The 57,671-nt window shown below is 40.2% G+C and carries 51 protein-coding genes, 1 tRNA gene and 1 pseudogene (1 of these 53 running past the window's edge); 31 read left to right on the forward strand and 22 right to left on the reverse strand.

Translation table 11 applies throughout. From position 1 onward, the window contains the following. The 4 genes and pseudogenes from FXW07_RS16140 to FXW07_RS16155 form a co-directional block, all read left to right on the forward strand. Positions 1 to 920 (forward strand): transposase (locus FXW07_RS16140; protein ID WP_229396359.1); only part of this gene is annotated, 920 nt, incomplete at its 5' end. A gap of 416 nt (positions 921 to 1,336) precedes the next feature. Next, positions 1,337 to 1,909: pseudogene (locus FXW07_RS16145) on the forward strand (tetrahydromethanopterin S-methyltransferase subunit A); the annotation flags it as partial. 270 nt (positions 1,910 to 2,179) lie between these two features. After that, complete coding sequence (locus tag FXW07_RS16150) at positions 2,180 to 2,362, forward strand: hypothetical protein (protein ID WP_229396363.1); 183 nt, start codon at positions 2,180 to 2,182, stop codon at positions 2,360 to 2,362. After that, positions 2,307 to 2,858 carry a GNAT family N-acetyltransferase gene (locus FXW07_RS16155; RefSeq protein WP_229396365.1) on the forward strand — a complete coding sequence of 184 codons (552 nt, stop codon included), beginning with the start codon at positions 2,307 to 2,309 and terminating at the stop codon, positions 2,856 to 2,858. Before FXW07_RS16150 ends, FXW07_RS16155 begins: the two co-directional genes overlap by 56 nt. A gap of 393 nt (positions 2,859 to 3,251) precedes the next feature. Here FXW07_RS16155 and FXW07_RS16160 read toward each other — a convergent pair whose 3' ends face one another. Both FXW07_RS16160 and FXW07_RS16165 read right to left on the reverse strand, forming a co-directional pair. Further along, positions 3,252 to 4,880: an IS1634 family transposase gene (locus FXW07_RS16160; RefSeq protein ID WP_229396367.1), complete on the reverse strand. Its 1,629-nt coding sequence runs from the start codon at positions 4,878 to 4,880 to the stop codon at positions 3,252 to 3,254. 398 nt (positions 4,881 to 5,278) lie between these two features. After that, positions 5,279 to 6,046 (reverse strand): hypothetical protein, encoded by a 768-nt coding sequence (locus FXW07_RS16165; protein ID WP_229396369.1) that lies wholly within the window; start codon positions 6,044 to 6,046, stop codon positions 5,279 to 5,281. Between the two features lie 236 nt (positions 6,047 to 6,282). On the opposite strand from FXW07_RS16165, the gene FXW07_RS16170 reads away from it, so the two are divergent. After that, positions 6,283 to 6,852 carry a hypothetical protein gene (locus FXW07_RS16170; protein WP_229396370.1) on the forward strand — a complete coding sequence of 190 codons (570 nt, stop codon included), beginning with the start codon at positions 6,283 to 6,285 and terminating at the stop codon, positions 6,850 to 6,852. 521 nt (positions 6,853 to 7,373) lie between these two features. On the opposite strand, the gene FXW07_RS16175 is transcribed toward FXW07_RS16170, so the two are convergent. The 11 genes from FXW07_RS16175 to priS all read right to left on the reverse strand — a co-directional run bounded on the left by FXW07_RS16175 (position 7,374) and on the right by priS (position 15,770). Continuing rightward, entirely contained in the window at positions 7,374 to 8,438 is a 1,065-nt protein-coding gene (locus FXW07_RS16175) for a NosD domain-containing protein (RefSeq protein ID WP_229396372.1), read from the reverse strand. Positions 8,439 to 8,510: 72 nt separating this feature from the next. Next, the gene (locus tag FXW07_RS16180) at positions 8,511 to 9,194 is read right to left on the reverse strand and encodes a C39 family peptidase (RefSeq protein ID WP_229396374.1); all 684 of its coding nucleotides are present in this window, start codon (positions 9,192 to 9,194) and stop codon (positions 8,511 to 8,513) included. A 169-nt stretch (positions 9,195 to 9,363) separates the two neighbouring features. Then, positions 9,364 to 9,447, reverse strand: a tRNA-Ser gene (locus FXW07_RS16185). A 123-nt stretch (positions 9,448 to 9,570) separates the two neighbouring features. Continuing rightward, positions 9,571 to 10,944 (reverse strand): TIGR00375 family protein, encoded by a 1,374-nt coding sequence (locus FXW07_RS16190; protein ID WP_229396376.1) that lies wholly within the window; start codon positions 10,942 to 10,944, stop codon positions 9,571 to 9,573. 102 nt (positions 10,945 to 11,046) lie between these two features. Further along, the gene (locus tag FXW07_RS16195) at positions 11,047 to 11,817 is read right to left on the reverse strand and encodes a proteasome assembly chaperone family protein (protein WP_229396377.1); all 771 of its coding nucleotides are present in this window, start codon (positions 11,815 to 11,817) and stop codon (positions 11,047 to 11,049) included. Positions 11,818 to 11,826: 9 nt separating this feature from the next. Continuing rightward, positions 11,827 to 11,982 carry an RNA-protein complex protein Nop10 gene (locus FXW07_RS16200; RefSeq protein ID WP_229396379.1) on the reverse strand — a complete coding sequence of 52 codons (156 nt, stop codon included), beginning with the start codon at positions 11,980 to 11,982 and terminating at the stop codon, positions 11,827 to 11,829. A 6-nt stretch (positions 11,983 to 11,988) separates the two neighbouring features. Continuing rightward, on the reverse strand, positions 11,989 to 12,795 hold the full coding sequence (locus tag FXW07_RS16205) for a translation initiation factor IF-2 subunit alpha (RefSeq protein ID WP_229396381.1): 807 nt from the start codon (positions 12,793 to 12,795) through the stop codon (positions 11,989 to 11,991). A 73-nt stretch (positions 12,796 to 12,868) separates the two neighbouring features. Continuing rightward, on the reverse strand, positions 12,869 to 13,057 hold the full coding sequence (locus tag FXW07_RS16210; protein WP_011306561.1) for a 30S ribosomal protein S27e: 189 nt from the start codon (positions 13,055 to 13,057) through the stop codon (positions 12,869 to 12,871). A 6-nt stretch (positions 13,058 to 13,063) separates the two neighbouring features. After that, complete coding sequence (locus tag FXW07_RS16215) at positions 13,064 to 13,342, reverse strand: 50S ribosomal protein L44e (RefSeq protein WP_229396383.1); 279 nt, start codon at positions 13,340 to 13,342, stop codon at positions 13,064 to 13,066. A gap of 495 nt (positions 13,343 to 13,837) precedes the next feature. Continuing rightward, entirely contained in the window at positions 13,838 to 14,560 is a 723-nt protein-coding gene (locus tag FXW07_RS16220) for a DNA replication complex GINS family protein (protein ID WP_229396385.1), read from the reverse strand. After that, positions 14,526 to 15,770 carry a DNA primase catalytic subunit PriS gene (priS, locus tag FXW07_RS16225; RefSeq protein WP_229396387.1) on the reverse strand — a complete coding sequence of 415 codons (1,245 nt, stop codon included), beginning with the start codon at positions 15,768 to 15,770 and terminating at the stop codon, positions 14,526 to 14,528. Before priS ends, FXW07_RS16220 begins: the two co-directional genes overlap by 35 nt. Before the next feature lie 856 nt (positions 15,771 to 16,626). Here priS and FXW07_RS16230 point away from each other — a divergent pair. The 6 genes from FXW07_RS16230 to FXW07_RS16255 all read left to right on the forward strand — a co-directional run bounded on the left by FXW07_RS16230 (position 16,627) and on the right by FXW07_RS16255 (position 26,789). Continuing rightward, on the forward strand, positions 16,627 to 17,451 hold the full coding sequence (locus tag FXW07_RS16230) for a formylglycine-generating enzyme family protein (protein WP_229396389.1): 825 nt from the start codon (positions 16,627 to 16,629) through the stop codon (positions 17,449 to 17,451). A 482-nt stretch (positions 17,452 to 17,933) separates the two neighbouring features. Next, entirely contained in the window at positions 17,934 to 18,248 is a 315-nt protein-coding gene (locus FXW07_RS16235) for a hypothetical protein (RefSeq protein WP_229396391.1), read from the forward strand. A 16-nt stretch (positions 18,249 to 18,264) separates the two neighbouring features. Beyond that, complete coding sequence (locus FXW07_RS16240; protein ID WP_229396393.1) at positions 18,265 to 20,034, forward strand: SUMF1/EgtB/PvdO family nonheme iron enzyme; 1,770 nt, start codon at positions 18,265 to 18,267, stop codon at positions 20,032 to 20,034. Positions 20,035 to 20,217: 183 nt separating this feature from the next. Continuing rightward, positions 20,218 to 22,629: a ribosome rescue protein RqcH gene (rqcH, locus tag FXW07_RS16245; protein ID WP_229396395.1), complete on the forward strand. Its 2,412-nt coding sequence runs from the start codon at positions 20,218 to 20,220 to the stop codon at positions 22,627 to 22,629. After that, the gene (locus tag FXW07_RS16250) at positions 22,626 to 23,678 is read left to right on the forward strand and encodes an mRNA surveillance protein pelota (RefSeq protein WP_048122103.1); all 1,053 of its coding nucleotides are present in this window, start codon (positions 22,626 to 22,628) and stop codon (positions 23,676 to 23,678) included. The genes rqcH and FXW07_RS16250 overlap by 4 nt, the downstream gene beginning before the upstream one ends. Positions 23,679 to 24,557: 879 nt before the next feature. After that, positions 24,558 to 26,789: an S-layer protein domain-containing protein gene (locus FXW07_RS16255; RefSeq protein WP_229396397.1), complete on the forward strand. Its 2,232-nt coding sequence runs from the start codon at positions 24,558 to 24,560 to the stop codon at positions 26,787 to 26,789. A gap of 335 nt (positions 26,790 to 27,124) precedes the next feature. Here FXW07_RS16255 and FXW07_RS16260 read toward each other — a convergent pair whose 3' ends face one another. Together FXW07_RS16260 and FXW07_RS16265 are read right to left on the reverse strand one after the other, a co-directional pair. Continuing rightward, the gene (locus FXW07_RS16260; protein ID WP_229396399.1) at positions 27,125 to 27,844 is read right to left on the reverse strand and encodes a DUF1614 domain-containing protein; all 720 of its coding nucleotides are present in this window, start codon (positions 27,842 to 27,844) and stop codon (positions 27,125 to 27,127) included. Positions 27,845 to 28,123: 279 nt separating this feature from the next. Then, positions 28,124 to 28,999, reverse strand: a complete 876-nt coding sequence (locus FXW07_RS16265) for a diadenylate cyclase (RefSeq protein WP_229396401.1) — start codon at positions 28,997 to 28,999, stop codon at positions 28,124 to 28,126. Between the two features lie 420 nt (positions 29,000 to 29,419). On the opposite strand from FXW07_RS16265, the gene thpR reads away from it, so the two are divergent. After that, positions 29,420 to 29,965 (forward strand): RNA 2',3'-cyclic phosphodiesterase, encoded by a 546-nt coding sequence (gene thpR, locus FXW07_RS16270; protein WP_229396482.1) that lies wholly within the window; start codon positions 29,420 to 29,422, stop codon positions 29,963 to 29,965. A gap of 187 nt (positions 29,966 to 30,152) precedes the next feature. Here the strand turns inward: thpR and FXW07_RS16275 are convergent, their stop codons facing one another. Further along, positions 30,153 to 31,232: an epoxyqueuosine reductase gene (locus tag FXW07_RS16275; protein WP_229396403.1), complete on the reverse strand. Its 1,080-nt coding sequence runs from the start codon at positions 31,230 to 31,232 to the stop codon at positions 30,153 to 30,155. A gap of 321 nt (positions 31,233 to 31,553) precedes the next feature. Between FXW07_RS16275 and FXW07_RS19400 the strand changes: the two genes are divergently transcribed. The 3 genes from FXW07_RS19400 to FXW07_RS16285 all read left to right on the forward strand — a co-directional run bounded on the left by FXW07_RS19400 (position 31,554) and on the right by FXW07_RS16285 (position 33,524). Beyond that, positions 31,554 to 31,682 carry a hypothetical protein gene (locus FXW07_RS19400; RefSeq protein WP_255679112.1) on the forward strand — a complete coding sequence of 43 codons (129 nt, stop codon included), beginning with the start codon at positions 31,554 to 31,556 and terminating at the stop codon, positions 31,680 to 31,682. A 205-nt stretch (positions 31,683 to 31,887) separates the two neighbouring features. Then, positions 31,888 to 32,892: a replication factor C small subunit gene (locus FXW07_RS16280; protein WP_229396404.1), complete on the forward strand. Its 1,005-nt coding sequence runs from the start codon at positions 31,888 to 31,890 to the stop codon at positions 32,890 to 32,892. A gap of 119 nt (positions 32,893 to 33,011) precedes the next feature. After that, the gene (locus FXW07_RS16285) at positions 33,012 to 33,524 is read left to right on the forward strand and encodes a small multi-drug export protein (RefSeq protein ID WP_229396406.1); all 513 of its coding nucleotides are present in this window, start codon (positions 33,012 to 33,014) and stop codon (positions 33,522 to 33,524) included. 298 nt (positions 33,525 to 33,822) lie between these two features. Here FXW07_RS16285 and FXW07_RS16290 read toward each other — a convergent pair whose 3' ends face one another. Then, the gene (locus tag FXW07_RS16290; protein ID WP_255420828.1) at positions 33,823 to 34,044 is read right to left on the reverse strand and encodes a histone family protein; all 222 of its coding nucleotides are present in this window, start codon (positions 34,042 to 34,044) and stop codon (positions 33,823 to 33,825) included. Positions 34,045 to 34,411: 367 nt separating this feature from the next. On the opposite strand from FXW07_RS16290, the gene FXW07_RS16295 reads away from it, so the two are divergent. From FXW07_RS16295 to FXW07_RS16320, 6 genes are all read left to right on the forward strand, one after another. Then, positions 34,412 to 34,561 carry a hypothetical protein gene (locus FXW07_RS16295; protein WP_229396408.1) on the forward strand — a complete coding sequence of 50 codons (150 nt, stop codon included), beginning with the start codon at positions 34,412 to 34,414 and terminating at the stop codon, positions 34,559 to 34,561. 121 nt (positions 34,562 to 34,682) lie between these two features. After that, positions 34,683 to 35,639 (forward strand): class I SAM-dependent methyltransferase, encoded by a 957-nt coding sequence (locus tag FXW07_RS16300; protein WP_229396410.1) that lies wholly within the window; start codon positions 34,683 to 34,685, stop codon positions 35,637 to 35,639. A 518-nt stretch (positions 35,640 to 36,157) separates the two neighbouring features. Further along, the gene (gene oadA, locus FXW07_RS16305) at positions 36,158 to 37,879 is read left to right on the forward strand and encodes a sodium-extruding oxaloacetate decarboxylase subunit alpha (RefSeq protein ID WP_229396412.1); all 1,722 of its coding nucleotides are present in this window, start codon (positions 36,158 to 36,160) and stop codon (positions 37,877 to 37,879) included. A 22-nt stretch (positions 37,880 to 37,901) separates the two neighbouring features. Next, positions 37,902 to 39,383 carry an acetyl-CoA carboxylase biotin carboxylase subunit gene (locus FXW07_RS16310; protein ID WP_048122142.1) on the forward strand — a complete coding sequence of 494 codons (1,482 nt, stop codon included), beginning with the start codon at positions 37,902 to 37,904 and terminating at the stop codon, positions 39,381 to 39,383. A 110-nt stretch (positions 39,384 to 39,493) separates the two neighbouring features. Beyond that, complete coding sequence (locus tag FXW07_RS16315; RefSeq protein ID WP_229396414.1) at positions 39,494 to 40,471, forward strand: biotin--[acetyl-CoA-carboxylase] ligase; 978 nt, start codon at positions 39,494 to 39,496, stop codon at positions 40,469 to 40,471. Beyond that, positions 40,455 to 41,165, forward strand: coding sequence for an S-layer protein domain-containing protein (locus FXW07_RS16320; RefSeq protein ID WP_229396416.1), 711 nt, complete (start codon positions 40,455 to 40,457; stop codon positions 41,163 to 41,165). Before FXW07_RS16315 ends, FXW07_RS16320 begins: the two co-directional genes overlap by 17 nt. A gap of 309 nt (positions 41,166 to 41,474) precedes the next feature. Here FXW07_RS16320 and FXW07_RS16325 read toward each other — a convergent pair whose 3' ends face one another. The 5 genes from FXW07_RS16325 to FXW07_RS16345 all read right to left on the reverse strand — a co-directional run bounded on the left by FXW07_RS16325 (position 41,475) and on the right by FXW07_RS16345 (position 46,853). Continuing rightward, a complete protein-coding gene (locus FXW07_RS16325; protein ID WP_229396418.1) occupies positions 41,475 to 42,434 on the reverse strand; it encodes a coiled-coil protein in 960 nt (319 codons plus the stop codon). A 31-nt stretch (positions 42,435 to 42,465) separates the two neighbouring features. Continuing rightward, entirely contained in the window at positions 42,466 to 43,089 is a 624-nt protein-coding gene (locus FXW07_RS16330; RefSeq protein ID WP_229396420.1) for a hypothetical protein, read from the reverse strand. 123 nt (positions 43,090 to 43,212) lie between these two features. Further along, positions 43,213 to 43,503 carry a DUF424 family protein gene (locus FXW07_RS16335; protein WP_229396422.1) on the reverse strand — a complete coding sequence of 97 codons (291 nt, stop codon included), beginning with the start codon at positions 43,501 to 43,503 and terminating at the stop codon, positions 43,213 to 43,215. A 367-nt stretch (positions 43,504 to 43,870) separates the two neighbouring features. Next, the gene (locus FXW07_RS16340; RefSeq protein ID WP_229396424.1) at positions 43,871 to 45,973 is read right to left on the reverse strand and encodes a minichromosome maintenance protein MCM; all 2,103 of its coding nucleotides are present in this window, start codon (positions 45,971 to 45,973) and stop codon (positions 43,871 to 43,873) included. Positions 45,974 to 46,094: 121 nt separating this feature from the next. Beyond that, a complete protein-coding gene (locus FXW07_RS16345; RefSeq protein WP_229396426.1) occupies positions 46,095 to 46,853 on the reverse strand; it encodes an RNA methyltransferase in 759 nt (252 codons plus the stop codon). A gap of 639 nt (positions 46,854 to 47,492) precedes the next feature. Here FXW07_RS16345 and FXW07_RS16350 point away from each other — a divergent pair. From FXW07_RS16350 to FXW07_RS16395, 10 genes are all read left to right on the forward strand, one after another. Continuing rightward, positions 47,493 to 47,876: a ferritin family protein gene (locus FXW07_RS16350; protein ID WP_048122158.1), complete on the forward strand. Its 384-nt coding sequence runs from the start codon at positions 47,493 to 47,495 to the stop codon at positions 47,874 to 47,876. A gap of 658 nt (positions 47,877 to 48,534) precedes the next feature. Further along, positions 48,535 to 49,212: an NAD(P)/FAD-dependent oxidoreductase gene (locus tag FXW07_RS16355; RefSeq protein WP_048157360.1), complete on the forward strand. Its 678-nt coding sequence runs from the start codon at positions 48,535 to 48,537 to the stop codon at positions 49,210 to 49,212. A 732-nt stretch (positions 49,213 to 49,944) separates the two neighbouring features. After that, positions 49,945 to 50,724 carry a dihydromethanophenazine:CoB--CoM heterodisulfide reductase subunit HdrE gene (hdrE, locus tag FXW07_RS16360; protein WP_229396428.1) on the forward strand — a complete coding sequence of 260 codons (780 nt, stop codon included), beginning with the start codon at positions 49,945 to 49,947 and terminating at the stop codon, positions 50,722 to 50,724. A gap of 4 nt (positions 50,725 to 50,728) precedes the next feature. Further along, positions 50,729 to 51,958: a dihydromethanophenazine:CoB--CoM heterodisulfide reductase subunit HdrD gene (gene hdrD, locus FXW07_RS16365; protein ID WP_229396429.1), complete on the forward strand. Its 1,230-nt coding sequence runs from the start codon at positions 50,729 to 50,731 to the stop codon at positions 51,956 to 51,958. Positions 51,959 to 52,065: 107 nt separating this feature from the next. Beyond that, a complete protein-coding gene (locus FXW07_RS16370) occupies positions 52,066 to 52,701 on the forward strand; it encodes a DUF116 domain-containing protein (RefSeq protein WP_048157364.1) in 636 nt (211 codons plus the stop codon). Beyond that, a complete protein-coding gene (locus FXW07_RS16375) occupies positions 52,694 to 53,323 on the forward strand; it encodes a DUF116 domain-containing protein (protein ID WP_229396431.1) in 630 nt (209 codons plus the stop codon). Before FXW07_RS16370 ends, FXW07_RS16375 begins: the two co-directional genes overlap by 8 nt. Before the next feature lie 308 nt (positions 53,324 to 53,631). Further along, positions 53,632 to 54,786 (forward strand): NAD(P)/FAD-dependent oxidoreductase, encoded by a 1,155-nt coding sequence (locus FXW07_RS16380; RefSeq protein WP_229396433.1) that lies wholly within the window; start codon positions 53,632 to 53,634, stop codon positions 54,784 to 54,786. 476 nt (positions 54,787 to 55,262) lie between these two features. Further along, a complete protein-coding gene (locus FXW07_RS16385) occupies positions 55,263 to 56,387 on the forward strand; it encodes a geranylgeranyl reductase family protein (RefSeq protein WP_229396435.1) in 1,125 nt (374 codons plus the stop codon). An 18-nt stretch (positions 56,388 to 56,405) separates the two neighbouring features. After that, complete coding sequence (locus FXW07_RS16390) at positions 56,406 to 57,530, forward strand: geranylgeranyl reductase family protein (protein ID WP_229396437.1); 1,125 nt, start codon at positions 56,406 to 56,408, stop codon at positions 57,528 to 57,530. 130 nt (positions 57,531 to 57,660) lie between these two features. Further along, positions 57,661 to 57,671 carry the 5' end (the start) of a geranylgeranyl reductase family protein gene (locus FXW07_RS16395; protein ID WP_229396438.1) on the forward strand. Its footprint extends 1,165 nt past the window's final position, so 11 of the gene's 1,176 nt are visible here — the first part of the coding sequence; it begins with the start codon at positions 57,661 to 57,663; its stop codon lies beyond the right edge, outside the window.

Raw genomic sequence — 57,671 nt, forward strand, 5'->3', positions numbered from 1 at the left:
GTGCAAGAGTCAATGGTGTCAATTATTATACTCAGATTCTTTGCAATCTTTATTATGCTGCTTATTTTACAGTTCCAAATAAGAACCGGGAAACCATTTTAGATGTGCTTTTATGTGGAAAAGAAAAAACGTACTGCTTTAATGAGGAAGCATTTGATCTAATGAAAACGTTTAATGTTTCCCAAAGATGGATAGAAAAGCTCTCTTCTTTAAAAAACAAAATATTCAGTGACGAGGAAATGCGTCGAAAACTGGATTGTATTTTTTTGCATGGTAGAAAAACTACTAAGAAGAAAGTTCTTGAAGCCGGTGCAATTGCGGCATATCATCAGATGACAAACATACCTGTGGTTACCACACTTTTGAGTGATGATGCACGTCAATTCAGGCAAATTGCATATCATCATGCTCTTTGCTGGATTCATGATGGTAGAAACTACAAGAAATTGAGGCCAGTAGTTCCTTATCATAGAGAAAAGCTGGAAGCTTTTCTGGACAGGTACTGGGACTTTTATGGTGAGCTTTGTAAGTTTAGAATAAAACCAGATTCAGAGGTAGCGGAGCAATTATCCATTAAGTTTGATCAGTTGTTTTCTACCAAAACAGGATATGAACAGCTGGATGAAAGAATCGCTAAGACGAAAGAGAACAAGGAACAGTTGTTAAAGGTACTGATTTTGCCAGAGATTCCGCTGCATAACAATGCAGCGGAACTGGCAGCAAGAGCAAAGGTCAGAAAAAGAGATGTGAGCCTTCAAACCATAACAGAGGAAGGAACAAAAGCAAATGATACATTTATGACGATTATTCAGACAGCAAAGAAACTGGGGGTAAGTGCATATCAGTACATATGCGATAGAGTCAGCAGTATATGTGAGATGCCATCTTTAGCTCAAATCATCAGAGAAAAAGCTCAGTGAGTGGAAATTGAGGGGTTTCCACTCAATTTGAAGAGGATACAAAGAATGTTATAACTGACACACTGTTAGCATCATCTGTGAGAGTCAAGTCTTGATCAGAATAGCCGAGAATATTACGACAGGCGGTCTGATAGTCACATGATAGTCACATGATAGCTACATGATAGCTACATGATAGTCACATGATAGTCGCATGATAGTCACTGTTGTAGTAATAAATTTGCTGCAGACCGGGCGTATAGCTGTTCAATCATACAGTATTCCATAAAATTATTATGTTAAATTGAGGTCAGGAAATATTAAGAGCCTGTCTTAAAATCAAATTTAATTTTACAGGGACAGGACTTTCGCATTTAACTGAATGATAAATTCCAATGGAAATCTGTTATAGATTATAGAAGCAAAACGAGGAGCAAAACGTTATGGAATGGCCTATAACTTCCGGTAACTACGTAATAGGAGACACAAATTCGAGTGTAGCTGTGGTAACTCTTGCCTCTGACTATAAGGCATGGGGACTTAAGAACTATGCAATCTGCGGGACCTGTTTTACTGCAAACTTTGGGATTGAAAAGATAATAACCAATGTGCTTGCAAACCCAAACATAAACTACCTGGTCGTCTGCGGAGCAGAAAGCGCCCACTGGGCAGGTCAGTCCCTGGTCTCGCTTTCCGAAAATGGAGTTTCCACAATGGCAGGTTCAAGAAAAATAATCGGCTCAAAATCCCCTCTGTCCTACTTAAATGAAATTCCCATGACTGCAATCTCCCGTTTTATCAAGGAAATAAAAATCATAGACCTGATCGGAAATAAAGACCCTGCCACCATCCAGAAGGCAATCGATTCCTGCACCGACCAGAAAAGAAGCGAAGCTCTCATCGTCTCAATGCCCGAAATAGATGGAAATAGCTGGAGAAAATACGAGCATATAGTAAAAAATAATATGATGTCAAAAATAAAGAAAGGGCAAACAGAGGGTTGCTTTTAATTCTTCAATCTCTTTTTTAAATTTATCTTAAAACGTCTCTCCACGCCCGCATGCTGCGGAGCAGAAGATATCGGGTAGTCACTGGAAGAAAAAGAAGCAAAAAGAGAATTGGCAGTTGTCATAAAAAGCGTATTATAAATGCACAATGTTAGCGGCATCTATGCTTGTAATTAAGTTAATAAGTCCTTGTAAGTTAGTTATAAATAAAGCTGACTACTAACTAATGAAATAAGGTTTATGAAATAAGGTTTATGAAATAAGGTAGAATTAATGGCAAAACCAGTTGAGTTAGGTTTAGTCCTTGAAGGAGAGGATGCAAAACGATTCATCGAATATGATGACAACCCAGAAGCATCACCTTTAGTCTTATCTATGATTGCCGAAGGCAGGGAATTATATGAGAAAAACGAGCGAAAAGTCAGAGAACTTAAAGCACGCAAATCTCGACAATGAACTTATTGTACTGCCTCTCGATGAAGCTGACGATCTTTCTTTTTTTAACTGCAACAGTGAAGAGTTAAATGATTTTTTAAAGACTAATGCCCTTTTAGATCAAAATAATTTAGTCAACCGAACACGATTATGTTTTTGCAATGGTTCTCTGGCCGGATTCTATTCTCTAGCAGCCGATACAATTGAAACCAAAAACGTAATCGATGGAATCGAATCTTACACATATCGAAAATATCCAGCGGTTAAAATTGCAAGACTGGCGGTAGATTCCAGGTTCGAAAGATGTGGGATAGGAACTTTTTTAATGAAAATTATTCTGGCTCAAGTGGTATCTATTTGTGATAATATAGGCTGTAGATATCTCCTGGTGGACTCCAAAATAGAGTCGACAGGCTTCTATGAAAAATTTGAATTTAAAGTTGCAGAGAAAAATAAAAAAACCGATTTTGTCCCGATGTACCTTAACATGCAGCCATATGTACGAAAAGAAAACTAGTATATCGATTCTCAACTATATATAATAAGGAAATAAACACAGTTTATGACGTAAATATTATTTAAAAGTCCCATGGAATTTTGTAACACGGAAAACGCAGCCTGTCGCAGAGTGATTCGATCTGGATACTACAACCACGGAAAGCACGGAAGAAACACGTCTTTACTACTGATTTCCTTGTCTTCCGTGCTTTCCGTGGTTTTCAAAAAATTCATTTCTGACATACTTTGGAATCGATGCACTAGTATAAAATAGAAAGAGTTAATTCATATTATTTTATAATGGACATGCTCATAATTATTGAAAAAATATGTCATACCAACGTGAAAATAAATGGTTATCTCAGAATTAGGGTTAGGCTTCTTAAAACCTAGCTTCGGCAGGTTAACGCAACTAGATATATATCTTTTCATATTCCTCCCCCATGAGACTCAATATTTTCCAGTGAATTTCTTCCATATTCAGTATTTCTGACTTTGTTTTCCCTTTTTTCTGCGTTATAAGTTCTGTAATTCCTTGAAACTTGAAAAATATCCATCTCATTGTTGGTTTTTTTGTTGGTTTCCCTTTTTGATCTGGAACCGTTTCATTTTCTTCTTCTAACTTTGTCCTTAATTTCCATTCTGCAATTGCATAAATCATTAAGCAGAGAACCATTATCATTGTCAACGCTTCAATCCTTGATTTATTCTTGAGATACACCTTCGATATGCTAAAGGTATCACTTTTCAAAAATCGGAATCCTTTTTCTACTTTATCCTGTTCTTTGTAATACTTCAGCATCTCTTCAGGAGAAAGACTGATATCATTACTTGCAAGAATGAAAAGTCCCATTTTTTCCATTTCTTTTAAAACAAAAGCATCATTAACCTTTATAATTCCATCAATCCTGTAAAATGTCTTTAATTTCTCATCTTTAGAAATTCTGCCTCTTTTACCTGCTTCACGTTTTTTAATGGTTTTCAAATCTACTTTTTCAAAAAGAACAGAAGGGAAATCTTCAATCCATTTTTCTGCTGCTTTTAATGCATCTTCTTCACAGAAAAAGTCATCTCCTACCAGCTTTTTAAGCGACTTTTCTGCTTTTTCAAGCTCTTTTTCAAGCTTCCTTCTGAGAGTTACCTCTTTTTTTTCTTTCATTTTATGAGAGAGTAACAAAATCCACTTTTGTTTAACTCCACCATAATCCACAAAGGTTTGATAAAATGAGTATCTTTCGTCGCTTTTCAACGTTTTCAGGTTTAGATTTGCAGTTAGCAGTTCCTTTGCTTCATTAATTGTTGCAGGAACACGACTTATCCAGAATGACTTTCCTATGTTCTTGATATTATTGTCAGTGTAAAAAGAACTATCAGCTACATAGTACACTTTGCTTTCAGGGCTTAAAGCTGATTTGAGAGACTTGATTGCTTCCATAATTGTGCTTTTGTCTGAAGCATTCCCTGAATGGGTGTTCATGAAAAGTGGTATCCCATGCTGATTAACAATCAAGCTCAAAACAAATTGTTTGAGGTCCCATCTTCCGTTTTTTGGTATTCCAAAAGTAATATCAATATACTCAGTTTCTTCGTCTTCATAATCGCCATAAACGCTGACACTTGTAGTGTCAGCGTGTAAACAATGGACAGGAATAGGTAGACGATTCATAATGTGAAGAGTGATTTCCGTAAACAGTTTTGTAGGACCATACTTTACGATTCTGTCAAGAGTTTCTCCAATAGCATATTGATTCAGGTCTTCTTGTGTGACGCTGTCTCCAAAAAGTCTTCCTATAGAAATAGTTCTGAAATAATCAGGAAAAAGGTACAGACGTTGCCCTATGAAACCAAGACCATTGAGTACCATGGCAAGGATACAGACAGAGTGAGGAACCTTGTGATCTCGTTCTTTAGGAAGTTTCTCATCGATCAATTTGTCAACTTCAAGCTCGCGGAAAACTCCAGCAATGAGACCAAGGTGACCTAAGAAGCTTGTACGTTTTATTGAGGATTCAACTCTTCTAATGTTGTTTTTATCTGCCATGGAAGATCAAGAAAAGAGATATAAAAATTAATTATATTAAATTATATGTTTACCTGCCGAAGATAGGCTAATAGAATTTTTGCATTTGATATTCGGGTTATCGGTGTAAACAAGCAAATTCCTATAGTTATTGAAATGATTGAGGAAACAAACACATAGGCAATTGTGGAAAAATCGGCCTGAAATTGGTAATTTTCATATAATAATCAAGTGATAAAACAGAAACAACATTTTTTATATTACGACTTTTGACAAAGTTATCTTAGTTCTGCATACTAAAGGTATTTTGTAATTTTTCAGAAATCTGAAACTTTTAGAACATCTATAGGTTATACAGCAAAATCGAAGTATTATCTCATAGTCAATATCATCAAAAAGTATAGAGTAAAAAAGTTACATTATTCTTGATCATTGCAGTCAGTTATTTTCATGATTTCAGATTTTTTATTTTCAGGATAATCAATTTTCCGCTGAATTCTTCCACCCTGAGCTAAAATCCAACTAACATGCCCTCCGTCTAAAGTATATTGCACAGGTAGAGACAAAAGTTTCATTTCTTCTGTTGTTAACTCTCTCATAGGTATTCCCGCAAGACCCATCCCGACGAGACTATTTTGTAATAATCCATATTTGAAGGAATCGAATTGATCCTTTAAGTTGTTTATAGACTGTAATAACACAGTTGTGTCATTCGATAAAACTTGATCATTTAGTAATTTTGCGGGTTCTATACTTAATGAATGAATTAAAGAATTTTCCTTATTATCCTGAGATTCATATGTGTTTTTTAGTGTTTCTGCAATTAAATTAACAGATACATTTATTTGATCAACCCTTAAATTTTCATTGTAATCAAGGCATCTTAATCCATCAATGTCAAAAATACGCGGAGTGATCAAATCCTTAATTAAAGTAACAGGTTTGTTAAAAGATTGTCTTATTCCGAGTTCAAACAGAACATTTGGATTTTGACCACTTAGATCACATATAGCCATTGGTGAAACTAATAGTCTTTTTAGTATATCTTTAACAATAAAATTTGTATTTTTTATATCATCAGACCTTATAGGAACAAATCCAGCTAAGGAACATGCTGGTTTAATCAAATATTCATAAACTATTTTGAAGTGCCCATTTTCATAGGGTGGTTTATCAGTAATAGGCATAATCACAAAACACTCTTTTATACCTACAATGTCTCTTTTGTTACTGATTTTAATACTGGAATCATTACTTTTGGGTATGTGTATCACCGCATGAAATTTGTTAGCTAAATATTAATAAAACTGTGTAAATGTGTCTTTTATGTATTGGGCCATGTACATAGAAATAGGGATGGAACCCTTATTTAGATAAAAGTAATTTAGTAATCTTTAAATTTTCTTAAAAACAACACATATAAATGGATTCTACAGCATTTATGAATTTTACTTTTTTATCAGAAATTTACTCTTATTCAATAATTGATTGGTTCAAACTTTTAGGGGCTATTATTGCTTATCTACTTTTAATATTGAGATTAAAAGACTACTATCAGGACCGAATAATGTTAGAAACAGATATTAAATCAGCTAAATTTTCTACAGCACCTCTTACGGCATATCACACAGGAGGCACTAGGATTGAATTTTTAGTCGATATACGAAACAAAGGTAAACAACCTACTAGTATATCAAAGGTAAGCTTTTTTTCAGACAATCTGGATTTTAATGATCTCGAGTTATGTAACGCAAGTAGTTTTTCTCAATTTGGCGGACCTTCTCCCTATTTTAAACCTATCAGAGTCAATGCCAATGACAGGATTCATCAGGCTTTTGTTCTAAGCAAAGGTAACTGGTTGGAAGGTTGGAACGAATTAAATTGTACTATAAAATTCGAAACAAGCCATAAAACAATCACGAAAAAAATTACAGTAACTAAAGAGGATAGCGATCTTAACATATATCAGCATTTAGCATTTGACAGTAAATAAAGTTCCGAAATGATACTTTTTAATCAATCAAAGAGCTATTGAAGGCTTTAAGAAACATTGATATGAATCATATAGTGATGTTTTGGCGGAATTAAAGTATCTGGCAGTGTATCATTTTTTCAGTAAAATTACAAGAGAAGCTAAACCGGAAAAATACACAGGTTTTGTAATAAAACCTGTGCGTAATTGAAAAGAGGATTTACAGAAAGATTAGAGCACTACCCGATTAGGCAGTGTTGCGAATTTGCTGTAAATTCAAAGTTCATTTTTTGTGTACTGATTATAGTTCCGTTCTTTTGATATTAGATTTTCAAACTACCAACTTTTTAAGATTTATGATTTTACAGAAAAATCAGCACATTGCCGAATCAATAGCTTAATTGTAACAAAAATGGGGGACTATTCCGTAGAAGAAATTATAAAATCAGATGAACTTCTAAAATCGTGTCAAACTGATTTGAGCTAAAAATGGGATGGATTGACAATACCAATTAGTGAGTACTGTCAAACTTAGGCTTTAATTATATGGTTCGTGGTTCACCTGCGTTAAGTATCTCACCTTCCAATGTATTATTTCCACTGTTCAAAGCGATATTTGTACTGTTTAAAACGTCATATACTACTCTAAATTCAGTATTCGAATCTCCAATATTACCTTTTAATGTGTTATTTTGAGAATCGACAAGATTAACTGAATATGAATATCCACGTCTCACAATAGTATTATTCAAAACTTTATTATTATTTGAGTTAACGAGACTAAGGCTGAAATAGTTATACAAAATTGAGTTATTATTTAGCTCATTATAAGAAGATTTAATGAATCTCACACCGTCCCATAACTTCGATACGGTGTTACTCATTAATTTATTATTATCAGACTCTTCAAGATAAATTCCTGTTGCATTATTCTCTGATCCAACAAATATTCCAACACCTAAAATATCATTATTTCTTAATTGGTTGTTATCAGAATTTTTTAGATAAATTCCAAGTGAATTGTTATTCACTTCATTCTTTTCCAGGATGTTCCTATTTGAATCATTAAGGCAAACTCCATAATTGTTATGACTTAGTTTATTTCCAGTTATGTTGCCATCAGACCCACTACAATATATGCCGGATCTACCCTGTGACCCAGTTATATTGAAGCCGCTGATTGTCACATTATCCGCAGTTATGTGGAGTACATCTTTTTCAGGGTCAGCCGCCTGAATAACAGCATATGTGGATTCTCCTTCATTTGAGCTTATAACCTTCAGCGGTTTGTCTACAACCAAATTCTCCTTATATAATCCTGGGTAAACAATAACGGTGCCACCGGAATTTACAGAATTGATTGCATTCTGTATTGAATCTCCTGGGTAGATCTCAACATCTATTGGATTATTGTCAATGTTATCAAGATTTTTTTTTACTGGCTCTCCAGAATGCAAGTCAGCATTTGTTGAATTGTTGCTAATATTGTCAAGATATTTTTCGGGATGTATTTCACTATACTTTGCATTGAAAGTATAAAGTATCGAAGCGATAAAAATTAACAATAATATAATTATTAATTTTTTATTAATTCGTGAGAGATCCATAGTTACCTATCCCAAAAAAGTTATAGAGGGTGATTAAGTCCTCATCCTCGTTGCTGCTACATCATCCCAATTTCAAAAAGTAATATAATGAATCTTCATATCCAACCCATCATGTATGTAAACATAAACTCTTGAACCCACTTTTTTATAACCCATACATGTAACAGCGTGGTCTCCGTAGCGGTTGGAATTCCCACTTCCTACTCCACCGTTATACATGGACAAAACAAATGGTCTATTTGCATCAATTTCTGATGTAACCTCAGACTTAGACAAACTATCATCGAATACACTATTAAAATTTTTATATCCATGATTCTTGCAAACTTTTTCTATACCCTCGTCAATCATATCTGGATGTGACTGCCCATCATTAGTCCACATCGCCGTTGCCAGTTCTTTTATGAGAGTATTGCCACTTGGAAGTTTAGAATAACCATGAGTGTCCCAATATCCCAAAACCATAGCATCTGCAGCGGGAGCGCAACCGCGAACATTGGCTAGATAATAAGGAACACCAGAGATAGTTTTTAAAATACCAGTAGCTTGGATTGAAAAGTCATTTGCTTGACTTGATTCCATCTCTACTTTATCCGTTTTTTCGGTCATTTGACTTTCTAAGTCACTCCATGCTTCTTCTATTTCATCACTCTCAATTGTTTTTATTTTATGTTTGCTGGTAGAAAAAACATTTTCAGTATCTTCACTTATTGCATCTTTGCTTATTATTTCTGATGTAACGAGGTCTAGATTCATAATGTTACATATGAAATAGTTTTGAAAAGCTTTTTTATTTGTGTTGAAGGCGCTGCCTGATAATTATTTTTAAGACAAAATGTATAAAATGAATTATTTTAAAGAAACAAGTTATAAAAATGGGTTTTTTGCTCGAGAGGTGTCAATCGAGCTTTAATTTGACAAATAACGCCCAGGGCAGGATTTGAACCTGCGCTCCCCCAAAGAGGAAACGGTTTTCGAGACCGTCGCCTTACCACTAGACTACCTGGGCATTTTGTTTTAAAGTAAGAATATTTCCGGGCGCAACCCGACGTATTTAATGCAACGTGTTTCAGATGCAGGGTAGTGAATATACTTTCTTTCTTATATATCTTATTATCCTCTAACCTATATATTAAAAATCGAAAAGTGAACTCTGGCCTGCATCATCCGGTTCCCTATTATTTGATTCTTGATAATCCGGCCTTTCTTTTTCGGTTTCGCCGGGTTTTTTCCGGAGATTTTTTTCTCTCTTTTTTTCAGGTTTGCTTGATTTCGCGGGATTTATCTCTTCAAGATCTGCAAATGAAAGCTGTCCTGTTTGCCGGATTTCTTCATTTTTCAGGTTTTCAGGCAACTCAAGCCAGCCGTACTGGCCACCTCCACCGGGATGGATTATGACATTGCCTTTCCTGAAAGCCAGGATCGCATTTACTACCCTGTCGTCACCCACGACCTTCAGGTCTTCAGGCTCGGAGTAAATAAGAGCTTTGACTTCGTTCCCAAAGCGTTCTATAAGTTTATTCCAGGCCGTTTGTACGCCTTTTGTCTGAACGCTTGCATGGCCGAGCGCCATCTGGATAATCTCGGCAAGAGGAATGAGATGGAGGTAAGGAGGACGGTATTCAGGATGCTCTGGTTCTTTAAAGTCTGCGAGTTCATTAACGCGGTCGAAAACCCCTTTCTTTATGACGCCTCCGCAGACAGGACAGCGCCACTTATTTTCAACGGCTTCGGGCAGCGGATACTGAGTAAAACACTTAATGCAAGCTGACCGGTTGTACTTGCCCTCTTCGGGAAAAAAACCCACATTCAGAGTAGCTTTATACCCCTGTTCCCTTAGTATGGCTTTTTTCAAGCCGTCAAAGGTAAGCTCAGGCATATCAAACTGCGTAAATTCCCTTGCCAGTTTATTGGTCGAAGGGGAATGAGCATCGGAATTCGAAAGAAAAGTCAGGCGGTGAAGGTCCTGGATTCTGTCTGCATAATCACTGTCTGCACTCAGGCCAAGCTCCAGGAAAGAAATATAATCTGTCATATCTCCATAACAACTTTTAAGGCTGTCATGGTAGCCGTAAAGTGCAGTCCAGGGAGTAAAGGCATGGCAGGGGCCGATAAGAGCTCCAATGTCTTTTGCAATTTCTGCAATTTCAGTGCCATCCAGCCTGACACTCGGGCGGCCGTCGGCTTCAAGGTTGCCGAAAGGAGCAATGCGTTCGACCAGTTCTTCAGCCTTTGAAATCGAGGGTAAAATAAGGAGATGGTGTACGCGGTTTCTGTCTTCTATCTCGGTAGTTGGGATGAAATAAATCTCATCTATGCGGATTTCTTCATCTGAAACAGATACTCTTTTGATCTCTTCTAGCCACTTCGGATGAGTGCAGTCTGCAGTACCGATTAATTCCATCCCTTTTTTTGAAGCCTCCCTGGCAATCGTCGGCAGTTCCATTTTTCTGGAAGATGCCATGGAGTACTTTGAATGGAGATGGAGGTCTGTATTGACTTTCATTTCCTTCCCTTTACCGGAAAATCCAACATTTAGTGCTCACTTTAATTAGATAGCTTTAGATTGAAACTCACATTTAATTCTCTGGTTATCTCTAAGGCCATATCATCCTATATAGCGCAGGTCTTCTTCGGTAGGTTTAACTTCCTGGATTGTCTGCTGCTCTTCTTTTTCCTTTAGCTTTTCAAGGATGCTTTCCATTTCCTCGGCCTTTTTCTCAAGAGACTCCATATTCACTTCAATTCCAAACATTTTACAGAGTACTTTTAGAAGAGACTGGGCGCTTTTAGGGTCCATTAAATATCCTGGGGTCATACCCATAAGGCAGGCAGCATCAATACCTCGCATCTTGCTGAAAGCCACAAGCAAGCCCGACGCTCCAACTATGCCTCCGCTAGGTTCGGATTCCTTGAACTCTACCCCATACTCTTTGATCTCTTCGATCATTTTCGTGTTATTGGCGACCCCAAGGACGGTTTCCTCATAGGTCAATTTACCTGTGGGATACCCTCCGAGCGTGTAAATCTTCTTCACTCCAAACTCTTCTGCAATGTCAAGATAAAGCGAACAGAGTTCATAATGTCCCTGTGAAGTTGTACTCTGATGATCTCCCACAAGGAAAAGGATGTCATTCTCCTTTGCTTTTGCGTAGTATATAGTGTTGCTTACCGGACGAACCGTACAGTCTTTATTGACCAGGACCTGAGGTGGAAAATGCGGAGAATAAACTTCTACTATTTTTTCAGCCCCAAGTTCGTCTACCAGATGCTCTGCCACTAACTTGCCTACGAGTCCTACTCCTGGAAGTCCCACTACAAGGATTGGAGTTTTGAATTCAAGATTTTCTTTCAGGCGGACAAGTGTACTTTGTTGCATAACAATTCCTTATCCTTTCTTTGACATTCTGCGGTACCTGCCATAAGGGTCCTTAGGAGAAAAGCGAGCCGGAATTGGGGAGAAAGTTTTTCCTCCACAACCCGGACAAATTTCCCTTAAAGTGTACCTGCCGCAATTTTTGCATTTGCGGATCTTTTGTCCCAAAGGGTATCACGCCTTTGCTGATTCGATATGCCGCTTGAAGGTCCCATGTCCGCCAAGTTTGGTAATACTATCGACTGCTGTCTGGGCAGATTTTTTAAGGACTGATTCAGCTTTCTTGTAATCAGGAGCAATTACCTTAATTCGGTATCTTGGAGCCCCTGTGTAACTTATTTCGAGCCTTATGTCTTTTCCATCAACGTCATTGATAGAATTTGCAGCACTGAGAGCTTGCTTTATGACCTCTATCCCATTTGGAAGGTTACAGGTCAGATCCACATAGCCTGCAATGTCTACAAAAGGCAGTTTGATGTTTTCCCCTGCGATTTTGATAATACTCTTTAAATATTTCTTATTGACTTTAACTCCTTTGAAGGCTCTCTCCCCTTCGATGGCAGCTTCTTCAAAGGCTGTATATGCACTTCCGAACTCTTCTACGAGTTTTTCGTGCAAAGTTTCCAGGGTAGTTTCATCGGGATTTGTCTCTTCAGCCACGAACTGGAGCCATTTGGCGGCTTTTTGTTCATTTTTCCATTCCTGGATTTTAGCGCGCCTCTGGTGCTCGTTTACATCTTTCAATGAAAGGTCTATGTGGCCACGGGAAGGGTCCACGTTAAGAACCTTGCAGACTATCTTCTGTCCTTCCCTGACGTAGTCCCTGACGTACTTGACCCAGCCTGCTTTTATTTCGGAGATGTGGATAAAACCTTCTCTTCCTCCGAACTCCTCAAGCTCGACATAGGCTCCGAAATCTGTTACATTCTTTACAGTACAAACAACAAATTCTCCGACTTCGGGCCAGTTATCGTTTCCCATTAGCACCACTTCTCAAATTTTATATTTTTATTACCTGTTACTCTAATACTATAAAGCGCTTTTACCTGTCCGGTTATTCAAGCACTTCCAGAATGTGAGTAGTAATTGTCGATTTTCCACCGGTTGGTTCGGCAAGGGTCCTTCCACAGACAACGCAGGTGATTTTACGGCTGGCACTCCCGAATATAATCTGTTCGTTTTCGCAGTCGTTGCACTTTACGCGCAGGAACCTGCTTTTTGGCCTCTGGATATAATCTACCATTTTATCTTACTCCTTAAACTCAAATTTCTTTGCCCTGAAACAGGGTCTCTGGTAGGCTTTTTTACATACTGTACAGCGGTATCTGAGCCAGATGCGCTTTGTGGGTTTATCGCCACCGGGCACCTTGGAGAATTTTCCACTGTTTCCAATTCCTTGCTGTCTATTCTTCTGTCTTGCAATGTGAGTCATGGATGAAGCCTGACCCTTCTTTACCCTTTCAACCACGATTTCCTGATGGGTTTTACAGTAAGGGCAGTAACTCCTGAACTTCTTTGGAATCCTCATTATTTACACCTTTTTAATGATTATTGGTATTCAGCTTGCCTTCTCCGTCTTTTGCGGAAAGGCACTATTACTCATATGGAATAATACGTATGGCGTTACGTATGGCGTTTAGATCCTGGGAAGATCTTATTTGGGAAGCCTTTGATTGGATGAACTTGATATTTTTCAGACCTCTTTCGTTCTTGATATTACGATTGGAAATCTTCTATCAAGGCGAGGTCACAGAGTTTACCAGGTTAAGCTACTACTAGTTTTTGCTCAAGCTTTTTCTTAAAACGCTGTGCTAAGAAGGTTAAGCTAGTTTTTGCTCAAACTTTTTCTTAATAAGCCTGGTAATAACAAGGTTAAGGTACACAAATATAGCTACACATATAAATACTCATACTATTACCTGATAGGCTTTCCGGCCTTCATGGCTTAGTTTAGAATCTCCAACACTTTAAACTGCCTTCTGTCTTCTTTCTCAAGCCAAAACAAGCTGTAAATCTCAGGAAATTAATTTTCTCCAGGAAATGAGTCTTTTCCCGAGTCTTCCTGTCCGACAATCAGTTTAGCTGCATTCCGCTTTATCAGCCCTGTAGCATTGAGCTGCGGCAAAACAACGACTTCTTCTGCACTGACAGTATAATTCCGGCCGTCTGCGCCTGTGAAGGTAGGCAGATCCTTCAGTATTCGGACAACAACGTATTCCTCATTTATATTGTTTTTGTCTGGGATTAATCCTGTTTCCCCTCTGGCTGCAATGCCAGGAATTCCCATTTTTGCTTTTGTTTTCCCCTTAAAACCGGCAGGGATTTGTCTTTCCACAATTTCAGGCCAGACTGCAGTATTCTCGGAACCAGGGTAAAGGATAGGGCCTAAGAGTTCGGTTTTTGCGGCTTTAATTTCTTGCAGTACAAGATCATAAAGCTTCTTTTCTACAGGAAGTAATTTTTCGATGTCTTTTGAAATAGGTTTATTCGCATTAGACTGAATTGTTGCCCTGGTTATAACCTTTCCTATCCGTTTCATGAAGATAGTCTCAAGGTCCGAAAGTGCTCTTTCATGCTCGTCGTGAAGCATTTTGAACTCAGGAGAACGGGAATTGTCAACTTTTTTAATATCCTCTTCAAGTTTCCGGACATATTTCTCAGCCTCCAGGTAAAAATCAGCTGGAATTGTCTTTAATGTCTGGTTTTTTTCCTTAAACAGGACCTGGCTGATTTCTTCTATGTCCATACTCAGCAACACCTCTACAAATTAAGTACACTGCTGCATACTCAGGAATCTCCTGTATGCCCTCTTCTACTTTTAAGTCCTTGCCCTTTAGCTGCACCGAAAAAGGTTTTAAAACCGTTACCTTTACCGGTCTTTCGCCAAAGACAACAGCATCGGTAAGTGGGTCAAACTTCTCTAACTCGGATAAGGCAAGTTTCTTTACCAGCATCCCTGATCCGCCGTGTAATGAGCCCGGCACCCGGATCAAACGTTTGATGTCTGCAGTCACTGGTTCATCAACACTGGCCCCGAATCTATGCAGGAAATCTTCGACAGACTCTCTCATAAAATAGGCAGCAATATCTTTAAAGTTTCTGACGTCAAAGTCAAGCCTTCCTTTCTCCAGGATATCCTTTAAGCCATTTTCGCTATTTGTAAGACTGATTAGCTTTTTTACTGCAGTATCCCCGACTTTCTCATACCTGCGAAGTTCGGGAAACATATCTTTTTTGTACCTTTTCCCACATTCAGCTTTCATATAATCCGTAAGATAAAGCGCAATCCTTCTTCCCCAGCCTGAATCATATCCCACAAGTGTGCATTTAAAAGGCACGTTTTTCATTCCTTTAAATGTCTTTGAGCCGGCCCCGAATTCTCCATCCATAGCAACTTCCCTGAAAAAATATTTAAAGTCAAGATCTCTCCCGCTGAGATAATTTACGATTTCCCTTCTTTCAGCACTTCCAAGCTTCAGGACTTTTGGGCTTCTGACATGGAAATGATACCCTCTTCCTCCGGAGAATACCAGCTCAATCTCCTGTTCCGAAAACCCGAAATCATCTAAAAGGAAGTCCATGAGCTTGAAACTTTCCTTCTTTACAAGCTCCAGCATATCCGCGTAGTTTCTCGGGGCATCTGGAAGGTGGTCTGCATCAAGGTCAAAAATCAATTCTGCCCCTAGCCAGTTCTTCTCATTCATTTTCCGCGCATCAGGATATTCGTAATACGCAGTTGAATTGTAAACATGCGCAGGAGCCATACCGTAAAGATAGTCAAGAGCTTCTCCGGGTGAGCCGAAGGCCTTGTGCCTGTGCATCATCTTATCAGGCATATCGTCAAAGAAGATAAAAGCCCACTCTCTGTTAGGCAGGTGGTCAGGAAGACCTATTTCGGCATTTTTGTAATATTTCTGGAAGCGAGTTTTCAAAAAGCGGGCAGTTCGATTATCCATGATTTCAGGGCTTCTGGAGTTTTGGATCTTAATTTAGGGATTCTTATGAGAGGTGTAGATTAGAGACTCTGACCAGATATTATGATTTATGGATTTTGACCAGATATTATGATTTATGGATTCTGACAAGATTATGGTTTATGGATTATAATTAGGGGCATAGATTAGGAATTCTGACCAGAATTACGGTTTCGTAACTCTAATCAAGGGTATGGTTTAAGAATCTGAATAGGTCTTGTTCAATGATTTCGATCAGGAGTTTTAATTAAGTTTTTGGTTTGGGACTTTTTAACTTTGATAGCATTTAGCTAAGAGAGTCTGGCTGGTTTTTTTCTATGATAGATCAATCTCATATTTTACTTTTGGTTATATGAGTTTTTTTAAAAACGTTTAACAGTCAATTTAAATTTAGATACTTCTCTTTATTGCGATGGGATACATAAAGACTCATGGTCCAGGTGTTTTTGGCAGTAAGGTTCACTCTCAAATGGAACAACAATGTGCAACAACATTATAATAGAGTTCCAGAATCTAACAATAAAAGCTAAAAACAAAACTGAAATAGGTAAGCTGAAAAAAAGCTGAAAACAAGCTGAAAACAAAGATTAACAAGCTGAAAACAAGCTGAAAACAAAAATTAATAAGTAAAAATTAAAATTCGAAGTTGACAAATATGAATTGAATTATAGCTGGAAAATTGTACTGAAAAATGAAAATTGACAAATGAGAATTTAAAAACGAAAAGTAACAAAAATTAAAAATGAATACAGACAACCAATAATTGAAAATAGCAATTAATAAGTAAAATCGTAATTCATAAGTAAAAAACTGACAGGTCAATAAATATCCATAGGGAGTGGGGCTTTTGGGAAATAAATTGAATATCAAGACTTACATTAATACAATTCGATACTACCTGAAAACTGAAGAAACTGAAGAGTCATCTATCCTTGCGCTGGCTGATAATCCGAATGATACTGAAACCTTTGTCAGTCCTTTTACAGATATGCAATTTGCACTGATCCCGGCAGGCGAATTCGAGATGGGTTCACCTTTAGAAGAGAAGGACAGATCAGATTCCGAGTCTCCGATTCATAAAGTAAAAATTAATAACTCTTTTTATCTGGGTAAATCCGCTGTCACGCAAAAACAGTGGAAAAAGATAATGGGCAACAACCCTTCATATTGCAAGGGTGAAGATCATCCTGTTGAGATGATTTCCTGGAACGAAGCTCAGGAGTTTGTAATAAAGCTGAATGAAATGGAAGGAACTGACAAATACCGCTTACCCTCTGAAGCCGAATGGGAATACGCCTGCCGCGCCGGCACACAAACAAGGTGTTTCTTTGGTGAAGACGAGTCAAAACTTGATGAATACGTCTGGCATGCTGGAAATTCAGGAGATAAGACTCACGTAATTGGCTGCAAGAAACCAAATCCCTGGGGACTTTACGATATTAACGGGAATGTATGGGAATGGGTACAGGATAATTGGTACGATAATTACAATGGTGCTCCTTCGGATGGGAGTGCATGGGAAGATGGAAGTAGCTCAGATAGGGTTTCTCGTGGGTGCAGCTGGCTCTGCGAGACCGGGTTATGCCGTTCAGCTGGCCGTTTCAAGCGCAAAACTGAAAGTCGGCTTGCCAATCTCGGGTTCCGTCTGTTGAAGGAATTATAACTTTCCTCTTTAAGGGAATTATAGCTTTCTTCTTAAGGGAATTGTGATTTTCTTCTTTAAGGGAACTATAACTTTGGCTCTTCGTCATTTCCTATGGATAAGATGATTTTCACTTCAAGACCGTATTGTTTTTAATGAGTACAGTATGAGAATATCCACACAAAACAATGAAGAGCCGTAACTTTCTTCTTAAAGGAACTAAACCTTCTTCTATTACTCAAGTAAGCTTAAACATTGAATTGTCTGTAAAATTTTCGAAGAACTTTCTCTTTTTTGCAAGCTTGTTATTTATTATTGAACAAAAATCTTAAATCATATATTCTCTAAAGAAAAACTAAGTCTTAGATTGTGGAACAGTTGGTGGTAGAATACAGCAAGTTCTCGATAAATCTAATTTCTCTATCGTACTCACCTCTGAAGGCATTGAAATTTTTTCGGAATATTGGCAGGAGCAGTGCTGTCAGCTATATAGTTCAATTTGCATGAATATACCTGATGGCTGGATAGAACCTTTAAAATCCGATTGTTCTGAAGGAGATAAAGCTGATCTGACAACCATTTTCAGCACACTTGCAGTTTTCGGCATAACTGGAAAGGTCTTTGCAGAGATAATTCTTGAAGCAATGAAAAACTGGCTAGAATATAGGCCAACTGCTGAAATTGAACTAAAATGCCCTGACGGAAGTACGGTTAAGATTTCAAAGTTGCCTCTTAATAAATTATCTAAGTTTTTTGAAGAAAACCCGCATCTATCAGTCTTTGAAGGTCTGAGTTATTTCATGAACTCTAATAAATAAATCGTGTGTTAGCGTCATGACTGGAAAAAGAGTCGGGCTTGTTATTGGAAATAATTATCCAGATTCCGATAAAGAATTAAGGTTTGCAGTAGCTGATGCTCTCGCAATGAAGGAGGTTCTGCTGAATAAAGATATTTGTGGGTTTGACGAAGTTGAAGAATCAATAGACGATACCTTTATAGACGCAAGGATTAAAATTGAAAAAATACTGAAAAATGCAAACCGTGACGATCTTGTTTTCATTTATTTTTCCGGTCATGGGAAAAAACATCTTGACAATGGATTGCGTTTGTTGTTCAAGGACGCTAGAGAAGATTATCCTCTGGCAACGTCGTTAAATTTTGATTATATCAACAGGTGCATGAAATATCCATCACTTAAATCAGTTATTATCGTTCTTGATTGCTGCTATAGTGGTGCTGCCGGAATAAAAGGAGACGATTTAGAAGAAGCATTTTCTAATTATTCCACGGGTCCGGGTACGATAATTCTTACATCTACAGGTTTGATTGGATCACCGAAAGCTAAGGAAGATCCAGAACTCAAACACGGCATTTTTACTAACTATTTGCTGGAAGGTTTGAAAACTGGTGGTGCAGATGAGGATGAAGATGGTCTCATATATGTGAACGATTTGTATGAATACGCCCACAATAGAACAATAAAACGAAGTTCTCAATCTCCGGTTATGAAAACGCAGATGGAAGGGAAAATCCTAATCGCAAAGAATCGTAAAAAAATTAAAGATAATGAATATCAACTAAAAAGTAGCAAGCTTCTTAGAGAGTTCAGTATCCAACTTCCTCCTCGTATACTTGGCGAATCTCTGACAATTCTTAGGAATTATTACTATGCCCCTTCCCCTCTGGAACAAGTTGATATTACCATATACAATTTTTTAGAATTACTTTTAAAGGGTGAATTTTCGGTTGATAATTATATTGAAGCTGTGCAGAGGCTTAAAGGGATTAGTATAAGCACTCCCCTTCCTCGAAATAAAAACACTGGTAGTGTCTCGAAACCTGAAGTTACAAATATTGGAAATAAAGGGATTTATGAGGAATCCAAGAAATACGAGATCCCAAAAACCTTCACCAGCCCTTCTACAGGTATGGAGTTTGTCCTTATCCCAGCCGGAGAATTTATGATGGGATCTCCTTCTGGTGAAAAGGGCAGGTTTGATGATGAAGATCCAGCTCACAAAGTAACAATTGGATATTCCTTTTATATGGGTAAATATCCAGTTACTCAAAAACAGTGGAAAAAAGTTATGGGTGATAATCCTTCAACCTTTAAAGGTGAAAGTCGGCCTGTGGAAAGCATCTTTTGGGAAGATGTTCAAGAATTTATTAAAAAATTGAATAAAAATGAAGGTGCTAGTAAATATCGTTTACCATCGGAAGCTGAATGGGAGTATTGCTGCAGAGCCAGTACACAAACAAGGTATTTTTTTGGTGACAATGAGTCAAAGCTTGATGAATATGCGTGGTATGATGATAACTCAGGTTCTGAGACTCATCCAGTTGGTCAGAAAAAATCTAATAAGTGGGGTCTTTATGATATTGTTGGGAATGTTTGGGAATGGGTTCAAGATAAATGGCATCACAACTACCTCGTTACTCCTTCTGATGGTAGTGCATGGGAAGATGACTATAGCTCCTCACATGTAGTCCGGGGTGGCAGTTGGAGCTACCCTGCCAGACGCTGCCGTTCGGCAGATCGCCGCAGGAACTTACCTGAGAGCTGTAAGAGCGACATAGGCTTTCGTCTCTTGAAGAAACTGTAACCACCTTCTCCATTATCCCTTTACAACTAACGCCCTGACGATCCAAATTTTATTTATAAAGCTAAGTTCGAGCTCGAAGCGTGCGAAGCTGCCGAGCCTGAGTGCTGAGCCGCTTCACTTTAATCTAATTTCTCTAAATTCTTCAGTAATGCTTATACCAAAAGCCTCTATTATATCCACTTCATGAAACAGGATATGTCAAGCGCCGACGTTGCTGCAGTTGTTGCCGAGCTGTCAGCAGGTCCCAAATCCATTATTGATGCGAAGATCGGAAAGATCTATCAGCCCACTAACGAAGAGATTCGCATCAACCTTTACGTTTTTCACCAGGGCAGGGACAACCTGGTTATTGAGGCCGGGAAGCGCATTCATCTAAGCAAATACCTCAGGGCAAGCCCAACGCTTCCCCAGGCTTTTCCGATGCTGCTTAGAAAATACCTGATGGGAGGCAGAATTACATCTGTTGAGCAGCACGACTTTGACAGGATAGTGAAAATTGGAATTGAGAGAGCTGGAGTCCACAGTACTCTTATTGTGGAGCTTTTCGCCCCAGGGAACATACTTATTGTTGATTCGGAAAACAGGATTATTCTGCCTATGAATCCCGTAACCATGAAGGATAGGCGGCTCAGGAGTGGAGAAATATACGAACTGCCTGAGGCACAGATAAGTCCTCTCAAGGTTAAGGTTTCTGACCTTATGAAGGAGTTTTCCACGTCTTCGGCTGATATCGTCAGGACGGTTGCCACAAGGTTCAATCTGGGAGGAGTTCTGGCAGAAGAAGTCTGTGCCAGGGCAGGAATTGACAAAGCGAAGCCTTCAAAGGAAGCAACTGAAGAAGATGCATCCAGGCTCTGCAATGCAATGCACGATCTCTTTTCCCCGCTTTTGAGGGTAGGAACCGGAGATAAAGAACTCGAAGAAGCTGAAGCCGAGACTGAACTTAAATCAGAAATCGAGTCTAAACCAGAAACCGAACTTAAATCAGAGATCGAGTTCAAACCAGAAACCGAACTTAAATCTGAAACCGAACTTAAACCTGAGACCGAAGCTGAAGGCGAGGCTCCCAAGCTCAGGCCTCAGCATGTGAAAAAGGAAATCAACGGAAAGCTGGAAACTTTCGATGTGCTTCCTTTTGACCTTATCCGCTATTCCGGATTTGAAAAAGAATATTTTGATTCTTTTAACACGGCACTTGATGAATTTTTTGGAAAAAAGGCGCTTGAGCAGGTCGAAGAGGTAAAGGCAGCTCAGAAAAAAGAAAAAACCCTTGGCGTTTATGAACGGCGGCTTCTTCAGCAGGAAGGGAGCCTTACAAAGTTCGAAAAAGAAATCGAGAAAAATAATACCCTTGCTGAGACAGTCTATGCAAATTACCAGGGCATCGAAGAGCTTCTTTCTGTGCTTAATGGTGCAAGGTCAAAGGGGTATTCCTGGGACGAGATCCGCTCCATTCTGAAGCAGGCCAAAAAGACCTTACCTGCCGCGCAGAAAATCACAAATATTGACCCAAGGACAGGGACTGTAACTGTGAACCTTGACGGGAAGATTATTGGTCTTGACATCCGCAAGACAGTGCCGCAGAATGCTCAAGAGTATTATGAAAAGGTCAAGAAATTTAGCAAGAAAAAAGACGGAGCTCTCAAAGCTATCGAAGATACCAGGAAGGCGATGGAGAAAAAGGCCGTGGCAAAGGCTGCAAAGGCAGGGAGGAAGCTCCAGGCGTCCAGGAAAAAGCACTGGTATGACAGGTTCAGATGGTTTGTGTCCTCGGATGGCTTCTTTGTTGTTGGAGGCAGGGATGCAGATACCAATGAAGATATTTTTAAGAAATACCTGGAAAAGAGAGACCTTGTCTTCCATACCCAGACTCCGGGTGCTCCTCTCACAGTTATCAAGACCGGCGGGGAAGAGGTTCCCGAATCTACCTTACAGGAAGCGGCACAGTTTGCTGTTTCTTATTCCAGCCTCTGGAAAGCAGGGCATTTCAGTGGAGATTGCTACTGGGTTAAAGCCGAGCAGGTCAGTAAAACTCCAGAATCAGGAGAATATGTGAAAAAAGGAGCTTTTATCATCCGTGGGGAGCGCAATTACTTTAAGGACATTCCTCTCGGCGTTGCAGTCGGGCTTGAACTCAAAGGCGAGACGAGAGTTATAGGCGGACCTGTTTCTGCTGTCAGAAAACATGGGGATTATATCCTCGAAATTGTCCCTGGGGCTTTTAACCAGAATGATATCTCTAAAAAGATCTACAGGATTTATGCCGACGAACTCAATGATCCCCGTTTTGTGAAGCAGATTGCCTCTCCTGACCAGATCGCTATGATGGTCCCGCCCGGAGAATCGGACTTAAAGAGCCAGAAGCCGAAAAGGAAGGGAGAAAGGATCGAGGGGGAAAGCGAGGAACATGAGGATCCGGAAGGCGAGGACGGACTCGAAGATAACGAAGAAGAACTTGAAAAGGAATTCGGAAAAAACTTCGGAAAGGGAACTGAAGACGAATCCAGGGAAAAACTCGCCAACGAAGACACAGAAACGAAAACCGGGGAAGGAACGGAAGAGGAAATTGAAATGCACGGAGTGAAAAAGGCATGAGAGTTACAAACCGTTCCCTTAAGGGAAGGGAAGGGGAGATTGCAGTAACAGCCGAAACCCTCGATGACCTCTGGCACCTGAAATATATAATCGAAAAGGGGGACCTGGTCTTTGCGGTTACCAAACGGAAAGCCGATTCGGCAAGTGACAAAATCCGCCCTGAAAAGGTTGAGAAGGTAAAAGTCAGGCTTGGTATCAGGATTGACGATATCGAGTTTCACAAGTTTGCGAACCGTCTCAGGGTTCATGGGATGATAGAGCGTGGAATGGATGTGGGTTCTTATCATACTCTCAATGTCGAGATCGGAACCAATCTTTCTATCATCAAGGAACACTGGAAGAATGACCAGCTCCAGCGTATCCAGGATGCTGAAGAAGCTTCGAAGCGCCCTAAAGTCGTTATAGTGGCAATAGAAGAAGGTGATGCCGATATTGGCTTTGTGCATCACTACGGAATAGAGATATATTCTCATATCCGGCAGTCCTCTGGTAAGCGAGAAACTGGACTGAGGAACGAGTTTTTCAGAGAAGTTGTAGAACAGCTAAGGCACGCCGTTCCAGAGGAAGCGTCCATAGTCATTGCCGGGCCCGGGTTTACTAAAGAGGATTTCATAAAATATTTCCAGGAAACCGAACCTGCTATGGCCTCAAAAGCTCTGATTGAAGATACTTCCATGATAGGAATGTCCGGCTTTCAGGAAGTTCTGCGCAGAGGTGCAGTTGACCGTATTATGCAGGAATCCCGTATAGCTCGTGAATCTGCTCTGATGGAAGACCTTATCCGTGAGATCTCAATGGACGGAAAAGCTGCCTACGGCCTTGCCGATGTTAAGAACGCCCTTAACTACGGAGCTGTCGAAACTCTGCTTGTTGCCGATGAAACCCTCCGGGAAGGGCGGGAAAAAGGAGAGGATATCGATAAGCTCCTAATGGAAGTTGAACAGTCTCAGGGAAAGGTTATTGTTTTCAGTACAGACTTTGAGCCCGGAGAAAAGCTTCATAAACTTGGAGGAATCGCAGCTCTGCTTCGTTTCAAGGTGACAGGTTGATTTTCGGTCAAGACTTTTTTGTAAAAGGGTTGCAGCTCTGTTTCGTTTCAAGGTGATAGGCTGATTTTCGGTCAAGACTTTTTTGTAAAAGGGTTGCAGCTCTGCTTCGTTTCAAGGTGACAGGTTAAGTTAATCAAACGAGCTATCTAGTGTTATGGCAATTTAATTATTGAGCATGGTATTTGATAGCCTCTCTTCAATAAATCGCGATTTAGAGTTGATATGTGGACAATAACTAAATTTTCAAGACTCGTTTTAATTATTACATTCTTTTGACCCAGTGCTCTCATCGTTTCTTTCATTTTTGTAAGAGCCCTGAATTTCTCCAACTACTGTTGAAACTATGAAATTTCCAGCTCCTGTAGATCTGACAAAATCTTAATACAAAGTTATTTATAACATTACTAGGAAATAGGATTCCGTATTCCTTTAAAGATTATTAAATAAAACTGGTATAGAGGAGAATTAGTTGATTTATAAAACGGCAGAGAAGAAGCTTTCAAAACAAATTTCACACGGATCTTTGTTTGAGAATGGCATTTTTTAACTTCTGACGAAATTTGTGGAAAATTTGAGGGCTATTCGTACAACACCAATCTACGAGTTCATCCCAAAAACGCGTTTCTTCTCAAATATTTTAGAACTAATTTCTGTGACAAGAAACTCAATTGGTAGTTTACAAGCCTCATTGCCAAGGGCTGCGTTTGAGATTAAGAAAAATCAATTTAGAGTTTCGAAATGAATTAATTAGTAAAATTTATCAACTACTTAGATTTATTTGTTGTTACTTTTTAAAAAATAAATATTACCAATACTGATATTATCGTGTATATTATGTTAAAACATATGATAACAAATAAAGAAGAGTGATAATTTCTTATGAGACCCCACGTTCAGAGGACTTTGATTTCCCTGCTTGCTCCGATTACGATTTGTTTGTTGATTGTTCCCGCAGGTTTTGCAGCTCAAGCTCCAGTTATCTCTGGTATTCCCCTCGACACAAACGAAACATTATCAGATGGATTCTGCTGGAATGCGACCACTTTTGGCGGCTTTAATTATCCTGTAAACCAGCACAAAAACTTCGTAGCTTCTGAAAACTGGTCTGGTGAACGCCTTCAGTATGTAGAAAAAGACGGCAAAGATGAACTTGGAAAAAGCCATCCTGGAAACCATGTAATAGGTGAAGGAGAACTTGTTTATACTACCCGTCCTTTCTCTTCAAAATACAAGGTTGTTTCTGAGCTTGATCTTGACGCCAAAACAACTCCTAAAGAGCTTAGTGGGATGTTCTACTACAAACTCGCCTGGTTTGGAAAACCGTATATTACCGTCGGAGGCGACTCCACCCGGCTTACAAACCTTGTAATGGACCAGAAATCTGGCGATAAAGAAACATTAAAGGCCGGAGATTCCTGGGATTTAGGGAGTAATTATTCTCTGGTAGTTAACCAGGTTGATGTCGACGGCGAAAAAGTATGGTTTGAACTAGATAAAAACGGGGAAGAAATTGAGTCAGGAATTGTAAACACAAGTGGAAATGTTTCTGATAAAACCTTTACTGCAACTGCGGATTTCGGAGATAAGAAAGACCAGCTCTACTTTATGACCTATGTAGACTCCGTATTCACAAGTGCTACTGATTCTTTTGCAGTCTTTAAGTATACCTGGCTCATCGATAAAGATAAAGTGATGCTCATTGAGAATGGGGACGAATATCAGGGTTTTGAGGTAAAAGAAGCTTCTGAAAACGAAATCGTCCTTACGAATTCAAATTCTATCACTTTGAACCTTGATAAAGATAAAAAGAACTACTTTACCGATTCCTGGTATTTCCAGACCTCAGATGAAGGAAAGGGAAGCACTTCTCCGGAAGGGTATGTTATCTATCCGGCAAAAGAGCTTAACAGCTCTGGAAATTATACCTTGAGAGGCTTGCCTTTTGACACTAATGAAACCTCATCTGATGGTTTTATCTGGAATGCGGCCACTTTCAGCGGCTTTAACTATCCTGTAAATAAACATAAGAATTTTGTAGCTTCTGAAAACTGGTGGGGTGAACACCTTCAGTATGTAGAGAAAGACGGTCAGGATGAACTTGGAAAAGATCATCCTGGAAACCATGTAATAGGTGAAGGAGAACTTGTGTATACTACCCGTCCGTTCTCTTCAAAATACGGAGTTGTTTCCGAGCTCGATCTTGACGCCAATACAACTCCTAAGGAGCTTGGTGGGATGTCCTATTATAAGCTCCCCTGGTTTGGAAAACCGTATATTGCCGTAGGAGGCGACTCCACCCAGCTTGCAACCCTTGCAATGGACCAGAAATCTGAAGATAAAAAAACATTAAAGGCTGGAGATTCCTGGGATCTCGGGAGTAATTATTCTCTGGTAGTTAACCAGGTTGATGTCGAYGGCGAAAARGTATGGTTTGAACTAGATAAAAACGGGGAAGAAATTGAGTCAGGAATTGTAAACACAAGTGGAAATGTTTCTGATAAAACCTTTACTGCAACTGCGGATTTTGGGGATAAGAAAGACCAGCTCTACTTTGTAACCTATGTAGATAAGATATTCACAAGTGCTACTGATTCCTTTGCAGTCTTTAAGTATACCTGGCTCATCGATAAGGATAAAGTTATGCTCATTGAAAACGGGGACGAATATCAGGGTTTTGAGGTAAAAGAAGCTTCTGAAAATGAAATAGTCCTCACAAATTCAAATTCTATCACTTTGACCCTTGATAAAGATAAAAAGAAATACTTTACCGATTCCTGGTATTTCCAGACCTCGGATGAAGGAAAGGGAAGCACTTCTCCGGAAGGGTATGTTATCTATCCAGCAACCGATGTTACTGTAGAGGATAACGCTTCTTCAGGTGTCAATAATTCTGAAAATATCTCGAATGACTCTCTCTCGAATGAGTCTGCACCCTCTACATCCTCTGCTTCTCTTCTCGAGAGTAAGGCTGACGATTTAAAAGATGTTAACAGCAGCAGTCCTGAGGAAAAATACGGAGTGGAAACTTCCGCAAAAGCTCCTGGTTTTGAGGTGCTTGCAGGATTTTTCGGAATAACTCTTTGTCAGTACTTCATGAAAAGAAGGGATTAAGAGATTTATCTCAAAAATTGAGGATTAAAAAAGAGTAGTTTTTTGAAGTTCTCTTCCTTTTTCTCTTTTTTTTCTCTTTCTTTTTCTCTCCCTTTTTTTCAGTTCGTTTTCTCTTCCTTTTTTCAGTTCGTTTTCTTTTACATATTTAGCCTTACTACTTCTGATTCCTGTTAATTGATTCCTGTTAATTGATTCCTGTTAATTGATTCCTGTTAATTGATTCCTGTTAATTGATTCCTATTACTGAGTCCTGTTAACTGAGTCCTGTTAACTGATCCCTATTGATTGATACCTATAAGATCTCTATTCACCGATACCTCTTGACTGGTTCTTTGTTATATCAGGAGAAGAGCGATAAACCCGCTTAGAAAGATTCCGTCAAAGGTTCCTGCCCCTCCTATGCTTGCAACCGGAGCTCCAAGATTCTTAATTTTTCCCAGGTTAAGAAGATCGGCTCCAATAAGGGTTCCGAGTACTCCTCCTGTATAAGCAATGACAACGCGGCACTGGTCAATTGGACAACCCGGGATATGAATTATCGAGGTCAGCAAAATAGCAGCAAGGGCAGCTGCAAGGGGTGGGACCAGCGCCGGGGTTGCAATACCTATGCCGCGGATCGGCTTTGCTACGGAATGAGTTATGATTGTAACTATTAAGATGCCGGTTCCTGCAAGCAGGAGAGACGAAGGGAATTTCATAAGAAGGTAAGCTGAAATTAGAATCGGAATAACCGCTCCTCCTACATTCACAGCAATTGTCGTTTCATTTTTTATCACACGCCGAAATGGAACCCTGTAAGATACGCCAAAAACACGGACATATGTATCTCTAACTACCGGAGCATCGGATCTAAGGGTTGCCAGAGGGATATTGATACCGCTTCCGAAGAGGGACATTAACATGATAAGGAGCGCATCCTCTATAGAGAAGCCAATCTTCGTAAAGGTGGAAACAATTATTCCAAAAAAAAGAGAACTAAGCCCGAAAATCAGAATAAAGATCAGAAGCAGAAGGAATGTAAGGCTAAAAGGAATGTAAAAAAGTTGTCTTCTCATGAAAATGCTCCACTTTCTTTATTTCCCCGATATTTAAACATATACTCCCTTTATTTTCCCGTATATTTATACTCTCTTTATTTTCCCTTATATTTAGATATATAATTTCTTTATTTCCCCGAATATTTAGAAATACATTTTCTTTATTTGAGTCTATGTTCTGCCCTTCTTCTTACACGTTCTGCTGAAAGCCTTTGCTCTTAAAAAGTTCGCAACTCAACACTCAGGGATGTAACTAAAAATGTTTAATCCTGTGTAAAAAAGTTCTGATTTTCAGGATTAGATGTATCTTACCGCAGGCTTCAGGCATTCCATGCAAATTATTTCTTTCGCGTCTTTATATACCCTTATAATCCCGCCCGACTCGGATACCGTAACTGCAATCGCAACCGTATCTCTGCTGATTGCGGCTGCCGAGACGTGTCTACCTCCCAGTCCTTTATCAATATCCACATTTTTTGCATCAACGTCAAGGTAGCGGCCTGCGGCCTGGATTATTCCGTTTTCATCTACAACAAAAACCCCGTCAAGTTGGGAAAATTCCTTTATGGATTCCCAGTTTCTCTTGTCAAGGATATTCCGGTAAATTTCATCATGGCCTGCGTAAGGATTCAGTATTAACTGGTGAGAGCGTTTCAGAACCTCTTCGGAATCGCCTATTATGAAGGCAGCGCCTATCTTTTTGCCTTCCCTGCCTGTAAGGACAATATCAAAAGAGATTTTCATGATTGCGCTCATCACTTCAGGCTTTATCCTTTCCTGGCATTCCTTCATAGCTTTTATAAGGGGATTTTCATCGAGGTTATGTACAATAATCGAACTGGAGCTGCGGGTTTCGATCACGCCTACAATAATCCCGTCTTCCAGTTTTCCAAGCACGTATTCTATGGCGGTGGCTTGCTGAAGGTGATCAGAGTTACCTGCAGCCTCGCGGTTTATCTGGTCACCGAGTTCCTTTACAGGATTTTTTCCATCCTTTCCAGTGGAGACAAGGTGGTCTATTATGCTTTTAGGACGCATGGAGATGTAATAGACCGGAATTCCCCCAGTTTCGATCCCTTCAAAACTCAACTCTCCGGAAACCATAATTGCGGCAGCATCAAGTTCTCTGGAAATCTGGGCTGCCGTCTCTGCAATTATACGTGCTCTATTCATATGATCCACCGCTTTTTCTTTTTGCAGCAACCGATTTGAGGCTCCACTTTTTATTTTTAGAGTTATTATTTTTTTTGAACTAACATTATTTTCTTAAATCAAGGTTATTATTTTTTAACTTAGCGTTTTTCGCCGGACTAAAATTCTATACTGCAGGTTAACATTGAGACCAACTTAATAAATACTTAAGCTTATTTCCTTCTCTGTACTTATCTCTTGTATATTATAATTGCCCTGTAATCCATTGATCTGTCCTTTTTTTCCTGTCCTTTTGCACTATTGTCTCTTTCGTATTTTTCTAAAAGATTTTGTGGAGGGTTTACAATTCCTTCAAAAAATAGACCTAAACTCAGTTTTTCCAGACGAAAATTAACAGGAAGATTTTTCTGGTTCGCTTTTCAATTAAGATTGGTGAATGCTTTGATCAGGACATTTATAGCAGTGGAATTAGATCCCAGTTTTACGGAGAAGATTCGAGAGCTTCAGGCCAGATTTTCTGGTTTTGATTTGAAGTTTGTTGATCCTGAGCTTGTTCACATAACTCTGAAGTTCCTGGGAAACGTGGATGAATCAAGAGTTTCCTCGCTTTCTGCAGCTCTCGACTCTATTACGTGCGAGCCTTTCGAAGCAAAAGTAGGGGGACTTGGAGTATTTCCCAAGCCTTCGAATCCCAGAATCCTCTGGCTGGGTGCAACCGGAAACTTCAGGGCGTTACACGACAATGTAGAAGAGTTACTGGAACCTTTTAAATTCGAAAAAGATGACAGAGAATTTACTGCCCATGCTACTCTTGCCAGGATAAAGTTCCTCAAGAAAGATCAGAAAAACACATTAATAAATATAGTAAAGGAATTAATGGATATCGAAATTGGTACTATGTGGGTAAATAAAGTGCTTTTAAAGAAAAGCACACTGACTCCGAAAGGGCCGATCTATGAAACTCTGCATACCGTGTACATGGACTAATCGACGTATCGGGGACAGATGAAAAATGGATAGAACTCTGCATACCGTATACATGGACTGACCTGTGTTACATTTCTTTCTTCTATACCTTTTCTGCCCTTCCTGCCTTCTCTATAGATCTTTCTTTCGTGCGGTAAGCGCACCTCATATTTGTGGTCCTTAATTAACTCCCCCTGTTCTGGATCGTTTACTCCTCTGGAACCGATTCGTACAGCTTTCTCCTCTCCGAAGACATGTTTTTGAAATACTCATTTGCTTCTTCAGGAGACACGGCTCTAAGTGTTCCGTCTGGTTCCTGTATGACCACACCGCTTTCTGTTAGCATCCTGTATCTGGCTTTCCGGACTTCTTTGTCAGGATGGCAGACAAAGTGGCAGTTTGAACAGGTATATTCCATTCTGTTTCCTGGAATCAGGCATATGAAAAATCCGCCTTTGATACTTGGCCTTTTGAGGTACGCTTCTATTGTACCGGGCATCGCAGCGATAAAATCTTCATCCTTTTTGGGAATCTCAAAGCGAGCCGGAGACCAGGTAGACCATTTTCCGGAAGCATTCAGACCTGTAAGTCCTCCGCAAACAAGGAAACATCGGCTGTTGCTTCTCCTTTTTCCGTAGCTAAACTCTTTTCCTCCAAGATTTACCGTTACCTTCTCAAGAGGGTCAACATATCCAGAAGAGCAGACTGCAAGGCAGATCTTGCACTCATCACAATAGTTTTCTTCTTCCGGCAGTGGCTCTGTTGGGATAAGCTCTGCGTCAGTAACTACAGATGCCAGGACAATTGCTGATCCGTATTCCTTTGTAATTATGTTCCCTGAGTATCCAAAATGTCCTATTCCGGAGCGAACTGCCAGGTATCTATGGGAAATAGGGGGGTGCATATCCAGCAGCCAGTTTTCCGAATCCTGACGGTAAACGAAATTTGCAATCTGGGGGACAGCTTTGTACCCGTACTGCTGTAAGAATCCTGCCATTTCAAGGGCTACCCCGTTGGCAAGGGTGGTGGTTCGCACTTTATTAGTGTCAAGGGATGTATGGTCCTCTTTTCTAAAATAAGGTTCTATGAGGTTCTGGTCAAAAGCAAGGGCAAAAACAATTGCCGACTTCGCCTCTGGTAACACATATGTCAGATCCGTAGAAGGAGGGCCACCTGCAAGTGTTTCGGTTGTTGTGATTCCCACTCGAAAGGCTCCAAGGGTTAGGGCCATTTCTTTGAGCTCTTCGGTTAGTTTTTCAGCTTTCGATTTATCAGTTTGTTCTTCCATTCTCGACTCCTCAGGCAAATTAAATAAAATTGATCTCAATTTATTTTATGTCAGACAAATGATATATTCATGATCGGCATTCGAATATACTAATTCCCTACAAGTATAGCCCAGTGACTTTTAAAAGAATAGATCGCATGGTTTTTTGAAAATTAGAAAAGTACTATTGTACATATACGAAAATGACTATTTTATAAAAGTGAGAAAAGATCAATTAGTCCAAAATAAAATAAAATAAAATAAAATAAATATAATGGTCAAATAATATTTTATGCAGGTAATAACAAAATTAAATAATATATAATAAAAGATATAGAAAAATTGAGTGACGTAAATATTACTAAAATCAATAATGGAAATGATAGTATAAATCGTAAAATTATTGATGGTGGCAAAACTGGAAACTTAAATAAGTTTGGCTGGGAGAGTAAAAGCGGACCAAGAAGATGAAATGTTATCGTTTTTCTTTAACCGTTCTACTTTAGAGTTGCCATTTTTCGTCTCTTGTTATTCTTTTATTTTGCTTTCTATACATTTATATATTGGTTGCATCCTGGCTGTAACGCACAAACGGTATTTAAAATGCAGTTAAACACAACAACTCAGAACATTCAAAAGTTTAAATATCATCTTCTCTAATATGGTGCAAGCATGAATGGAGGACTCTACGATTAAAGAAGAGATATGGATTGAGAAGTACAGACCTGTGCGGCTGGACCAGGTGGCGGGGCAAGAAGAAACAATCGAACGCCTGAAGTCCTATGTTGCAATGAAAAATCTTCCTCATCTGCTGTTTTCCGGGCCACCGGGAGTCGGAAAAACCGCCTCTGCAGTTTCGATTGCAAGAGAGATTTTCGGGGAAGACATGTGGCGTGAAAACTTTACCGAACTTAATGCGTCGGATGAGAGAGGAATTGACGTTGTCCGGACAAAGATCAAAAACTTCGCAAAAACTGCCCCTATAGGAGAAGCCGAATTCAAGATTATCTTCCTGGATGAGGCCGATGCACTGACCTCAGATGCCCAATCTGCACTCAGGCGGACAATGGAGCGTTTCAGCAATAACTGCCGGTTTATCCTATCCTGTAATTACTCTTCCAGGATTATCGAGCCTATCCAGTCCCGCTGTGCCGTCTTCAGGTTCAGGCGACTTTCCGAGGAGGCTATCAGGAAACGCCTTGAATACATCGCTAAAGATCAGGGGCTGTCCGTTACTGAAGACGGATATGAAGCTCTTATTTACGTAGCCCAGGGAGATATGAGAAAAGCCGTGAATTCACTCCAGGCTGCTGCTTTCGTTGAGCCGAATAAATCTATATCCAGGGAAACAATCTATAGAACTACCGCAACCGCAAATCCGGAAGATATCAGAAACCTGATTGAAACTGCCCTGCGTGGAAACTTCAGGGCTGCTCGAAAGGAACTTAACAGATTGCTCTACGAAGAAGGGCTCTCTGGAGAAGATATAGTTGGACAGATTTACAGGGCAATCTCCGAAATGGATAATCGGATGATTCTGGACCTTGAGCTTTCTGAGAAGCGTATTGTTGAACTCGTAGACGTAATAGGTGAGATTGATTTCAGGCTCACGGAAGGAGCAACTGAAAAGATCCAGCTTGAAGCTTTACTCGCACATTTTGCGCTTTCTAGCTCAGATTAAAGGTTTTAACAACTCGGAAAAATCTTCTCCCAACCCAGGTATCTCTAGAACTGTTAAAATGGCTTGAATTCGGCCATTTTTAAAATATGAACATACGGAATTAATAAATTCTGATTACCATGTCTGTTGAAATAACATTAGTAGAAATGTTGGGGTCTGTTCCCCACTGGCTTGCAGTTTTGATCATGGGAGCTATACCTATCTCTGAACTGAGAGCGGCAATCCCTGTTGCAATAGGCATCTATAGAATGAGCCCATTTGAGGCCTTCTTCTTCTCAGTGCTTGGAAACCTCCTTCCTGTAATTCCCCTTCTGCTCTTTCTTGAGCCGGTCTCAAACTATCTCAGACGTTACTCGATCTTTGATACTTTCTTCACCTGGCTCTTCTCAAAGACTCGCCGGAACCATACCGAGAGCTTTGAAAAGTACGGACTCCTTGCCCTAACCATCTTCGTAGCCATCCCCCTACCGGCTACCGGGGCCTGGTCTGGCTGCGCAGCAGCATTTGTATTTGGGGTCAAGTTCAAGCAGGCCTTACCTGCAATTGCTGCAGGGGTGATGATAGCAGGAATTATAGTAACGGCAGTTACTGTAACAGGAATAGGTCTCGTTGATATGATAATGGGAGCATAATTTCCCTTTTTATCAAAGACCTGCCCTGTAGAACCCCTAACCGCAGCAAATCTGGAAAACGTAGCTGTATAATAGAATCTCACGTAAAAATTAAGAGAATCTCACGTAAAAATTAATGGAGTTTCACGTAAAAATTAAGAGAATCTCACGTAAAAATTAATGGAGTTTCACGTAAAAATTAAGAGAATCTCACGTAAAAATAGGAAAATGCTGGGTACCAGCATTTTATTTTCTGTTTCGTCCCGTAAAGTAAGATGATGCCACTGGTGAATAGCGTTAATGGGTGGTCAGTCTTAGTTTACAGCATTTCTTTTGCTAATTTTATGTCTTCAGCTTTTACAGTTTTTCGACCTGCATGTTCTGCGAGTTTTATTGCTTCTCTTGAAATCTCAAGTCCATATTCTTCCAGAATTTCTGTAAGGGCCATTCCTGCACTCTCACTAACTCTATGAGCACCTGCAGTTCTTATTAAACGCTCAATTGGTGCAAATGGTATTACTTTTGCCATATTATCCTCCATTCTTCTTTATTTGTTAATATATATCCTTATAATTCCTGATTTTGTAATCAGATTCTATAAATAACTTTGCTTACGTTGGGGTTTTTACTTCCTTTCCAGCTTTTAATACCTTTTTCTCCTTTATTTTACTTTCCAGAGCCTCACTATTTGTTTTTTATTTCTCACTATTTGTTTTTTATTTATAGCATAAATTACGCTTCGGAGACGCCTGTCCGTTTTGCTCGCTTCGCCTGCTCAAAAAGACTGATCCACCCAAGTACTGATGGGAGCACAGAAAATCGAAAATTTTTTGTGAGTTGTGATATGTAATTTCAATTTAACTGTGCCCTGCGAGAGAGTTGCGGCTTTATAGCAACCGTTGCGCCGGTTGATCACGCCGATAGGGTCTGGGGATAAGGTCATCAGACTCAAACGGTTCCTGGGGTTTTCGGTCAAGCCTTTTTTGAAAAGGGTTGCGGTCAAGCCTTTTTTGAAAAGGGTTGCGGTCAAGCCTTTTTTGAAAAGGGTTGCGGGTTAAGAGAGGGGTGAATTATGGGGGAGAATACCTGTTTTGATTTACGGTTATTGGGTGGGGAGTAAACCCAGTTTAGATCTCTTTTTCGAAATCTTGATATGAGATTATCCGAATCTAAACAGATATGCTTTTACAGGAACTCCTTGGCATTAATGAAGACGTCTATTTTGTAGAGGAAAGTTATCTCGCCCAGAGGACTATTGAGCGTACACTTGATTATCTTAAAGGGGTCCGGAGGTTTGCAGAGGCAAGGAAGGTGCGGCTCCTGAGAGTTTACGAAGGGAAGTACACACTTGGGCTTTTGCTTTTTAATTCGGCAGACGAGGAAGTCCCTGTAGATTTCTGGTCGGTTTTTACGGGAGCTCTTGCAGGAACTAGTTCTAAAAAGGATTTTGAAGCCATTACAGCCTCTCTTCTTGCTTTCAATATCCCTGAAAAAGAAATTGAAGTTTCTTCGGAAACCTGGCGAGATGCCGTTAATGAGTACTATTCGCTAATGCTTGTAAACCGGAATCTTTGCCCGGGCTGCGCGGTTAAATCCGAGTCTTACGGGAGTGTCTTTTCGGAAAATCGTGTGCAAAGGGTCGCAGAAATCTTCGATGTTCTTCAAAAAAAGGGGATTTACCCTGAAGGCAGGCTTCTTGAAGTCTGCTGTGGAAATGGGATGTCCACACTTGCCCTCTACAGACTTGGGCTTAACCCACTGGCTGTAGAAATTAACAAATGTACAGTCTGCCAGGGGCTTGAGCAGGGAGTTTTAAACCCTCGAAGAACGGTTGTAATGGATGCAACGGTTCTTTCCAGATATTTTGAGCCGGGAAGTTTTGATGCCGTGATGGGCTTTATGCTTGGGCTTGTCTATGAATTCAATAAAGAGCTCTGGATAAATATTGTAAGAGAGATGGCCTCGGTCGCAAGTGAGAATGCTCTCATGCTTTTTACGGTTAGCAGCAAGCCGGAGGCTGAAATTCTTGCCGGAGCCCTTCTCAGGTCGGGAGTCAAAGGTGAAATCGTAGATAACACCGACTCTGAAGGGACTTACGATCAGTGGTTTTTTGTGGGAAGAAAACAAAAAGCTTAACCTGGAAGCTGCAAACTCAAGGAAATTGCTATTTTCCGGTTCAGACAAGTATATTTTATTCGACTTTCAAAAAACTTTAGTTTTCTAATTTCTAATTTTTAATTTATGAAATGGCTTTTAATTTGTACCATGAGCCTGGAACTTTTTAAAAGCTATACCCTTAATGTTAACAGGCGAAAAGTATATACTTGTTAACAATTGTATATTAAAGAATTCTTATCAACGCAGATCGATTAAGTACTGCGTTCACATCTGTAAAATTAATATCCTCTGGTTGCGGTTCTGGAAAGTTGGTTAAAAGTCGGTTAAATATGACCGGAAATCCCTCTTTCCGGCAAAACCGCAGAAAATCACATCAAAACCACAACCTGAGGACTTATACATTTTACTCAAACGGATCAAAATCTTAACCCGGATAATTCCGGAATATCAAAAGAAACCCCAAAAATAATCGTTCAAAGTATACTATCAAAAATATTAAATCCGGTTATTTTGATTCGACTTTAAGAGGTTCATCCATGAGTGTAAAAATTACCGAAACCATCCTCCGGGATGCACATCAATCTCTCCTGGCAACCAGAATGCGGACAAGAGATATGCTCGAAGTGGTTGAACAACTGGACCAGATAGGGTATTTCTCCCTTGAAATGTGGGGAGGCGCCACCTTTGACAGCTGTATCCGCTACCTTAATGAAGATCCCTGGCAGCGCCTGAGGGATATCAAAAAAGAAATGAAAGACACATACGCTCAGATGTTGCTCAGAGGCCAGAACCTTGTAGGGTACAGGCACTATTCGGATGACGTGGTCAAGAAATTCGTTACAAAATCCTACCAGAACGGAATTGACATTTTCCGGATTTTTGATGCTGTCAATGATGTCCGGAACATGGAATTCTCTATCAAAGTGGCAAAAGGTCTTGGTGCGCACGTACAGGGTACAGTCTGCTACACCATAAGTCCGGTACATACCGTTGAGAAATATGTTGAACTTGCAAAACAACTTGAAGGATTGGAGTGCGATTCCATCTGTATCAAAGATATGGCAGGTCTTCTTTCCCCAAATGACGCCACACATATAATCAGTGCCATGAAAAAAGAAATCTCCATTCCAATTTCTCTGCACTGCCACTGCACTTCTGGAATGGCTCCAATGAGCTATATGGCAGCCTGTGAAGCAGGAGTCGATATTCTGGACACTGCACTTTCTCCCCTGGCCTGGGGAACTTCTCAGCCTCCAACCGAAACAGTTGTAGCCGCCCTCAAAGATACTCCTTACGATACCGGGCTGGACCTGACTGCTTTTGAAGAAGCCGTAAGATATTTCAAAGTATTAAAAGAGAAATACCGGGGCATACTTGACCCTATTTCCGAACAGATCGACACTAACGTGCTCATCTACCAGATCCCGGGCGGAATGCTCTCTAACCTTGTATCTCAACTAAAAGAACAAAACGCTCTCGACAAATATGATGCCGTACTTGGTGAAATGCCCAGGGTTAGAAAAGAGCTTGGATATCCGCCTCTTGTCACTCCTACAAGCCAGATTGTGGGCACCCAGTCGGTTCTTAATGTGCTAATGGGCGAACGCTACAAGGTTATTCCAAAAGAAGTTAAGGATTATGTGCGCGGCCTTTACGGGCGTCCTCCTGCTCCCATAAGCCCTGAAATAATAGGCAAGGTAATCGGGGACGAGGAACCTATTCACTGCCGTCCTGCCGACCTCCTTAAGCCTGAATATGAGAAAAGGAAGAAGGAAGCCGAAGAAATGGGTATTGCTAAATCTGAAGAAGACATACTTACTTATATTCTCTATCCGGCTATCGCCCCCAAGTTTCTGAAGGGAGAAATGGAAGAAGAAGCTCTTGCAGTAGTTGCCCCTGCCCCTGAAGTACAGCAGGAATATAAAGTCCCGACCCACTTCAAGGTAGAAGTGGATGAAGAAATCTATGAAGTTAGGATTGAACCTCTTGGCGGAGAAGTTTCCATATCTGAGGCTTCTCCCAAAAAGCCGAGTGCTAAGGCTGTTAAAGGAGCGGTGAGCGTCTCAATGCAGGGCATGGTCCTCTCTCTTAAGGTCAAGGTCGAAGACACTGTAGAGGAAGGCGATACAATCGCTGTCATCGAAGCTATGAAAATGGAAAATGCTGTTCATGCTTCCCATTCAGGCACTGTAAGAGAGATTTTTGTTTCCGAAGGGGATACTGTATCTCCTGGCGACATAATAATGTCAATCGACTAAATGTAACGAGGTGGAAGGCATTATGTTCAAAAAAGTACTCATTGCAAATCGCGGTGAGATTGCAATCAGGGTTATGCGTGCCTGCCGTGAACTTGGGATTTCCACGGTTGCGGTCTGCTCGGAAGCTGATAAAAATGCCCTTTTTGCCAAATATGCAGACGAGGCCTACCTTATAGGCCCGGCCCCTTCCAGCCAGAGCTATCTGAATATGGAAGCTATCCTTGCAGTTGCAAAAAACACAGGAGCTGAAGCAATTCATCCGGGCTATGGTTTCCTCTCCGAAAACCCGGTCTTTGCAAAACGCTGTGAGGAAGAAGGAATTGTTTTCATAGGCCCTCCAAGCCATGTGATTGCCGAGATGGGAAGCAAGATAAGGGCCAGAAATCTTATGATGAAGGCTGGTGTTCCGGTTGTGCCCGGGACGAAAGATGCAGTTGAAGACCCGGTCGAGGCTGTAAAAATTGCAGAAGAGATCGGCTATCCTGTTTTGATTAAAGCTTCGGCAGGTGGCGGCGGAATTGGGATGAAAGTAGTTAATTCCAGCGACGAACTTGCCGCTTCACTAAGTTCTACCAGGCAAATGGCTGGCTCAGCTTTTGGGGACTCTTCGGTTTTCATTGAAAAATATGTGGAGGAACCCAGGCACATAGAGATCCAGATTATGGCAGACGGGTATGGAAACACGATTTACCTCTCAGATAGGGAATGTTCCATCCAGAGAAGGCATCAGAAACTTATTGAAGAAGCTCCTTCACCTATTATGACTCCTGAACTCCGGGCCCAGATGGGAGAAGCCGCAGTCAGGGTAGCAAAGACGATTGGTTACGTAAATGCAGGAACAGTGGAGTTCCTTTATTCAAAGGGCAACTTCTATTTCCTTGAAGTCAATACTCGCTTGCAGGTCGAACACGGGATAACTGAGATGGTCACAGGTGTCGATATTGTAAGAGAGCAGCTCAGGATAGCCTGGGGAGAAAAGCTTGAATTTAATCAGGAAGATATCATTATTAACGGGCATTCTATTGAGTGCAGGATCAACGCGGAAGATCCGTTAAATGACTTTGCTCCTTCTCCCGGAAAGATCCGTGGATACCGGTCAGCAGGCGGGCCTGGAGTCAGGGTGGACAGCGGAGTACATACAGGCTACACCATTTCTCCTTACTACGATTCAATGATTTCAAAACTCTGCGTCTGGGCAAAGACAAGGGATGCAGCGATTGCCAGGATGGAAAGAGCTCTTTACGAGTATGTGGTCGTTGGAGTAAAAACCAATATACCCTTCCATAAAGCAGTCATGCGTAACCCGGTCTTCCGCAGGGGCGACCTGACAACGGCCTTTATTGAAGATAATAATATTATGGAAGCCGTCGAAGAGGTTGTCAAAGCAGATGCTGAAAAAGGGGCTACTCTGGCTTCGGCTCTTGAAGCAAAAGACAAAAAAGTTGCGGCCATTACAGCTGCCGTGCACGCCTATGTGAGCATGGCCCAGAAAACACAGCGGTGACATGTGTCCTCCTGAGAAACAGGAACAGGATTCAGGTCAGTTTGACATGAAACAATTTAAGCTAAAAAAATATATACGGTTGAACGCATACATTTGTATGGGGTACGAGGATGGGAGATAAAAGATCTCGAATTATCAAGGCACTTAAAGATGCACAGAAAAGTCCTGTTTCCGGCGAGGAATTGGGGCTTAAGTTGGGGATCTCGAGGACAATGGTCTGGAAATATATCAAGTCCCTTCAGGCAGATGGTTATGAGATAGAATCATCTCCGAAAAGGGGATATGTCCTGAAATCCGTGCCTCAACTCCTGTACCCGGAAGAAATCCAGATGGGGCTCAAAACTACTCTTCTAGGAAAAAAAATCCATTATTATGAAGAGGTAACTTCCACAAATAGTACTGCAAAGGAAATCGCGGCGTCGGAAGAAGAAGGTACGCTTGTGATTGCCGAAGTGCAGAAAGGAGGCCGGGGCCGTCTGGGCAGGGAATGGGTCTCTCCTCATGGTGGGATCTGGATGTCCGTGATCCTGAAACCCGGGATCCCTCTGAGGCATGCCTCAAGGCTTACTCTGGTTGCAGGGCTTGCAGTTGCAAACGTTATTCGCAATATGGGCCTTGATGCTCGCATTAAATGGCCAAATGATGTCCGAATTAATGGAAAAAAGGTTTGTGGGATTCTTACCGAGGCAAAGGCCGAAGTGGATAGAGTAGATTATGTTGTGCTGGGAATAGGGATTAATGTAAACATGGATTTGAAAGATATCCCTGAATCATTCCGTGCGGGCTCCACAACTTTGAAGGCCGAGCTTGGAAGCCATATAAAAAGGGTATCGTTCCTTCAAGATTTCCTTTTTGAGCTCGAGCAGCAGTATATACTCTTCAAGACCCAGCCTTTCTCGCACATTCTCAATGACTGGCTTGCCCTCTCCGACACCATAGGAAGAGAGGTAAAAGTCACGACGCCCTCACGAATTATAGAAGGCAAAGCTGTAGGAATAACCCCAGACGGAGCTCTCGTAATAAGAAAAGCCGACGATACCAAAGAAGAAATTATTGCAGGCAGATGCATTTATGCACGTTCCAAATAAACAAAGAAGAAAGGAAATTAAGAAGACAAACCTTGTTTCTGTATTTTTCTTTTTTTTCCTAATTTCCTTGTGCTTCTCGGTCTTTTACTCGATATCACCTGCTTTAGCTGCCACCGATAAAGAAAAACTTTCCATTATTCCTGCAGATGAAGAAAAACCTTCCATTATTCCTGCTGATAAAGACAGCCTTTCTATTATTCCTGCTGATAAAGACGGCCTTTCTATTATTGCTATCAATGGAGAGGAAATTTATATCAGGTCAGGTTACTCTCACAACTTTTTACAGGATTATCAGCTTTACATAAAAGGTACGGATACCGAAGGCAAAAGAGTCTGGATTGAACTTAGCAGAAACGGAGTTTCCCTTCAGGATAGTATCGTTACTGAAGGCTCTCAATTTGTGTATTCTTATAACTCTACGGAAATCCTTAATCTTACTGTGGATACGATATACGAAGGAGCAGATGGAGTGCTTGTGAAGTTTTCACCTGTATACCAGTATCTTGACCCCAGGCTTCCTGTGCCTCAAACGCCAACAGAATCTTTTGACAATGCTTCGAATAATACATCCTCTTCCGCTGCCCCTGAACTGGAAACTCACGCTGAGGGCTTTGATATGCCTCTCTTCCTTCTTGGGCTTGGAGCCGTGCTTCTGGTAACAGGTTTCTTTGCAGGAAAAGGGAAGAAAAAATAAAATTTTTAACGATACAATGGAGAAATCGTCCCTTAGTTATGAATCATCATAATCCTTAGTTATGAATCATTATAACCCTTAGTAATGAATCATTATAATTAAGAAAAGAACTACGGACGAGGCGTTGTCTATGTATCAACGTATCATAATTAAATTGCCATGACACCAGTTTAGGTCTCCGGCTTCCTGAGTTTTCAAGTGGCTCTTCGCCATTTCCTATGGATAAGACGATTTTCAGTTCAAGACCGCATTGGTTTTTATGAGCGCATTATGAGGATATCCATATAAAACATCGAAGAGCCTTCCAACTTACTCGTTGGAGAATTTAACATCCCCTTTTTCGATAAGTAGTTTAAGATCTTCAAGGCTCAAACGAGCGTTTTTCTGAAGCTTTTCGCGGGCATCGCTGTGTTTTTGGTTTACTTTAGTTTCTTCTTTCGTAAGCTGCAGGTCTTTTAACCTGTCCAGATATAAGGAAAGTTCCTTCCGGTTATTAGCAATACCATTCTTAAGCGGGTCAATTTTTTCTTTAATGGAGTTTATGTTTGTGATTTTATCCGTAAGCTGGGCATGATATGTATTTGCTTCTTTTCGGATTTCGTCTGCAGACTTGAAATTTTCGAGCATTTCCAGGTGGCAGGCCTGAGATTCGTCTGAGAGTGCCTGGATCTTTTCGTGGAGTTCGTCTCCCCTCTTATGGATTCCTTTTGACTCTTTATAACTTTCCTGGATTTGCGCGTGCAGTTCATTTGCCTTCTTTGCAGCTTGCAGACGTTTATTGAGGTCGTTTAGCTTCTGGAAGATTTTAATTTCCACTGCAAGAGGCAGTTCTTTATTAATAAAAGCGTCAATTTCGGCGTCATAAGCCTTTGTAAGGGAGTCCACGCTTCCGTGGGAACATTTATTGTATTCGTCCCGCTGTTCCTTGAGTCCCGCAATTCCTGAAAACAGTTCTTGCGTCTTTGAGTTCACGTCACTTCTTCTGCCCTTATACTCACCAATTTCTTTGTTAATCTCATCCCGCTTGTCTCTTAGTTCCTGTGCTTTTGCAACCTTTTCCTTAACCTGATGGTTCAGAGAGTCTCTCTTTTCTTTCAGCTCGTCGATATCGGTCCTGTTAATCTTCAGTTCCTTAAAAATCGATGCCAACTGCCTTTCGCTTTTCTCTATCTTGCTCCTGAGCTCGTTTACCTTGCCCTTCAGCTCCCGTTCGCTAAGGTTTGAAAGGTCGGCCGTTGCAATTTCTGTGCTTGAAACGTCGTTGGTCATGTACTATCACCCGCGTGTTTTTGAAAAAGGGTTATACTTTCAACTTTTCCCAGTAATTTAGAGCTTCTTCGTGGTTCTTTATTTTGGTACTGAGCCATTTATGCTGGGATTTACTTTTAGAAATATCTTCACCTTTACTGCCATCATCCTCTGCAAGCTGTTTTTCAGACTTTATTATTTCTTTAAATTCAAGATTTGAATTCCTGGCTTCTTCCATTCTGGAACCCACTAGCGAGAGAACATTTTCTCCAGGTCCGGCTGCCTGAGTAGTTTCACGCAGTTTTTCCATAAATGAGTCTTTAAGTCTCTGCTCCTCTTCAGGTTCGATCTGCCCTTTGATTCTTTTAAACTCTTCCTTAAGTTTGTTTGCAGTAATCGGGTCCAGCTTAGGAAATATTTCTTTTTCAAGGAGTGCTTCGGTCTGATGGTAAAACTGCTGGCGTTTCTCCTTGAGGACTTCTTTTCTCTCCTCCATCTGGATTCTGAAATTCTTTACGTTTTTTACATTTTCTTCGACCTGGCTCAGCCTGCTGTCCAGCTCTCCAAATTCTTTTTTATATTCTTCCAGAAACCGTCTGTGTTTTTCCACAACTGCGGAGATCAGCTCCTCTTCTACCAGCACTCTGATTCCGGCTTCGTCAATGTTCTCAGTCACTGTATCACAATCTGCATTTTATTTTATACATATGTTATCTATTCCGGTATATAATCAGCCCTGAAAACCAGTGGTTTGGCTTTCACTGACTCAGCCTCTCAAGGGATTAATTCAGCAACTGCATTAAACCCTGAAGATCTGGGCGTGAGGTACGCCGTCAATTATTATTACTGAATCCGGATCAATTAACCCGCATTTAATACCAAATTTGATTGTTTTTTCTCCAAAGATATTTGCAGTCGTAGCTTCTTCAAGGGCTTTCTTGAGTTCTTCTTCGGAAACGTGTTCTCCTTCAAAAAAAGCCCTGTTGATCTCGACTACAGTATTGCCGTGTTTCAGGGTCTTTCCGAGCACTTCCTTATCGCAGGCTGCAACAAGCACATGCTCCCCATTTTTATAGATCTTTATATACATACTCTCCCTTTTAAATAATATTGCCCTTTTAGTATTTACAGTTTAACCGTCCTCATATAATTGCTATGTATGTGTTATGTAGGCTTTTTTCGCGTCCCAAGGCTCCGAAAAAAAGATTCTGGAACTCTCGGCGCTTTGCTTCTTTCAGTTTAAACAAACCTTAAACTTAAACAAGCCTTAGACTTAAACAAACCCAAGTCTCAGCTTAAATAAACCTTAAACTTAAACAAACCTAAGTCTCAGCTTAAATAAACCTTAAACTTAAACAAACATTAAACTTAAACAAGCCTTAAACTTAAACAAACATTAAACTTAAACAAGCCTTAAACTTAAAAAACCTAAGTCTCAGCTTAAACAAACCCTAAACTTAAACAAGCCTTATATGGTTCTGATCCGGAGAAAGCAAGTCTCCTCTTTGCTTCATTTTCTTAATATTCTCTTCAGCGTGAACCCTTTTTATTCCGTGTTCGTTTTCAGCTATAGCATAAACCTCTTCGAGAGGAGCTTTAGCTCCCGGATGCTTCTCACTTACCTTCTTAATTATATCTCTCAGGATTTTTATCTTATTTCTCTGGCTCATGCTTGTACCAGATGCAAGTATATCTGCATCAAGGGCTCCGGTCTCAGGGTCAACGCCTACATTTTTCAGGCAATTCATCTCGATTCTGATAGTCCTTTTTGCATCTTCAAGCGTGACCGTATTGCTCAGGCGAACTCTTGCGCTTGCTTCCGAGAGGCGGACAAGAGCTTCAAGTTGCCTCGCAGTTACGGGCACAGGGGTATTTTTACTCTCTCCGGTTTTTCTGAGATCCGTATAGAAATTTATGAGATGGGCTCTTGCGTCCTCCTCCATTACAGGAAAAACGTTTTTCCGGGCATATGCAACGTATTTTCGCATGATTTCAGGCTGAATAACAGGCTCGATAACTTCCATTTCGGCTTCGACAAAATCTTCCTTAATATTGGACCCGGGAAGGTTTTCCCGCTGCTCGAAGAGTTCTCCTGCATAATGAGACTGCAGAATATGGTTTGCAATTTTAGTGTCCAGATTATGGTCAGGAGTATCAAGCAAAACAAAGATAAGGTCAAAACGGGAAAGCAGTGCAGGTGGCATACTTATCTGCTCTGCAAGGCCCTCATATCTGTCAAAACGCCCATATTTCGGATTTGCAGCTCCCAGGAGGGCACAGCGGGATTTAAGCGTAGCAATAATTCCCGCTTTGGCAATACTTATCGTCTGCTGTTCCATTGCCTCATGCAGGGCACTTTTATCCTCGGTTTTCATTTTGTCCATTTCGTCAACCGCAGCAATCCCCATATCAGCCATAACAAGGGCACCGCCTTCGATTGTCCATCGGCCATCGTTGAGATCGTCTTTCACGGCAGCCGCAGTTAAACCGCTTGCTGACGCACTTCTCCCCGAAGTAAAAACACCTCTCGGGGAGAGTTTGACAACATAGCGCAGGAGCTGGGATTTTGCAATTCCAGGGTCTCCTACAAGCATAATATGTATATCGCCCCTTATTCTGGAACCGTCAGGAAGGTTTTTCACAACTCCAGAAAACAGTTGAAGAGCAAGAGCTTCCTTTATGTCCTCGTATCCGTAGATAGAAGGCGCAACAGAACTAACAATTTTGCTATAGATTTCAGGATCACGAGAAAGGTTAAGAATCTCTTCTTCATCTTCAGCAGTTATTTCCAGTTCGTCATAATCTTTATCCAGGTGCTCTATGGAATTTGCTTCTAAAACAAGGTCATAAAAGGTGGATTTTCCATCTTTCAAAGTGCGCTGTCTGGATTTCAGGATTCCATTAATTATAACTCTGTCTCCGGGGGTGACATTTCCTGTCAGGTCATCTTCAGAGTCCACCTCAAGGCTCTGGGGCTGGGAACCTCCTTTCAGGTTTTCGGGTGATTCCTGGATCTGCAGTTTCTGCGCATCGATAAAGGTAGACTCTTCTATCCTGATCTTAAAGGGCCCTTTCTTTCCACAACTCTCGCCTTCACAACCTGCAAAGGGCTCCTCGAATCTGAAGCTGTTCTGGTCCACAAAAGTAATATATCCACACCTGAGGCACTCAAAAGCAGCTTTAGTAATTCTTGGCCTCACCTCGGTTGCTTTCCTTATCATACCCTCAATTGCAATAAAGCGCGCGAGGTGCTTGCTTCTTAACTCTCTTATAGGTATTCGGTTTGGGATTCTTATTACCCTTACGTGAGCCTCTTCCAGGCTTTTTTCTACAGGAAGGTCAATTTCTTTCAGGGCAACTTCAGCTGCCTTTATAAGTTCTTCTGGATGGTCAAGAAACTCTTTTGAAAGCTCTCTGTCAAACTTCTCTATATCCGTAAAATCTACGCTAAGGCTTCGCTGATCCGGATATTCGTTTGCAAGCTGGAGGATTTCATTCCAGTAGTAGTCTTTAAAAAACCTCTTTAGCTTTTCATCCCACTTGCTTTCTGTTTCGGTCATATCATTCTCAATCTGGCTTTAGGCAAAATTTTTATTTGTCGTTACGGTTTTCTGTCTAAAAAAGGATGAAAAAAAGTAATAATATGTATCACAAATTCTGATGTAAAAACAGGGTTTATTCTCATATGAACTTTTCTATGCTGGCCGAAGCTTCTGTTTCCTGGCTCTCAGGCTCGTTTAATTCGTATCCCATTTTTCGTTCGGTTTTTCTTATTATGCCCCTTAAAGTTTGAACTTCCCTGGGGGTTAACCCTGCCCTTCCGAATATTCTCCGCAGCATCAAAAAAGTTTTGTCTTTTTTATGAGGGGGATAATCGATTTCCTCCAGCAGTTTTCCCATATGCTCGTATAAAAGCTGGAGATCAAACCCATCAGCAAGCGGACTGTTCCCTCCTTCCAGCTCCGAGAGTTCGTAAAGCACCACTGCAACGGCATGTGATAGATTCATAATTGGATATATTTCAGAAGTTGGAATCGTAAAAAGCATATCAAAACTTTTTAGCTCATCGTTCCGGAACCCTGTGTCTTCGCGCCCGAAAAGAATTGCAATCGTGCCGCTGCAATCTTTCAGCCTCTCTTTGAGCTCTCTGGAGGTATAGAGTGGAAGACGGATGTGTTCCCCGGTTTTCAGGCTTGCTACCCCTGTAGTTCCGATCCTCAGGTTTGCGCCTTTCACAGCCTCTTCAAGCGTTGAGACAATTCTTGCTCCTTCAAGGACATCTCTTGCATGCGATGACATGGCTCTTGCTTCTCCTTCGAGTTTACAGGGATTTACAAGCACCAAGTCACTATATCCAAAGTTCTTCATTGCTCTTGCAACAGATCCGACATTTCCCTGATACATGGGCTCTACAAGTACTACACGAATCTTAAGTGACAAAGTTCTCAATCCTTTTTTAAAGTCAGTTTTCAAGTGTGATTACATCTTCCACACAGACAGTTACACACATTCTGCATTGCGTTTTCACACCCTGTACATTTTTCTCATCAATATATATTTTCATGCAGATTATTTTCCGTGTGTTTCGATTTCATATGGTGTGCTTTGGTCTTATTATATTTTGGTTTTATTATCTTCTGTTTTATTGTTTTTCGGTCTTATTGTTGTTATTTCGGTTTTATTGTCATTTCTTTTTTCTATTTCAGTCCTTTCCTGTTTTAGCTCTTGCTTTTTTGTTTCTTCCTTCTTTGTAGTTTCTTCACTGTTTGAATTCAGAAATATTATCTTTCCTCACGTTACTCCTAAATATATTAGTCTTAAGTTCGATTAGCCTTAAGTTCACTGATGAGACCGAAAGATGAGATAGAAAGACGAGATCGGAAGATAAGACCGAAAGACGAGATCGGAAGATAAGATCGAAAGATATGATCGAAAGATATGATCGAAAGATAAGATCGAAAGATCAAATCGCCGGGTCCATTCTGGTATTGACCTCAACTGTGGCTAAACCTTAAATTCAAAGACTGCTCTATGTCTAAACTATAAAAATGGTTATTTTTAAAAAGAAATGGTGATTCAATGACTCTTGAAGAAATTCTAAAAAACACATTTAAAGGAGAGACTACTGAAGTTGGCTGGTATCTCGCAATGTCAAAGGTTGCTGAGCGGGAAGGATTTCCGGATGTCGCGGTTTACCTACGCCAGATCGCCATGGACGAAGCCTGGCACGCTACCGAGGTAGCTGAAATCCTAGGACTTGTAAAAGAAACAACTCTTGAAAATCTGGAAATGATGTTTGACGGGGAGAGTAAAGCCGAAATTGAGAAAGCTGAAGCTGCAGAATTGGCCAGGAAGGAAGGCAATACAAAAGCTGCCCTTTTCTTTGAAAAGGCATCTCTGGACGAAGCCAGGCATAAAGCAGGGCTTAATGGATTTCTGGAAAGAATGAGAAAACAGCAATGAGAAAACAACAATAAGAAAATAGGATCCTTTGATCCTTTTTCCACATTTTAAGTTATTGAACTGGTATTTTTAACTGCTAACTATTTTTTATCGCTAATTACTCTGCTTGTCGTAATTAGATTGGTTAATTCATCCAAGATTTTAAGATTTTATTCCAATTTTGTGAATTATATAAAGTTCTGTAGAGCTATGAAAAGCTGAATTACGCCAGGAATACTGTTTTTATATTTTCGGCAATATACATGAAGTTTTATATTATTTCGAGTAATATTATCTCTGGGTCTGAAATATGTTCCTGGATTCTAACATATTTAGTCCAGAAAAATGGGGGAATATCGGATTCTTCACCTTCTGCATGGGGGTCTAATTTCAGGGGGAGCTGAATCAGGACTTGCTATGTCTGCTAATTGATTCAGTAATTGATCGGCTCTGATCTATGAATTTAGCTTTTGCTTCCGAGTTTCGACACTGGTCTCAGGTCAATTAGGTCAAATAATTCTATCAAAACCTAAGGCAAGTAGCAATAAAATTGTGAAACAAACATCGAATTAAACAAATTTTGAAAATAAATAAAATCGAACAAATTTGACTTAAAGATTAAACTAAACAATCCAGGTAAAATACGAATGAATCAGTGAAGTTGGAGGGTGTATAATATATGGTAAGTCATGAGTATGTGAAAGGAGATCTTCCCGAAAAAGCTGCAATTCTGCAAAGAGATGGAGAAACATATGCAATTGCTCCACATATTCCCGGAGGAATCGTATACCCGGAAACTCTTAGAAAAATAGCTGACATTGCAGAAAAGTATGGGGCTGCTGCCCTTAAAATTACTTCGGCCCAGAGGATTGCAATTGTAGGGTTAAAAGAAGAAGATCTGGATGCAGCATGGGGAGAACTGAATCTAAAACCCGGAGCAGCTATAGGACTCTGTGTCCGCAGCGTTAAAATTTGCCCTGGGACTACATTTTGCAAGAGAGGCAAACAGGACTCAGTCGGGCTTGGATTAAAACTTGATGAAAAGTACCACGGGATGCAGCTCCCTTCCAAATTAAAAATTGGGGTTTCCGGCTGCCAGAATTCGTGCTCCGAACCTATTATAAAGGATATAGGGTTAATGGGTACAGCAAAAGGCTTTACTTTATCCGTCGGGGGCAGTGCAGGGCCCCGTCCGAGACTAGGTAGCGTAGTGGCAAAAGACCTCACCGAAGAGCAGGCTCTGGATCTTGTTGAAAAAATAATTAACTTTTATAAAAAATACCCCAAGCCAAGAAGAATCGGAGAAGTTATTGACGAGATCGGGCTTGAGAAATTCAAAGAAGAAGTGGGGTTGTAAAAAGCCTTCTTAATTTTCAGAGGCGTTTTTTACATAAACCATATGTCTCGATAAGCACTTTTTGAAAATGGTTGAGCCAGAACCGTTTACCCGCAACTGTCGCGCTGTTTGATCACAAACCGTTGCGCCGGTTGATCACAAACCGTTGCGCCGGTTTATCACGCCGATAGGGTTCGGGGATAAGATAACCAAACTCAAATGTTTCGCGGGTTTTCGATCAACCCTTTTTTTAAAAAGGGTTGCGGGCAAGCAGTTTTTGAAAAGGGTTGCGGGCAAGCAGTTTTTGAAAAGGATTATACTTTACTTTCCTTACTTTCCTTACTTTCCTTACTTTATTTACTTTCTTTTTTCTGCACTTTTACTTTTTACTTTTTTGTCGCTTAATTTCTTACTTTACCGTCCAGAAGAATTCTACGAATGGTTTGTATACTATTTGTTTTATAATTTAACTATGATATATTATACTTTCACTTTTTACTTTCCCGTTTGATTACTTTCACTCAACTCATTTTTGCGACTCAGTGGGCTTTTTAATCTGTTGATTAATAAAGATAATGTTTAAATATAATAGATACAAACACTAACAGACTATACAAACCTTATGTAGACAGTTGCTACGGCTATCATTCTGTCTTTACTATCATTGATGTTCTGTAACATGACAATTGTAAAAGCAGTATTAATTCCCAGTTTTTGGTCCATACATAGGAGGAATAAATTATCAGTGAGGAAATGCTTTATTTTTCTGGGCTCTCGGATGCACTAAGGATGACGTTTGTCCAGGTAATGATAATGGCTACATTAGCCTTTGTTATTTTCATATACGGTCTGATTGTCGCCTTCCAAAAATGGGGAACAGGAGTCACAGGTTATGCTCTTGAGCCTCAGGAAGGAAAAAAAGGAAGTGCAATCACATTCTTAAAAACCTGGTGGAAACAGGTAACAGAAGAATCTCATCATCATGGAACGCCTATTCTGGAGATTCTTATACTTGATATTGTCTTCCAGAGAAGAATTCTCAAGAGAAGTCCTTTCCGCTGGATTATGCATCTATGTATTTTTGGGGGTTGGATGACCCTCTTTGCCCTATCCGGACTCATGTTTACAGTTGAAATTACCGAAAAGATCGGAATTGAACTCCCGTTCACTCCTGACGTGTTTAGAGAGTGGCTCTCCATTCCGAACTATGTTTTCGGGTATATTCTACTTATCGGAGTCCTTATAGCAATAGTAAGAAGACTGTTTGTCTCTGAAGTCAGGGAAGCTTCAATTATGTACGATTGGGTCTTAATCGGAGTAATTTTCATAGTTACTATTTCCGGTTTCCTCGCCGATGGAATTCGAACAGGCTTAATTTGGAGCTTTGGGCTTGACCCCGCAGCAGCACCACCGGCCGCTCTTTTCCATTCCGTATTTTCCCTGCTCTTCTGTATTGCATTTATACCATACAGTAAATATATTCATGTAATCGCCATACCGCTTGCACTTCTTGCAAACAAAGGAGGCGAATAAAAAGATGGCAAAACGTACTCCTTCAATCGATACGAAGAATCTTACCGCAGTCCAGCTCATGGAACTTGATGCATGCGTTCGCTGTGGTGAGTGTGTAAAATGGTGTCCGACTTATGCCGCTTCCGGCGGGAAACCAGGATTAGCTCCAAGAGACAAGATCCTGCGCTGGAGGCAGTACATGAACAAATCCTATGGAGTTAAAGCAAAAATCTTTGGTCCACAGGAAGTTCCTCAGTCAGAACTTGAAGAATTTAAAGATGATGTCCATGGCTGTACGACATGCGGTGTCTGTGCAACAGTTTGTGAAGCAGGTATTAACACTGTGGAACTCTGGGAAGCTATAAGGACAAATCTTGTAAAGAAAGGTATAGGTCCTTATGGGAAGCAGAACGCGTTCCCAAAACTTGTTGGTCAGTACCATAACCCTTACATGAAGGACCAGAAAGACAGACTTGCCTGGGTTCCTCCAGACGTGAAAATAGAAAACAAAGCAGAAATTGTCTATTTCACTGGCTGTACTGCAGGATACAATCAGCTCGCTCTGGCCTTTGCAACATCACGTGTGCTCAACAAACTGGGCATTAAGTTTAGCATGCTTGGTGAAGAGGAATGGTGTTGCGGCTCAGCCCTTATCAGGACAGGCCAGGTGCATGTCAATGATGTGGCCCGTGAACTTGCAAGACACAATGTAGAGTCACTCCAGAAGAAAGGTGCTAAAAAGGTTCTGTTTGCATGTGCAGGCTGTTTCCGTGCTGCAAAGATTGACTGGCCCAGGCTTCTTGGCAAAGAACTGCCTTTTGAGGTTATTCACATTACACAGTTCCTTGCAGACCTTATAAAAGAGGACAAGATTAAATGGGAAAAGCCTATCAACAAGACGATTACCTATCACGACCCCTGCCACCTTGGTCGCCACGTTGGAGTCTTTAATGCTCCCAGATATGTGCTTTCCCATATTCCTGGTGTTAAGTTCGTTGAAATGGACAGGTCAAAGGAATTCCAGCGCTGCTGTGGAGCTGGCGGTGGTGTAAAAGCAGGAATGCCTGACCTTGCTGTGGCAATGGGAGAAGCTAGAGTTAAGGATGCTCTTGAAACCAATGCAGAGATCCTCTCGAGTGCGTGCCCCTTCTGTAAGAGGAACCTCTCGGATGGTCGTGACGCCCTCAAATCTGATATTGTTGTAGAAGATATCATTGAGCTGGTTGCAGAGGCTCTTGGCCTTAGCACCTCATAAGCGTGAAGAGGAAGGCTGGATTTCCAGCTTTCTTTATTCTCGTTTCTTTCTCTCTTTTTATTATTAGATAGCAAAACTTAAATATCGATACTTACCTCCCCTTGAACATGTATATCCCTTACGAATTTCTAGGAAAAATATTCATATATCTGGTTATTTTTGCTCTCGCAGGAACAGGGATCGCCCTGCTCATAGGGGCATATTCCTTTAAAAAACGCAGGATAATTTTCCCGGGGTTCGTGCTGTTTACACTTTATCTTTTTTATTCCCCTTCTAAATTATTGTGCAGATTTTTTAGAATCCGGGAAAATCTCGTAGATGATATTCTTATTGATTTAAGAAACGCCATAATGTTGGATCGCTTTGTTCACACAAAAGAGAACAGGGTGGTGTTCCTTCCTCAATGTATGAGACACCCGGAATGCAGGGCAAGGTGTGACCCTATCCATGGTTATGAGTGCAAACGATGCGGAAAATGTGACATTTCAAAGATATATGAAGCTGCAGATATGTACAATTTCAAGGTTTTTATAATCCCTGGGAGCAGCTTTGTCAAAAAGATCTTCAAGGAGTACAGGCCTCAATCTTGCCTTGGTGTGGCCTGTTACAATGAGCTTGCAGAAGATATGCAGGAAGTATCTTTTATCCCTGTGCAAGGGGTTCTTCTCCTTCGGGATGGTTGTTTCAATACTAAAGCCGATGTGGAAGAAATTATCCGAAAAATGGAGATGTGCGATGTATAGTTTTATAGGGAAAGTTCTGTTTTTTACCATAATTTTTTCGGTTTTGATCTCGATATCTGCTCTCCTGGCGAGTCGAATCAGCCTGAAAAGAAACGTATGGCTTGCAGGTTTCTTTTCAAATGTACTTGATTTTTTTTATTTACCTATAAAATATTTCTTCTGTAAGTTTTCGGACCCACGAATTCTGGACAAATGGATAGTATCTTTGAAAAACATAGCTAATGCATCAGATTTCTCAAAAACCAAAAATCGCATAATTATTGTTCCGCACTGCGTGCGTTCATTAGACTGCCCTGCGCCGTCAACAATTTTTGGAATTCAATGTCGGGACTGCGGGAAGTGCATTGTATCTCAACTGAGAAAAGATGCCGTAAAATATGGATACGACTTATATATTACCACCGGCTCTTCGGCTATCGGAAACATCCTTAAAAATAAACCTGCAGAGGGTCTACTTGGAATTGCATGTAATTATGAAATAAACAAAGGAATGTGCGCTTTAAATGGGAAAAAAGTTGTGACTTATGGCGTTCCTCTGTTGAACGATGGTTGTTATAATACGATAGTGGACTATGATAAAGTAATTGAAACGCTCAAACGTTTTGATAAAAAGAAAATCTAATTCAAATATTCAGCTATGTAAAAAGACAGTGCGCCCAATTTTATAAAAAATTTGCTCGATACCCCGTATCTTCTTTTTATCTCTTTGTAATCTTTTCATCATTTTTTGGCCTGGTTGTTGTTCTCAGACACAATCAGCTTTTCAAGGTCAGCCTCAAATAAAACGCTGTAAAGCTATCTGAAAAAAGTACACTTTAAGTTCTTATTAACAACTAACTTTACACAGTTAGAGACTATTCGCATTTTTAGTAAAATCTTTGTAAGATTGATAACTATTATATTCAAACTTCCACTTTTATAATGATTTATATGAAAAAATATGATGTGATTATTATTGGAGCAGGACCTGCAGGGTCGTCTGCAGCATATATGTTAGCTAGATCTAAAATTAATGTGCTTGTTATTGACAGATATCCTTTCCCACGTTATAAACCCTGTGCAGGGGGTTTAACTGTAAAAACATTCAAATCTTTTGATTTTTCGATTTCAAAGGAAGTAAAATACAGTACAAACAATGTTGTAGCCTCATACAAAAACAAGATATTTCATAACATTTCAGGTAATAAAACACTTACTAAAATGGTTGAGAGAAAAGAATTTGATAACTTCCTTATTAAAAAGGCTGTTGATTCTGGAGCAACGTTTCTTGATGGAACGAAGGTCACTGAAGTTGTTTGGAAGGATGGGGAATTCAGTGTCAAAACAGAGGAGCAGTTTTTCCAATGTAATTATTTGATTGGGGCTGATGGTACTAACAGTATTGTTAATAGAACATTTAACATTGTTGAAAAAGATCTTTACGGTTTTGCAATCGAAATTAATTGTCCCTTAAGCAAGGATAATATTGGTAAATTTAATATGACTTTCGATTTCGGAACAATTCCAAACGGTTATCTGTGGATTTTCCCTAAAGACCAATATGTTTGTATTGGAGCCTATACAACAAATAGAAAAATGAAAGATATCCAAAAATATCTTTTTGATTATATTGAGAGTCTTGGGCTTGTACCCGAATCTAAAGAACTTAAAGGGCATATTATTCCTTATTATGGAATCTACTATGAACAACCCGATTTTCCATGTATTCTAGTCGGAGATGCTGCAGGCTTTGGAGAATATTGTACCGGAGAGGGTATTTATTATGCAGTAAAAAGTGGTATCATTGCTGCTGAGGTGATTTCTTCAAGTATTAAGTCGGGAATTTTTGAGTATCGAACACTACAAAGAAGATATCAAAAAGAAATTATTCGAGGTTTGAAGTTAGCATATCATATAGGAAAATTTTTTTACAGCCATCTACCTCTCTCATTTAATCTTTTGATGTCTTATTTACTTGGAGGTATTCTGTATGAATCTGCTTCCAGAGGCTTTACATTTGATCAATCATTTTCGAAAATCCATGTTATATTATCAAGCTTACTACTGAACAAATCCCAGATTTCTAATAACAAGTATTATAAATAAATTTAAAATGATGAAACTGTCACATCAAATAAGACTAATAATTTCTACTGATTCCCCATTAAAGAGGAATAAACACAAAGTTATTCTCAGATGGAAGTTTCATAACTTATTATTTTGGAATTTTTCATATTTAATTTACTTATATTATATTAATTATATATATAATTAAATATTTTCGAGATTTCATTGTTTTTATCAATAGCAAATAATAAAAAACAGTAGTTGATGAATTTCCTAGTTTATCAAATATATATAGCTAAATTTAAACAATAAAATCAATCTTTATCGAATAATTAATATTGAATCCCGTCTAATGGCAAAAATTACAGAATAATTATCCTGTTGCGTGACAGAGTAGTATAATCGTCTTGTGTTTTTCATGACAGAGTAGTATAGCCGCCTGGTGCTTTTCATGACAGAGTAGTAGCCGTCTGGTGTTTTTCATGACAGAGTAGTATAGCCGTCTGGTGTTTTTCATGTATGACGTAATCATTATTGGAGGTGGTCCTTCTGGATCTTCGGCCGGAAGAAGAGCAGGAAAACTTGGACTAAAGACATTGCTGCTTGAGAAAGAAAATTTTCCCAGATACAAACCCTGCGGAGGCGGGCTCTCAGAGCATGCTATGTCTTATCTCGATTTTGAACTGCCTGAAGATATTATTGAATGGGAAGTTACAGGGGCAAAGGTTATTTTTAAGGATCAATCAGTCAACGTACACAAGGGCCATCGGGTATTTGCGCTAGTATCCAGGAACACATTTGACACTTTCCTTCTTGAAAAAGCAAAAGAAACAGGAATTGAAGTCCATACCGGGGAAAAAGCTCTGTCTTGCAGAGAAATGTCCGACTTTATTGAAGTGGATACCGGGGAGAAGACATACCAGGCAAAGTTTGCGATAATTTCAGAAGGTGCTCAGGGACTCGTCAAAACCTGTGTACGTCCCACGGATAATAAAGACGAATATGGAATTTGCCTTGTTACTGAAATCCCTGCTGAAGAACGAGAAATTGAAGAACGCCTGGGAAAAACCTTAGAACTGCATTTAGGGGTTGCAAGAGGTGGATACGGCTGGATTTTCCCTCACAAAACCTATTATTCTGTTGGAATCGGCGGAGTTGTCAACGACTTCTCGCATCCTAAAGAATCCATGCTTGAGTTCCTTAAGAAAAATGGATTTTCCGGAGAGTATAAACTTCATGGACACAAGATCCCCTGGGGAGGGCTTAAGCGAAAAGTGGTGGGTTCAAGGGTTCTTCTAAGCGGAGATGCTGCCGGATTTGTAGACGCTTCTTCAGGTGAGGGGCTTTCCTATGCGATTCGTTCAGGGCAATTAGCGGCTGAGGTAATTGCAGGAATTTGTCTGCAAGGCAAAAATCTGAAAGATTTGAACGAATATCAGGCTCTCTGCCGGGCTGAGTTCGGGACTCATCTTAAATATTCCCTTATTTTGTCCAAATTAATCCATAGTTTCCCAGAAAGATCTTTCAAAATGTTTATAGACAATAGAGAAATCCTGGATAAGTATCTTGAGGTTATGGATTTCAAGATTGATTATAAGGATTACCTGCGCTGGGCACTCCTGAATTTTAAACTCAGGTAATTTCAAAGGTGTTTGGATATGTATGATCTAATAATAATTGGAGGAGGACCTTCAGGAGCCTCGGCTGGTAGGAGAGCAGGAAAGCTTGGCTTAAACACATTATTGCTTGAGAAAGACGAATTTCCCAGATACAAACCCTGTGGAGGAGGACTTTCAGCTCATGCTATTTCTTATCTTGACTTTGAGCTTCCTCATGATGTCATCGAGTGGGAAGTCACTGGGGTGAGGGGTGTTTTCAAAGATCAGACAATTGAAGTGCACAAGGACCACAATATATCTTCGCTGGTTTCTCGAGCTGATTTTGATAACTTCTTGCTCAAAAAGGCAAAAGAAACCGGAATTGAAGTCCATACCGGAGAAAAGGTTCTGAGCTGTAAGGAAAAAACTGAGTTTGTGGAAGTAATTACAAAAGAACAAACTTATCAGGCAAAATTTGCTATTGTTGCAGAAGGAGCGCAGGGGCTCCTTAAAACCTGTGTCAGGCCTGCAGATACCAGGGAGGAATACGGGATATCCTTAGTTGCGGAAATCCCTGCTGAAGAAAGAGATATTGAAGAGTACCTGGGAAAAACCGTTGAACTGCAGTTAGGGGTTGCTAGTGGTGGATATGGTTGGATTTTTCCTCATAAAACATATTATTCCGTCGGAGTTTTTGGGGTTGCCAAAAATTTTCCTCATCCGAAAGCTACAATGATTAATTTCCTGAAGGATAATGGCTTTACCGGGGATTACAAATTGTCCGGGCATAAAATCCCCCTGGGTGGTATTAAAAGGAAAATTACCGGTTCCAGAGTTATTCTCATTGGAGACGCTGCTGGATTTGTAGACGCTTTTTCAGGTGAAGGATTAGCCTATGCCATTCGCTCAGGGCAGTTTGCTGCCAATGTGATTGCCGAGGTTTATCAGCAGAGAGGAAAAATAAAAGACCTTCATAAATACGAATCTATTTGTAAGGCAGAATTCGGAACTCATCTTAAATATTCCCTTATTTTTTCCAGGTTAATCCATCGTTTCCCAGAAAGGTCTTTTAAAATGTTTATAAACAATAGCGAAATCCTGGATAAATATCTTGAGGTTGTGGATTTCACGATTGATTATAAGGACTACTTACGTTGGTCCCTCCTGAATTTCAAACTCAGGTAACAGATAAGATAACTTTTTCAGATTTTGTTCTTTCTGCGGTCTTTTTATCGCTCCAGCCTTAATATATTTTAAGGGCAGATTATTCTTATCTGTATATAGCTGCACTTATTCCATAAGCGGGTGTCTTAGCATGTATGATCT

This window comes from Methanosarcina sp. DH1 (genome assembly GCF_020804205.1).
GTDB lineage: Archaea > Halobacteriota > Methanosarcinia > Methanosarcinales > Methanosarcinaceae > Methanosarcina > Methanosarcina vacuolata.

Bases quoted from the DNA above. Each gene is read 5' to 3' on its own strand.
- FXW07_RS16235 (WP_229396391.1), top strand. From the start codon at position 17,934: ATGAATATACCTGATGGCTGGATAGAACCTTTAAAATCCGATTGTTCT.
- FXW07_RS16150 (WP_229396363.1), top strand. From the start codon at position 2,180: ATGGCAAAACCAGTTGAGTTAGGTTTAGTCCTTGAAGGAGAGGATGCA.
- FXW07_RS16195 (WP_229396377.1), bottom strand. From the start codon at position 11,817: ATGCAACAAAGTACACTTGTCCGCCTGAAAGAAAATCTTGAATTCAAA.
- FXW07_RS16370 (WP_048157364.1), top strand. From the start codon at position 52,066: ATGTATATCCCTTACGAATTTCTAGGAAAAATATTCATATATCTGGTT.
- hdrE (WP_229396428.1), top strand. From the start codon at position 49,945: ATGCTTTATTTTTCTGGGCTCTCGGATGCACTAAGGATGACGTTTGTC.
- FXW07_RS16385 (WP_229396435.1), top strand. From the start codon at position 55,263: ATGTATGACGTAATCATTATTGGAGGTGGTCCTTCTGGATCTTCGGCC.
- FXW07_RS16210 (WP_011306561.1), bottom strand. From the start codon at position 13,057: ATGGTAGATTATATCCAGAGGCCAAAAAGCAGGTTCCTGCGCGTAAAG.
- FXW07_RS16260 (WP_229396399.1), bottom strand. From the start codon at position 27,844: ATGAGAAGACAACTTTTTTACATTCCTTTTAGCCTTACATTCCTTCTG.
- FXW07_RS16160 (WP_229396367.1), bottom strand. From the start codon at position 4,880: ATGGCAGATAAAAACAACATTAGAAGAGTTGAATCCTCAATAAAACGT.
- FXW07_RS16285 (WP_229396406.1), top strand. From the start codon at position 33,012: ATGTCTGTTGAAATAACATTAGTAGAAATGTTGGGGTCTGTTCCCCAC.
- FXW07_RS16275 (WP_229396403.1), bottom strand. From the start codon at position 31,232: ATGGAAGAACAAACTGATAAATCGAAAGCTGAAAAACTAACCGAAGAG.
- FXW07_RS16180 (WP_229396374.1), bottom strand. From the start codon at position 9,194: ATGAATCTAGACCTCGTTACATCAGAAATAATAAGCAAAGATGCAATA.
- rqcH (WP_229396395.1), top strand. From the start codon at position 20,218: ATGAAACAGGATATGTCAAGCGCCGACGTTGCTGCAGTTGTTGCCGAG.
- FXW07_RS16290 (WP_255420828.1), bottom strand. From the start codon at position 34,044: ATGGAGGATAATATGGCAAAAGTAATACCATTTGCACCAATTGAGCGT.
- FXW07_RS16175 (WP_229396372.1), bottom strand. From the start codon at position 8,438: ATGGATCTCTCACGAATTAATAAAAAATTAATAATTATATTATTGTTA.
- FXW07_RS16380 (WP_229396433.1), top strand. From the start codon at position 53,632: ATGAAAAAATATGATGTGATTATTATTGGAGCAGGACCTGCAGGGTCG.
- FXW07_RS16315 (WP_229396414.1), top strand. From the start codon at position 39,494: ATGGGAGATAAAAGATCTCGAATTATCAAGGCACTTAAAGATGCACAG.
- FXW07_RS16355 (WP_048157360.1), top strand. From the start codon at position 48,535: ATGGTAAGTCATGAGTATGTGAAAGGAGATCTTCCCGAAAAAGCTGCA.
- FXW07_RS16250 (WP_048122103.1), top strand. From the start codon at position 22,626: ATGAGAGTTACAAACCGTTCCCTTAAGGGAAGGGAAGGGGAGATTGCA.
- FXW07_RS16155 (WP_229396365.1), top strand. From the start codon at position 2,307: ATGAGAAAAACGAGCGAAAAGTCAGAGAACTTAAAGCACGCAAATCTC.
- FXW07_RS16265 (WP_229396401.1), bottom strand. From the start codon at position 28,999: ATGAATAGAGCACGTATAATTGCAGAGACGGCAGCCCAGATTTCCAGA.
- FXW07_RS16335 (WP_229396422.1), bottom strand. From the start codon at position 43,503: ATGTATATAAAGATCTATAAAAATGGGGAGCATGTGCTTGTTGCAGCC.
- FXW07_RS16375 (WP_229396431.1), top strand. From the start codon at position 52,694: ATGTATAGTTTTATAGGGAAAGTTCTGTTTTTTACCATAATTTTTTCG.
- FXW07_RS16390 (WP_229396437.1), top strand. From the start codon at position 56,406: ATGTATGATCTAATAATAATTGGAGGAGGACCTTCAGGAGCCTCGGCT.
- FXW07_RS16350 (WP_048122158.1), top strand. From the start codon at position 47,493: ATGACTCTTGAAGAAATTCTAAAAAACACATTTAAAGGAGAGACTACT.
- FXW07_RS16205 (WP_229396381.1), bottom strand. From the start codon at position 12,795: ATGGGAAACGATAACTGGCCCGAAGTCGGAGAATTTGTTGTTTGTACT.
- FXW07_RS16280 (WP_229396404.1), top strand. From the start codon at position 31,888: ATGGAGGACTCTACGATTAAAGAAGAGATATGGATTGAGAAGTACAGA.
- priS (WP_229396387.1), bottom strand. From the start codon at position 15,770: ATGGATAATCGAACTGCCCGCTTTTTGAAAACTCGCTTCCAGAAATAT.
- FXW07_RS16240 (WP_229396393.1), top strand. From the start codon at position 18,265: ATGACTGGAAAAAGAGTCGGGCTTGTTATTGGAAATAATTATCCAGAT.
- FXW07_RS16340 (WP_229396424.1), bottom strand. From the start codon at position 45,973: ATGACCGAAACAGAAAGCAAGTGGGATGAAAAGCTAAAGAGGTTTTTT.
- FXW07_RS16170 (WP_229396370.1), top strand. From the start codon at position 6,283: ATGGATTCTACAGCATTTATGAATTTTACTTTTTTATCAGAAATTTAC.
- FXW07_RS16165 (WP_229396369.1), bottom strand. From the start codon at position 6,046: ATGCCTATTACTGATAAACCACCCTATGAAAATGGGCACTTCAAAATA.
- hdrD (WP_229396429.1), top strand. From the start codon at position 50,729: ATGGCAAAACGTACTCCTTCAATCGATACGAAGAATCTTACCGCAGTC.
- oadA (WP_229396412.1), top strand. From the start codon at position 36,158: ATGAGTGTAAAAATTACCGAAACCATCCTCCGGGATGCACATCAATCT.
- FXW07_RS16220 (WP_229396385.1), bottom strand. From the start codon at position 14,560: ATGGACATAGAAGAAATCAGCCAGGTCCTGTTTAAGGAAAAAAACCAG.
- FXW07_RS16310 (WP_048122142.1), top strand. From the start codon at position 37,902: ATGTTCAAAAAAGTACTCATTGCAAATCGCGGTGAGATTGCAATCAGG.
- FXW07_RS16320 (WP_229396416.1), top strand. From the start codon at position 40,455: ATGCACGTTCCAAATAAACAAAGAAGAAAGGAAATTAAGAAGACAAAC.
- FXW07_RS16325 (WP_229396418.1), bottom strand. From the start codon at position 42,434: ATGACCAACGACGTTTCAAGCACAGAAATTGCAACGGCCGACCTTTCA.
- FXW07_RS16190 (WP_229396376.1), bottom strand. From the start codon at position 10,944: ATGAAAGTCAATACAGACCTCCATCTCCATTCAAAGTACTCCATGGCA.
- FXW07_RS16300 (WP_229396410.1), top strand. From the start codon at position 34,683: ATGCTTTTACAGGAACTCCTTGGCATTAATGAAGACGTCTATTTTGTA.
- FXW07_RS16215 (WP_229396383.1), bottom strand. From the start codon at position 13,342: ATGAGGATTCCAAAGAAGTTCAGGAGTTACTGCCCTTACTGTAAAACC.